43 protein-coding genes, 2 tRNA genes, 2 rRNA genes, 1 other RNA gene and 1 other annotated feature (1 of these 49 running past the window's edge) are annotated in these 57,671 nt (G+C 43.1%); of the genes, 33 read left to right on the top strand and 15 right to left on the bottom strand.

Translation table 11 applies throughout. The features are described from left to right. From ABI430_02250 to ABI430_02205, 10 genes are all read left to right on the top strand, one after another. Positions 1 to 3,336, top strand: a 23S ribosomal RNA gene (locus ABI430_02250) (it extends 438 nt beyond the left edge of the window). Between the two features lie 57 nt (positions 3,337 to 3,393). Next, positions 3,394 to 3,574 (top strand) — a sequence feature (23S ribosomal RNA rRNA prediction is too short). Positions 3,575 to 3,838: 264 nt separating this feature from the next. Continuing rightward, complete coding sequence (locus ABI430_02245) at positions 3,839 to 4,138, top strand: hypothetical protein (protein ID MEO8637699.1); 300 nt, start codon at positions 3,839 to 3,841, stop codon at positions 4,136 to 4,138. 736 nt (positions 4,139 to 4,874) lie between these two features. Then, positions 4,875 to 5,480, top strand: a complete 606-nt coding sequence (locus ABI430_02240; GenBank protein MEO8637698.1) for a hypothetical protein — start codon at positions 4,875 to 4,877, stop codon at positions 5,478 to 5,480. 282 nt (positions 5,481 to 5,762) lie between these two features. After that, a complete protein-coding gene (locus ABI430_02235; GenBank protein MEO8637697.1) occupies positions 5,763 to 6,353 on the top strand; it encodes an LAGLIDADG endonuclease in 591 nt (196 codons plus the stop codon). 1,185 nt (positions 6,354 to 7,538) lie between these two features. Next, positions 7,539 to 7,763, top strand: a complete 225-nt coding sequence (locus ABI430_02230; GenBank protein ID MEO8637696.1) for a hypothetical protein — start codon at positions 7,539 to 7,541, stop codon at positions 7,761 to 7,763. Positions 7,764 to 8,118: 355 nt separating this feature from the next. Beyond that, positions 8,119 to 8,601: an LAGLIDADG family homing endonuclease gene (locus tag ABI430_02225; protein ID MEO8637695.1), complete on the top strand. Its 483-nt coding sequence runs from the start codon at positions 8,119 to 8,121 to the stop codon at positions 8,599 to 8,601. Between the two features lie 1,068 nt (positions 8,602 to 9,669). Next, positions 9,670 to 9,779 (top strand): 5S ribosomal RNA (gene rrf, locus ABI430_02220). A 201-nt stretch (positions 9,780 to 9,980) separates the two neighbouring features. After that, positions 9,981 to 10,835 (top strand): DUF1189 family protein, encoded by an 855-nt coding sequence (locus ABI430_02215; GenBank protein MEO8637694.1) that lies wholly within the window; start codon positions 9,981 to 9,983, stop codon positions 10,833 to 10,835. A gap of 165 nt (positions 10,836 to 11,000) precedes the next feature. After that, positions 11,001 to 12,368: a vWA domain-containing protein gene (locus tag ABI430_02210; GenBank protein ID MEO8637693.1), complete on the top strand. Its 1,368-nt coding sequence runs from the start codon at positions 11,001 to 11,003 to the stop codon at positions 12,366 to 12,368. Positions 12,369 to 12,379: 11 nt separating this feature from the next. Next, complete coding sequence (locus ABI430_02205) at positions 12,380 to 13,501, top strand: FtsW/RodA/SpoVE family cell cycle protein (protein MEO8637692.1); 1,122 nt, start codon at positions 12,380 to 12,382, stop codon at positions 13,499 to 13,501. 69 nt (positions 13,502 to 13,570) lie between these two features. On the opposite strand, the gene ABI430_02200 is transcribed toward ABI430_02205, so the two are convergent. Next, on the bottom strand, positions 13,571 to 14,794 hold the full coding sequence (locus ABI430_02200; protein MEO8637691.1) for a glycosyltransferase: 1,224 nt from the start codon (positions 14,792 to 14,794) through the stop codon (positions 13,571 to 13,573). A gap of 518 nt (positions 14,795 to 15,312) precedes the next feature. Between ABI430_02200 and ABI430_02195 the strand changes: the two genes are divergently transcribed. The 5 genes from ABI430_02195 to secF all read left to right on the top strand — a co-directional run bounded on the left by ABI430_02195 (position 15,313) and on the right by secF (position 21,798). Beyond that, complete coding sequence (locus ABI430_02195) at positions 15,313 to 16,656, top strand: exopolysaccharide biosynthesis polyprenyl glycosylphosphotransferase (protein ID MEO8637690.1); 1,344 nt, start codon at positions 15,313 to 15,315, stop codon at positions 16,654 to 16,656. Between the two features lie 87 nt (positions 16,657 to 16,743). Next, positions 16,744 to 17,643, top strand: coding sequence for an NAD-dependent epimerase/dehydratase family protein (locus ABI430_02190; protein MEO8637689.1), 900 nt, complete (start codon positions 16,744 to 16,746; stop codon positions 17,641 to 17,643). A 203-nt stretch (positions 17,644 to 17,846) separates the two neighbouring features. Then, the gene (locus tag ABI430_02185) at positions 17,847 to 19,178 is read left to right on the top strand and encodes a hypothetical protein (protein MEO8637688.1); all 1,332 of its coding nucleotides are present in this window, start codon (positions 17,847 to 17,849) and stop codon (positions 19,176 to 19,178) included. A 235-nt stretch (positions 19,179 to 19,413) separates the two neighbouring features. Further along, complete coding sequence (gene secD, locus ABI430_02180) at positions 19,414 to 20,742, top strand: protein translocase subunit SecD (protein MEO8637687.1); 1,329 nt, start codon at positions 19,414 to 19,416, stop codon at positions 20,740 to 20,742. Between the two features lie 120 nt (positions 20,743 to 20,862). Continuing rightward, a complete protein-coding gene (gene secF / locus ABI430_02175) occupies positions 20,863 to 21,798 on the top strand; it encodes a protein translocase subunit SecF (GenBank protein MEO8637686.1) in 936 nt (311 codons plus the stop codon). A gap of 301 nt (positions 21,799 to 22,099) precedes the next feature. On the opposite strand, the gene ssrA is transcribed toward secF, so the two are convergent. Together ssrA and smpB are read right to left on the bottom strand one after the other, a co-directional pair. Then, positions 22,100 to 22,506, bottom strand: a transfer-messenger RNA (tmRNA) gene (gene ssrA, locus ABI430_02170). Positions 22,507 to 22,511: 5 nt separating this feature from the next. Next, entirely contained in the window at positions 22,512 to 22,958 is a 447-nt protein-coding gene (smpB, locus tag ABI430_02165) for an SsrA-binding protein SmpB (protein MEO8637685.1), read from the bottom strand. Between the two features lie 264 nt (positions 22,959 to 23,222). Between smpB and dapA the strand changes: the two genes are divergently transcribed. The 3 genes from dapA to ABI430_02150 all read left to right on the top strand — a co-directional run bounded on the left by dapA (position 23,223) and on the right by ABI430_02150 (position 26,408). Next, positions 23,223 to 24,197 carry a 4-hydroxy-tetrahydrodipicolinate synthase gene (gene dapA, locus ABI430_02160; GenBank protein MEO8637684.1) on the top strand — a complete coding sequence of 325 codons (975 nt, stop codon included), beginning with the start codon at positions 23,223 to 23,225 and terminating at the stop codon, positions 24,195 to 24,197. 89 nt (positions 24,198 to 24,286) lie between these two features. Then, positions 24,287 to 26,233: an ATP-dependent zinc metalloprotease FtsH gene (ftsH, locus tag ABI430_02155; GenBank protein ID MEO8637683.1), complete on the top strand. Its 1,947-nt coding sequence runs from the start codon at positions 24,287 to 24,289 to the stop codon at positions 26,231 to 26,233. Between the two features lie 102 nt (positions 26,234 to 26,335). Further along, positions 26,336 to 26,408: transfer RNA gene (locus ABI430_02150), tRNA-Ile, on the top strand. 185 nt (positions 26,409 to 26,593) lie between these two features. On the opposite strand, the gene recG is transcribed toward ABI430_02150, so the two are convergent. Then, a complete protein-coding gene (gene recG, locus ABI430_02145) occupies positions 26,594 to 28,801 on the bottom strand; it encodes an ATP-dependent DNA helicase RecG (protein MEO8637682.1) in 2,208 nt (735 codons plus the stop codon). Between the two features lie 120 nt (positions 28,802 to 28,921). Between recG and ABI430_02140 the strand changes: the two genes are divergently transcribed. After that, positions 28,922 to 29,338 carry a hypothetical protein gene (locus ABI430_02140; protein MEO8637681.1) on the top strand — a complete coding sequence of 139 codons (417 nt, stop codon included), beginning with the start codon at positions 28,922 to 28,924 and terminating at the stop codon, positions 29,336 to 29,338. Between the two features lie 42 nt (positions 29,339 to 29,380). Here the strand turns inward: ABI430_02140 and ABI430_02135 are convergent, their stop codons facing one another. From ABI430_02135 to ABI430_02115, 5 genes are all read right to left on the bottom strand, one after another. Further along, a complete protein-coding gene (locus tag ABI430_02135) occupies positions 29,381 to 29,764 on the bottom strand; it encodes a hypothetical protein (protein MEO8637680.1) in 384 nt (127 codons plus the stop codon). Positions 29,765 to 29,870: 106 nt separating this feature from the next. After that, on the bottom strand, positions 29,871 to 30,338 hold the full coding sequence (locus ABI430_02130; protein ID MEO8637679.1) for a hypothetical protein: 468 nt from the start codon (positions 30,336 to 30,338) through the stop codon (positions 29,871 to 29,873). Positions 30,339 to 30,488: 150 nt separating this feature from the next. After that, a complete protein-coding gene (locus ABI430_02125) occupies positions 30,489 to 31,979 on the bottom strand; it encodes a phospholipid carrier-dependent glycosyltransferase (protein ID MEO8637678.1) in 1,491 nt (496 codons plus the stop codon). Between the two features lie 65 nt (positions 31,980 to 32,044). Beyond that, positions 32,045 to 32,962 (bottom strand): DMT family transporter, encoded by a 918-nt coding sequence (locus tag ABI430_02120; GenBank protein MEO8637677.1) that lies wholly within the window; start codon positions 32,960 to 32,962, stop codon positions 32,045 to 32,047. Between the two features lie 261 nt (positions 32,963 to 33,223). Then, positions 33,224 to 33,565 carry a hypothetical protein gene (locus ABI430_02115; protein ID MEO8637676.1) on the bottom strand — a complete coding sequence of 114 codons (342 nt, stop codon included), beginning with the start codon at positions 33,563 to 33,565 and terminating at the stop codon, positions 33,224 to 33,226. Positions 33,566 to 33,805: 240 nt separating this feature from the next. On the opposite strand from ABI430_02115, the gene ABI430_02110 reads away from it, so the two are divergent. The 4 genes from ABI430_02110 to ABI430_02095 all read left to right on the top strand — a co-directional run bounded on the left by ABI430_02110 (position 33,806) and on the right by ABI430_02095 (position 42,792). Then, positions 33,806 to 36,394 (top strand): Ig-like domain-containing protein, encoded by a 2,589-nt coding sequence (locus ABI430_02110; GenBank protein MEO8637675.1) that lies wholly within the window; start codon positions 33,806 to 33,808, stop codon positions 36,392 to 36,394. Between the two features lie 575 nt (positions 36,395 to 36,969). Beyond that, positions 36,970 to 40,788: a hypothetical protein gene (locus tag ABI430_02105; protein MEO8637674.1), complete on the top strand. Its 3,819-nt coding sequence runs from the start codon at positions 36,970 to 36,972 to the stop codon at positions 40,786 to 40,788. 217 nt (positions 40,789 to 41,005) lie between these two features. After that, positions 41,006 to 41,476 (top strand): hypothetical protein, encoded by a 471-nt coding sequence (locus ABI430_02100; GenBank protein ID MEO8637673.1) that lies wholly within the window; start codon positions 41,006 to 41,008, stop codon positions 41,474 to 41,476. 35 nt (positions 41,477 to 41,511) lie between these two features. After that, entirely contained in the window at positions 41,512 to 42,792 is a 1,281-nt protein-coding gene (locus ABI430_02095; protein MEO8637672.1) for a hypothetical protein, read from the top strand. 364 nt (positions 42,793 to 43,156) lie between these two features. Here ABI430_02095 and dcm read toward each other — a convergent pair whose 3' ends face one another. The 6 genes from dcm to ABI430_02065 form a co-directional block, all read right to left on the bottom strand. Further along, positions 43,157 to 44,434, bottom strand: a complete 1,278-nt coding sequence (gene dcm / locus ABI430_02090) for a DNA (cytosine-5-)-methyltransferase (GenBank protein ID MEO8637671.1) — start codon at positions 44,432 to 44,434, stop codon at positions 43,157 to 43,159. 31 nt (positions 44,435 to 44,465) lie between these two features. Then, positions 44,466 to 45,863 carry a Sau3AI family type II restriction endonuclease gene (locus tag ABI430_02085; protein MEO8637670.1) on the bottom strand — a complete coding sequence of 466 codons (1,398 nt, stop codon included), beginning with the start codon at positions 45,861 to 45,863 and terminating at the stop codon, positions 44,466 to 44,468. Beyond that, complete coding sequence (locus ABI430_02080; protein MEO8637669.1) at positions 45,856 to 46,308, bottom strand: DUF3883 domain-containing protein; 453 nt, start codon at positions 46,306 to 46,308, stop codon at positions 45,856 to 45,858. The genes ABI430_02085 and ABI430_02080 overlap by 8 nt, the downstream gene beginning before the upstream one ends. Continuing rightward, positions 46,305 to 46,967, bottom strand: a complete 663-nt coding sequence (gene radC / locus ABI430_02075) for a DNA repair protein RadC (protein ID MEO8637668.1) — start codon at positions 46,965 to 46,967, stop codon at positions 46,305 to 46,307. The genes ABI430_02080 and radC overlap by 4 nt, the downstream gene beginning before the upstream one ends. A 458-nt stretch (positions 46,968 to 47,425) precedes the next feature. Then, positions 47,426 to 47,512, bottom strand: a tRNA-Ser gene (locus tag ABI430_02070). Between the two features lie 95 nt (positions 47,513 to 47,607). After that, positions 47,608 to 48,267, bottom strand: coding sequence for a phosphoribosyltransferase family protein (locus ABI430_02065; protein MEO8637667.1), 660 nt, complete (start codon positions 48,265 to 48,267; stop codon positions 47,608 to 47,610). Between the two features lie 157 nt (positions 48,268 to 48,424). Between ABI430_02065 and pilM the strand changes: the two genes are divergently transcribed. The 10 genes from pilM to ABI430_02015 all read left to right on the top strand — a co-directional run bounded on the left by pilM (position 48,425) and on the right by ABI430_02015 (position 57,567). Continuing rightward, positions 48,425 to 49,558, top strand: a complete 1,134-nt coding sequence (gene pilM, locus ABI430_02060) for a type IV pilus assembly protein PilM (protein MEO8637666.1) — start codon at positions 48,425 to 48,427, stop codon at positions 49,556 to 49,558. 94 nt (positions 49,559 to 49,652) lie between these two features. Beyond that, positions 49,653 to 50,330: a hypothetical protein gene (locus ABI430_02055; GenBank protein ID MEO8637665.1), complete on the top strand. Its 678-nt coding sequence runs from the start codon at positions 49,653 to 49,655 to the stop codon at positions 50,328 to 50,330. A 4-nt stretch (positions 50,331 to 50,334) separates the two neighbouring features. Then, positions 50,335 to 50,907 (top strand): hypothetical protein, encoded by a 573-nt coding sequence (locus ABI430_02050; protein ID MEO8637664.1) that lies wholly within the window; start codon positions 50,335 to 50,337, stop codon positions 50,905 to 50,907. Positions 50,908 to 51,063: 156 nt separating this feature from the next. Continuing rightward, positions 51,064 to 51,405 carry a hypothetical protein gene (locus ABI430_02045; protein ID MEO8637663.1) on the top strand — a complete coding sequence of 114 codons (342 nt, stop codon included), beginning with the start codon at positions 51,064 to 51,066 and terminating at the stop codon, positions 51,403 to 51,405. Between the two features lie 107 nt (positions 51,406 to 51,512). Further along, complete coding sequence (locus tag ABI430_02040) at positions 51,513 to 53,228, top strand: GspE/PulE family protein (GenBank protein ID MEO8637662.1); 1,716 nt, start codon at positions 51,513 to 51,515, stop codon at positions 53,226 to 53,228. Positions 53,229 to 53,323: 95 nt separating this feature from the next. After that, complete coding sequence (locus tag ABI430_02035) at positions 53,324 to 53,716, top strand: response regulator (protein ID MEO8637661.1); 393 nt, start codon at positions 53,324 to 53,326, stop codon at positions 53,714 to 53,716. Positions 53,717 to 53,810: 94 nt separating this feature from the next. Continuing rightward, positions 53,811 to 54,875 carry a PilT/PilU family type 4a pilus ATPase gene (locus tag ABI430_02030; protein ID MEO8637660.1) on the top strand — a complete coding sequence of 355 codons (1,065 nt, stop codon included), beginning with the start codon at positions 53,811 to 53,813 and terminating at the stop codon, positions 54,873 to 54,875. 98 nt (positions 54,876 to 54,973) lie between these two features. Further along, a complete protein-coding gene (locus tag ABI430_02025; protein MEO8637659.1) occupies positions 54,974 to 56,176 on the top strand; it encodes a type II secretion system F family protein in 1,203 nt (400 codons plus the stop codon). A 370-nt stretch (positions 56,177 to 56,546) separates the two neighbouring features. After that, positions 56,547 to 56,942, top strand: coding sequence for a type II secretion system protein (locus ABI430_02020; protein ID MEO8637658.1), 396 nt, complete (start codon positions 56,547 to 56,549; stop codon positions 56,940 to 56,942). Between the two features lie 136 nt (positions 56,943 to 57,078). Then, positions 57,079 to 57,567 carry a prepilin-type N-terminal cleavage/methylation domain-containing protein gene (locus ABI430_02015; protein MEO8637657.1) on the top strand — a complete coding sequence of 163 codons (489 nt, stop codon included), beginning with the start codon at positions 57,079 to 57,081 and terminating at the stop codon, positions 57,565 to 57,567. Positions 57,568 to 57,671 lie beyond the last annotated feature (104 nt).

Below are 57,671 nucleotides of genomic sequence, written 5' to 3'. Positions count from 1 at the left end.
ACCGAATTAGCTGGAAAGCTAAGCCCAAGAAGGTAATGGCCCTGTAGGTGAAAATGTAGAATCTTCTTTGTTACTGTTCTTGAGTACTTCGAGACACGAATGGCTCGGAGGAATTTGCCGGAACTAACCGGTAAGGCTAAATACACTTCTAGATCGATAGTGAACTAGTACCGTGAGGGAAAGGTGAAAAGAACCCCGGAGAGGGGAGTGAAATAGACCTGAAACTATATGCTTACAAGGAGTCAGAGCGGGCAGGACTTAGTTTATAAGTTACGCTTCGCTTAAGTTATAAGTTGGTAAGTTGAATTCAAAAACTTACAAACTTACAAACTTAAAGCGAGTCTGCGAGCAAACTTACAAACTGAATCCTGTCCGTCATGGCGTGCCTATTGAAGAATGAGCCAACGAGTTGATTTAATGTGCAAGGCTAAGCCTTAAAAGGGTGGAGCCATAGGGAAACCGAGTGTTAATAGCGCGAATAAGTACATTACATCAGACCCGAAGCCAAAGTGAGCTTGCCCTGGGCAGGGTGAACTTTTGAGAAATCAAAAGGAAGGCCCGAACTGGTTAGCCGTGCAATACTATCGGATGACCTGGGGTAAGAAGTGAAAAGCTAATCGAACTTGGTAATAGCTGGTTCTCTCCGAAATAGCTTTTGGGCTAGCGTCGAGTGAACCTTTCCGGGGTAGAGCACTGGAAGGATTCGACAGGTCGAAAGATCGCGAATCCTATCAAACTCCGAATACGGAAAGTTACTACTCGGCAGTTAGACCGTGGGGGCTAAGCTCCACTGGTCAAAAAGGAAACAGCCTAGATCTCTATTTAAGGTCCCTAAATCTACACTAAGTGCAAGTAAGGTGGTGGAATTTCTCCGACAATGAGGATGTTGGCTTAGAAGCAGCCATCATTTAAAGAAAGCGTAACAGCTCACTCATCGAGAGATTCTGCGCCGAAGATAATCGGGGCTCAAGTGTAGTACCGAAACTGAGGATGTACGTGCAGGGCACGTAGGACAAGAAGTTATAAGGTTATAAGGTTCATAAAGTTATCAAGTTAAGAGGATTCCTCTTGCTTTATAACTTTATAACTTTCTACTTTACAAACTTGTATCTTACGCGCTTTGCGCGTGCGTGGTAGGAGAGTATTCGCATCTGCGATGAAGCCAAAGGGGTGACCCATGGTGGAGCGTTGCGAAGTAAGAATGTTGGCACAAGTAACCGCAATGGAGGTGAGAACCCTCCACGCCGAAAGACTAAGGTTTCCTTGGCGATGTCAATCAGCCAAGGGTGAGTCGGCCCTAAGGGAATGGTGAAAACCGCACCCGACGGACACATGGTTAATATTCCATGACTTTAGCATGTAATGATGGGATGACGGAGTGTAGTATGTCTTGCGCATTATCGGATTTGACGTTCGTACTGCAAGATGGATTTCCTGGAAAATCCGGAAGTCTGCCTTCAATGGCGACTTTAAGCAGGGCGAGAATCGTGCGTGGCACAAGAGCACGGAACAAGACGGAACTCCGCCTCACGAGGCGGAACACGGAAAAAACGCGGAACCGCTACAGGTTCAGTATCGTTCCGTGTTTATATTCCGAGTCAGTTCAGTGGTCGTGCGCTGCGCGCGAAACAGGACAAAGCACGCTTCCAAGAAAAGTCTCTAAATTTATACATGCTAGAACCGTACCGTAAACCGACACAGGTAGTCAGCTCGAGTAGAGCAAGGCGAACGAGTGAAATTTCCCCAAGGAACTCGGCAAAAAAGCAGCCGTAACTTCGGAATAAGGCTTTCCTTGTGCGGAGCACAAGAGCACGGAACAAGACGGAATCCCGCCAGAAACGGTGGGACACGGAACAGACGCAGAACCATAGGGTTCAGTGTCAGTTCTGTGTTCGATTCTGCTTCAGTTCAGTGTTCGCGCGTTCCGCGCGAGGACGCAGCTAAAGTATCTCTGGCAACTGTTTATCAAAAACACAGCTCCCTGCGAACTCGCAAGAGGATGTATAGGGGGTGACACTTGACCAATGCCCGAAGGTCAAATATCGACGTCGTCCACATCACGTTGAACGTGATGTGGAGAATCTTGAATCATGAATCATGATTCTTGAATCTCCACATCGTGCCCAGCACGATGTGGGTGGTGATTGATATAAGCCCGGGTGAATGTCGGCCGTAACTATAAACTTGACCGTTGTAGTTACGAAAATAAATCTTGCTATATGCTGGAAACCCCGTGTATCTTCAAATACTCGCCGTAAGGCAGTAAAAATTTTGAAGTGCGACCTAATCCGTGAGAACGGACGGTCAACGGACAATCAGCAGGGAAGATCCGCCTCTGGCGGAAACCCTCAGAGACTATACGCAAGACGAATCAAATTATACTGGAATGATGTCGACGATTTGAGACGATGATAGAGTCCGATCTTCATGGCGACATGAAGTCAACAAATAAGGTTTGGAATTGATAAACAAAATTAAATTAATAAGTTAATTAACTATCGTGTGTGCGCTACCATGAAATAAACGGTCCTAAGGTAGCGAAATTCCTTGTCGGGTAGGAACTGCCCAACTTGATAGTGATATCAAGATAAAACTAGCTTATAACGGTGGAGTCCTAGCTGGAGACTTAAGGAGGTCTATGAAAGCAGGAGAATACCGTGGGAAGTCGTCCTGAGTTTATCGAAGGATTGACCCCGTATCGACTGAAGTCGCCACCAATTGTTGGCGACTGAGATAGTAAATGATATAATCATTTCTATAACACGCTAGCTCTAATGAGGAATATTGAAGAGTATATTTCGGGATATGTAGATGGAGAAGGGTGCTTTTCCATTTCATTTTCTCGAAGAAGTAAAATGCTTATCGGGTGGGAGACCAAACCTAGTTTCTCTGTAAGCCAAAACCAAGAAAGAGCTGAAGTGCTCTATATGATTCAGAAAAAATTTGGTTGCGGATTTATAAGAAGAGACTATAGTGATAAAACTCTCAAATATGAAGTAAGAAGTTTGGACGATCTTATAAAAAAGATTGTTCCTCATTTTCTGAAACACCCGCTTCTTTCTTCCAAACAGGCTGATTTTCTAAAATTTAGAAAAATCTGCATGATGATGAAAAAAGAAAAGCATAAACAACCCGAAGGATTGAAAGGAATCATGAGGATTGCTTTCAAAATGAATCCTGGAGGCAAACGAAAATATACTGAAACAATGATGATTGATTCATTAGATGAAGATATAGTCAGTGCTACTAGAAATAGTGGATGGAACATGAAGTTCCGACGCGCACGAATAGTGTAATGACTGGAGAACTGTCTCGGGGAATAGCTCGGTGAAAATACAATACCGGTGAAGATGCCGGTTACCTGCAGTTAGACGAAAAGACCCCAGAAGCTTTACTGCAACTTGGTATTGAGGATACGTTTTTGATGCGTAGCGTAGGTGGGAGGATTTGAAGCGTACCTTTCGGGGTGCGTGGATCCGAAAGTGAAATACCACTCTTTAAAAATGTATTTTCTAACTTCGACGGAAAAAACGGCGAGAGACAGTACCTGGCGGGCAGTTTTAGTGGGGCGCTATCCTTGAGGACGCAAAATTTTGTGTCTTCAATCCGTGGCGCCTCCTAGGTGGTTCACACCAAAACAAACAAATTTATAGGGGGACTTTCGCGAATAATCGCGATCGAAAAATCAGCAATATGCTGGGAAATCCGGCTAGAACATTTTGAAAGCAAAATTTTCGCCCGACTTTTGCAAAGGCAAAAGTTTAGGGAGTATGGTAAACTACTTATATTACAAGTAACAATGTTTACCTGCGGACAATCAGCAGGGAATTAAAAAATTATGGAAGGATTTAGATCATCTGAAGATAAACACCAAGTGATTGAAGCAGCCAAAAAAGGTGCTGGAATTAATAAGAGTGCTATTGTTCGTCTAGAACAGGAAATTAAAGATTTGGAAAAACAAAAAGAGCAAATCAATAAGCAGGTGGAACCCAAAGAAAGTGAAAAGGCGAAACTTCAAAGTTTAGAGCATGTAATGAAAGAAAAATTATATGACTTAAAACTCCAAAAAGAATGCTTGTATCTGAATGAGAGCGAGCTTAAATCTCTTGGAATAAATCCAGACGATAGTAATAAATAATTTTAATTCCCTCAGAGACTACACGCTGATCTCCAACATTAATTTTTGGATTAAGGTTCGACCTTTTTCCTGATCCAAGGTCGAACCTTGGAAAACTAATGTCGGATGATGATATAGTCCGACCTCTATGGCGACATAGAGAGACAAGCAGAAATGTCTTGTCCTAATTATCTTTAAGCTAACAGCTAACACCTGAAAGCTAAAAGCTAATTCGTAACAACATGCCTAAAAAGTAACGGAGGAGTTTATTAAGGTCAGCTAGGCGCGAATGGAAACCGTGCCGATAGTGTAATGGCACAAGCTGGCTTAACTGTGAGACGTACTTGTCAAACAGATGCGAAAGCAGAACATAGTGAACCGACCATACGCATTAGACGCGGTGGAAGATTATCGGACAAAAGCTACTCTGGGGATGGACACTGCCTCGCCCGAATGTACCATTCGGTACGGGCGGGAAAAAGTGTCTTGTTGTCCTACTCCGCAGTGATGCGGAGACCTGCCCGCCTATTGCCGTATTCGGTAAATAGGAACTTAGGCAGGGTCCTGTCTTGTTTATGCCTTTAGCAATTAAAGATTGAGAGGCTTAGGCAGGCGGGAAGTATGGCTTATAACGGAGAACCGAAAACCTGGTCTTTCCCTTGGGCGATCAATTTGCTTTGCAAATTGATTTAGCCCGAAAGGGTTTTAGAGTTTTTGGAACACCGTGGGAAGTCGAGAGAATTAATTAAAAAATATAGTGAAATTAACAGAAAGGCAGGAGTCAATTCTTCTGGGAACAATTCTCGGAGATGGCTACTTGCAAAAAACAGGGCTGAAAAACGCTCGGTTGAGGTTGGAACATGGTGATGCTCAAAAAGAGTATCTTATTTGGAAGGCTAAACAGTTTCCTAAACTGTTTCTTGGAAAACCAATATGTCTGGAACGTTTACATCCAAAAACAAACCATGTTTACAAATATTGTCGCTGGCAGTCAAATTCAACGCCGATTCTTGGAAAATGGCATAGCTTGTTCTATATAAATGGCAAGAAATGTCTTCCCGCGAGTTTAGTTGAAATGCTTCGCCAGCCGTTAGCACTTGCGGTGTGGTATATGGATGATGGAAGTTTCTATCAAAATAATCACAATCGCTATAGCATGATATATCTTGGACGGGTATCATTGAATGAAGCAAACTTTGCCTCGGAGGCAATTTCCCAAAACTTCAATCTTCACCCGAAAGTGTATGACAAAAAAAATAAAGGATACGCACTCTTTTTTCCGGTGACGGAAACGAAGAAACTACATGACCTAATACGGCCGTATGTGCATCCTATCTTCAATTATAAACTATATTCTCTTTGACCCCGTAACGACTTGTCCGCTTTTTGCGGACGGAGTTCTGTTTAATACGCAGAGCTAACACGCCATCTCCTAATCCCAGACGAGACTTCGTCTCATGGGACGGATGAAGATATAGTCTAGTACTAAAAGTATTGAACAGGCTAGTTCCGCCTAAGAGTCAAGAGGCTCCCTTTTGCGGTAACGCAAAAGTAAACAGCAACTCAAATCGGTGAAACCCAATAATTTTTGGTATAATTATCAAATATCGTTGGGCAATCCCGAGGGTAAGATAACTTGTCTCTAATGATTACGATTCGATCGAGAATTGCAAAAAGTCTTTCATTTACGAAACGACAACAAGAAATTATTGTTGGTTCGCTATTGGGAGATGGGCATTTGGTGAAAACCACATGCGGATATGCATTTCGAGTGAATCATAGTATCAAGCAAAAAGAATATGTGGATTGGAAATACCGTGAACTTAAAATATTTACGAATTCCTCTCCTGCAGTCTACGAAAAAGAAAACAGCTATTATTTCAAATGCGTTTCTCATTCATATTTTGATGAGATGCGTAAGAAATTTTATCTTGATAGGAAGAAGATTCTTCCGAATGAGATTGGCAAGCTTTTAACACCGCTTGCTCTAGCTGTTTGGATAATGGATGATGGTTCGAAAGAGGGAAACCAACTTCGACTTAACACCCAGTCCTTTTCGTTAGATGAGAATATCCGCTTGATTAAAATATTAGAGGCTACTCTGGGAATTTCAGCAACTATAAATCGAGACAAGAATCGATTTCGGTTGAGAATACGTGATCAAAGCATGCTGCTTTTAAAGCAAAATGTTTTGCCACATATTATTTCCAGCATGCAATACAAGTTTTCCCTGTAACGACTTTGCGCTTTTGCGCAGGACTATCCGCCTAAGGCGGATGGTAACACGTTGCCACCCTGAAAAGGGTGAAGGTATAGTCTACCTCATGAGTAATCATGAAGTGCCAAATCGACGGCGGAGTTCGGCACCTCGATGTCGGCTTAAATTAGGGTCGCTTCCGATGTAAATCGGAATGCAAAAAACTGGCTAATAACGGAGAACTCCTACTATTATTTTGATATAATAAGGACAACCCCGTGGGAAGTCGTCCGCCTCAGGCGGATTGACCCCGTAACGACTGAGTCCGCAAGGACAAGATGAGAGATGCCTTAGTGCTAGACACTAAGATCACACTTTCATAAGACGCTGGTCTCCTTTAAAATTCTCAAAATTTTGAAGGATGAAGGTATAGTCTATACACGTAGTAATACGTGATCAATATGCAACATATCCTGGGGGTGGAGAAAACACACCTTCTCTCCTTGAGAGAAATCTCAAGGTAATTAAACAAGCTCAATACGGTAGAGGCTTCTTCATATGATCTCTGGTTTCGGAGGTCCCAGGTGGTATAATAACCATATATGAATGCTAGTGCCGTAGGAACCGAGCATCTTTCAGTGTACAACTGAGAGTGCTAAAAAACTTTTTCGCAAGGACTCAAGATTTTTATCGTGAGTTGTCCCGAAAAAGATGTTCGGCCTCTAACGACTGATTGATATGATTTTGGTCATATCATGAGATATGCGCTCGAAAGAGCGGTATCACACGGCTTGCACCTAAAGCGCTCTTGGCGACAAGAAAAGCAACGGTGATGGAATAGTCTGATCCTCGCGGAAACGCGAGATAACAAATCAGAGCTCCCAAGGGTTTGGCTGTTCGCCAATTAAAATGTTACGTGAGCTGGGTTCAGACCGTCGAGAAGCGGAGCTTCTCGACAAGTAAAAAGTGTAAAGTTGAAAGTAAAAAGTTCAGCTATTCGACAGTCTGAATCCACTCAGTGAATAATATCGAGATTTTCGTTTATGAAAAAGTATAGAAAAATCCTATGCAACTTTTTGTTGCGAGGGTTATAGAAACCAACCAACCACGGCGGTCATAGAAAGCAATTTCTATGCCAGCAAGTTGACTATATCGGTGGAACCCTCTATAATTTAAATATTATTAGGGTAATACCGAGGGAAGATTTATCCAAAATAAAGATTTATGCCAGAAAAATTTTCACTTTCTCCTGAAGAATTAGCACAAGAAATTGCAAGAATGCAAGTAAAGGCAGCTGAATACCGAAATGCAGATGCTATTGAGGCTGAAGAACAAAGAAAAAAATCTGATGAAATCAGCGGACTCCTTGAACAAAGGAGAGTCCTTGAAGGACAGATTAAAGTTGTCGATGAAAAACTGGCAAAGTTAGATTATGTCCGAGAGGATTAGATTTATCCCCGTAGAGACTGAACGTCAACAGTCCCAAGCGCAAGCGAGGGATTAAGTTCCAGTCCGATCCCGCCGGTAACGGCGGCGTTGTTAAGCTAATAGCTTATAGCTAGAAGCTAACAGCTACTATTGCGTGAGACAGGTTGGTCTCCTATCTACTGCAGGCGTTGATTCTTGAGAAGATTTGCTCCTAGTAGACCCGAATGGGTCCATGCTACTTCGCGAAGAAATTTGCGATGACAATTTGGCTTATAACGGTGGAGTCTTCATCATTTAGGTTTTCTATCAAGGTAGATTAAGCTTTAACGGTCCGTTGGCTAATTTACTTGAGGACCAGAAATGATAAGATAATACCGTGGGAAGTCGATCTAAAAAAGTAGAGTTAGCATATATTGCTGGTTTTCTTGATGGTGATGGAAGCTTAATGCTTCAGATCAAGAAACGGAAAGACGGTAACATCGGAATACGATTTATGCCCGTCATCTGTTTCTATCAAGATACTCGGCATGAGAAATCTTTGTATTGGATAAGAGAAGTTTTTGATATCGGTTATATTTCTAGAAGAAATGATGGAATGACCGAACTTCGAATAAATGGCTACAAGCAAATAGAAGAAATTCTAAAAAAGCTTATGCCTTATATGCGATTTAAAAAACTTCAAAGCATTGCACTTTTTAGCGCATGCAGAATTCTTTCCTCTACAAAATTTAAAAAACTAACTCGCAAGCAATTAATAGAGCTCGTTGACTTTATTTTAGTTATTCAGAGTGAAAACTATGTAACTAAGAAAAAGAAGACGCGTGATGAGTTGTTAACTATTTTAGGTTTGACCCCGTAACGACTGATCCTTAAACGGAGAGACTTATGTATCGCTGGAAAGCCTTTCAATGAAATTCAGGGCAGGCATATGTAGGTAACATGCCAACCCCTCCTCGAAAGAGAGGGTGAAGATATAGTCTATGCTCCTAGAAATAGGGGGTAAAAACATGACGAGAGGACCGGAGTGAACGAACCTCTGGTGTACCAGCTCTGCCGCCAGGTGGAACGCTGGGTAGCTATGTTCGGAAGGGATAACCTCTGAAAGCATCTAAGAGGGAAGCCTACTTCAAGATGAGGAATCGATCCGTGCGAAGCACACAGAGTATAAGTTATAAAGTTATAAGGTTTATAAAGTTATAAAGTTAAGAGAATTCTTCTCTGACTTTATAACTTTATAACTTTCTACTTTACAAACTCGTATCTTGCGCGCTTCGCGCGGGACAGACCCGTAAGAGATTATTACGTTGATAGGCTTCAGGTGTACGCACAGTAATGTGTTGAGCCGAGAAGTACTAATTCGTCGAATTCCTATTAGGAAATTTGTAAACCACAAAGTAAGTTATAAAGTGGAAAGTTATAAGGTTTTAAAGTTAAGAAAATTCTTGCTTTATAACTTGATACCTTTCCACTTTGCAAACTTATTATTTTACTTGTCGAATCTTGAGCTCCGACTTCGGTCGGAATTGAAAAACTAAGTTTTGGGAGCACGTCATTAAAATTAAACCGCGGCCGGGAGCCGCAAATGCGGGTGACCAATAGGTTACCCTGCTTCCAGACCTCGGTGGCTGGGTCATTCTCGCAACTGCAGTTGTCTTAAATGAGAAATGAGGTGATCCGGCCATCGACGGTTTGCTCTTTCGGGGCGTTGCAGAGGAACTCCCTCCATGGGGCGCACGTACACATGCGATCCCATCCAGTTTCCTGCAACGTCCCCTCGCTTTCAAATTGAGATGATTCTCAAAGAGAAGCAAACACGGTCTCCAGCTATTTCAACGCTGGAGCCTAAAGCTTAGTTTTTCAACCCCGACGCTCTGAAAGGTCGGGGCTCCGACAGCGAAGCGCGTCGGAGTTCGAATTAAAAATTTTGTTTTGGTGACTTGACGATGGGGCAACACCTCTTCCCATTCCGAACAGAGAAGTTAAGCCCATTAGTACCGATGGTACCTTTTATTAGGAAGAGTAGGTAGTCGCCAAAACAAAATTTTTAATCTTAACGATCCACCTCTTTCTCCCGCTCCAGAAGCTTTGCGGGCTTGCTGTTTACAAATCAATTTTCTTTCGGTGATACCAGTAGCGAAGCTAAAAATGGGCAGGGAAAAGCGTGCAAAGAATTGAGTTATGCAAGACTAAAGATGTGTGTTATGATACTATCCTATTAAACTAAATATAATCAGCATCATGAAACTATTTCAAACCATCAAAGATAGCATCAATAATCCGGAATTTTATCGCGCCGAAAAAAATGCTTCCTTCAAGAAAGCGTTCGGGTATTTTTTCAAGCTTACATTGCTTTCGGCACTCTGTCTCACTCTTATTTTGAGTGCCAAAATGATTCCCAGCCTTGTCGTGGGGCTTTCAGAAGAAAGTATTAATAAAGTATTGAGCTATTACCCTCAAGAATTAGAGGTCACGATTAAGGATGGTCATGCGTCAACAAACGTGAAGGAGCCGTATTTCCTGTTGTGGCCGAGCGAATTTGTTCAAGCGTCATCAAATCCGAATGCAGGTACATCTCATCTGCCTAAAAATCTTTTGGTCATAGACACAAAGGGCGTTTTTGCAATTGACACATTTTCAACCTACGATACGTCGTTATTTCTTACAAAAGATTATTTTGTTTCCGCAAAAAATGAGGGTCAAGAATTGTCTATCCAAAAACTGCCCCCGTCCTTAAATGTAACAATTAACAGAGCGCAACTTTCCACTTGGGTCGAAAAAATACGGCCTTGGCTCGTATGCATCATCCCGCTTTTCATTGTCGGATTATTTGTCGCGATTTACTTAGCGAACATTGTCCTGAGCCTGTTCATGATACTCATTCTTTCCGTAATTATCTGGATTGTCGCTCTTATTCGCAAGCAGAATTTTTCTTACAGCCAGATCTACAAGCTCGGCCTCTATGGAGTGACGGTCGTTGTCATGTTACGCGTCTTATATTTTCTTCTCGGTGTCCCCTCTTTTTGGTTTATCGATAGCGTCATTTTTCTTCTCCTGATGTTTCTCAATACAAAGAAAATCGGGCTCAAGACATAAATTGCCAATAAGATTTCTCCTTAATATCAATTGCCAAAAACACTCTCTTTTAACGGGGGTGTTTTTTTGTTACAATTATTAAATAGCTGTTAGCTATTAGGTGTTAGCTTTTAGGAAAAAATCCCAAGAAGCTGACAGCTAATAGCTAGTAGCTAAAAGCTATCCATGTCCCACTGGGCCTCAAACAGAAAGTTATCTTATATCGGCGCATTCTTTGTTCTGGTATTTATTGGAATTGCCCTTCCCATTTTTTTTACCGTGTATGAAGCTCCGACGTGTTTCGACCTCAAGCAGAACCAGAAAGAGCTCGGGGTGGATTGCGGGGGACCTTGCTCTATTCTTTGCATAAATCAGGCGCTCTCGCCGATTATTCTTTGGCAGAGGGCTTTCAAAGTTACTCCGGGCGTCTATAATGCAGTGGCTTTTATTGAAAATCCAAACCTCGATTCTTCCACCAATGACCTTCCTTATGTTTTTAAATTGTATGATGACAAAGGAATTCTCATCTATGAAAGGAAAGGGAAGACAGACATTCCTCAAAATAAGATTTTCCCCATTTTTGAAAGCAGAATTGCAACCGGAACACAAATCCCTTCTCGGGTAACTTTTGAGTTTAGTCGCCTCCCGGTATGGGAAATCGATACGAATGAACCGCCACAGGTTAAGGTGGCAAGCCAAACTTTGGATGAAAGTGGTCAATTTCCCCAGCTCAAAGCGACAATCGAAAATCGCTCGAGCACCACACTTCAAGGTGTCGAGGTTGTTGCTCTGGTATACGACAGCAATGGTAATGCCCAAGCTGTTTCAAGAACCTTTATTGACACATTGGACAAAAATTCTTCGCAGGACGTAGTCTTTACATGGCCGAGTTCGATTGATTTTGGGGAAGGTATCTGCGAAAAGCCATCCGATGTTATGATCGTTCTCGATCGGTCGGGAAGCATGGATGATGACGGCCTTTCTCCTCCAGAGCCTCTGACTTCGGTAAAGACTGCCGCAGGATTATTTGTCGATAATTTGCAGGAGAACGACAGAGCGGGGGCTGTATCTTTTGCCACTGGCGTCCGAGATCCCATTGACTCGATTCTCTCTCCGGATTTTGTCGGGCTCAAAAAGACAATAAGCGAGATTTCGATAGCGACTGATAGTCCGCAAAGCACCAATATTGGGGAGGGGATACAAAGCGCGCTTGTCGAACTTCTCTCTCCTCGACATAGAATTGAAGCCAAATCTTCGGTTGTGCTCCTTACCGACGGCATTCCTTCCCATCCGCAAAAGCTTGATGATCCTGAATATCCAAAAGAATATGCTCTTTCCCGTGCGGAGGAGGCAAAAGCCGAGAATATCGAGCTCTACATTATCGGTCTAGGAAAAAATGTCGACAGCGCATATCTTAAGACATTGGCGTCGCGCCCCGAATTGTATTTTGAAGCGACGCAGAAAGAACAATTGGCAAAAATTTACCAAAATATAGCCACCTCAATCTGCAAGAAAGGTCCCACGAAGATTCAGGTAATTCCGCTTACGCATTGAGGCGGGCCTTTATGGGTTTCTTCAAGAGACAAAAAATAGACTGGATATTAATCTCGGCGACTCTGCCACTTCTATTCGGAGGATTGGTGACGATGAACGTCTTTTTGGGCGAAAGCATTTTTTTTCGCCGTCAGCTCCTCTGGATCATTGTTTCTCTTCTTGTTTTTTTTACGCTCAGTTTTATTGATTTTCGTTTTTTACGAAAAAAAGGCATCATCGTTTCTATTTTTATTTTTTCCTGTTTTGTTCTCACCGCTCTTTTCGTCTTGGGAACGGTGGTTCGGGGAGCGCAGAGCTGGTTTCATTTGGGGTCTGTCGCTTTTCAGCCCTCTGATCTTGCCAAGCTCGTGATTATTCTGGTTCTTGCAAAATATTTCACGAGACGCCACATCGAAATAGCCCATATCCGCCACATTTTAGTTTCCGGATTTTATGCTTTCATTCTTTTTCTTCTGATACTGCTCCAACCAGATTTCGGCTCTTCGATCATTATTTTTATCATTTGGTTCGGAATGGTTCTGGTCTCAGGTATTTCGAAGAAGCACTTGCTCGCTGTATGCACCATTGGAGTTCTCGTTTTTTCCGGTCTGTGGTTTTTTGGATTCAAAGAATACCAGAAAGAGAGGATAATAAGTTTTATCCATCCCTTGGCCGATTTGAAAGGTAGCGGGTATAACGCATATCAGTCCACTATTGCTGTGGGTTCGGGAGGATTTCTGGGAAAAGGTGTGGGATATGGAACGCAATCGCGGCTAAAATTTTTGCCCGAATACCAAACTGATTTTATTTTTGCGGCTTTTGCCGAAGAATGGGGGTTTATCGGAATACTCTTGCTGTTCCTGCTCTTCGGGATTATCGTCTACAGAATTCTCGTGAATGCGATTAGGGGACCCACAAATTTCGAAATCTTGTATGGAATAGGGCTTTCGATTTATTTCATGAGTCATTTTGTGATAAATGTCGGCATGAATATCGGAATTCTTCCCGTGACGGGGCTTGTGATGCCTTTCATGAGTTATGGAGGCTCTCACCTGCTCGCGGAATTTACGGGCCTAGGGATTCTTATGGGCATGCGCCGATATCAAAGAGTCGCGCACAAAGATGATGTGAAGAATGAATTCCTGGGAATCTAGAGACAAATAACTGACAACTGAATTACAATTGAAGATGTAAGAAACGCTTTTTTGTTATACGTATTTCAGTTATTTGTTTTCGTATACTCTTTTTGTCGCATCAATCATTTTTTGAAGGATAAATTTGCTTTCAATTCTAGCTTTAAGATTTTGTTTCATCTCTCTCTTTTTGTCTTTATTCTCCAGCAAAAATAGGAGAGCATCTTGTATTTCTTTGACATGTTTTGACCGAACCAATATTCCGGACTGCAGTTGTTCAATAATTTCTGGAATCCCTCCCACGTTGCTTGCAATGACCGCAAGTTCTGTCTGTCCCGCTTCAAGAATCGCATACGGCAGTCCCTCGGTAGTAGAAGTGAGGGTAAAAATGTCGAATGCCTTGAGATAGAGCGCCGCATTTTCGATTGTTCCTAGAAGGACCACGTGATTTTCTAGGCCCTTACTTTTAATGAGCTTCTCGAGGTTCTCTTTCTCTTCCCCATCTCCGATAATAAGAAAAACAAATGAGGGGTAGTGATTTTTAAATAGTGAGAGAGCCTCAATGCAGTATTCGAGTCCCTTGCTTTTGTGGAGTTCAGAAATGGTTCCAATCCACAGAGTCTTTTTTATTTTTTTCTCATCCAAACCGAAAAATTCCCTCACTATCTGACTTTTTTCGATAAAAAATTTCTGTGCCTGCCCCTTTGCGATAAAACGAATTTTGGAAATCCCATTGTGGATAATGACTATTTTGTCGCGGGTGAAAAACATGTTTTTCATCTGGTGCGCCAAAGATTCTGAAACGGCAATTGTTTTATGTGAAAAGAAGATGATAATCCAGTACAGAATTTTCATGACATGTTTCGATACCTGCCCCCGATTTTCATTGAAGGCGAACCCGTGGGCGGTGAAGATGATACGAATAGGGTGTAACGTGTAACGTGTAACGTGTAACGTCTTAAGAAGATAAATTATAAAATTGCAGAGACGGGCAGCGAGAACTCCGAGGCCACCGATTTTTGAACTGTTGAGATGGACGATGTTAGGGCGAAGTGAAAAAACAAGTTTAAAAAGTTCGATGAAAACTTTGGCGTCCCCCGAAAGATTCGTGTCTCTTTCTAAGAAGGGAATACTGACCGTCTGAATTCCCACGGCTTCCAATTTGGTTTTGAGAACTCCCGCGCCTCCAAAAGCGACTACTATGTCATATTCTTCTTTGAAAGCAGAAGCGAGGTCGAACACATATCTTTGAGCCCCTCCCCAGTTGCTTTTGGTGATTATGTAGAGAAGTTTTTTTTTGTTTCCAGTGTCCATTGGATAATTTAAGTTGAATATACAACTGGGGAGGGGCGGGCGAAAGGGGTCGGGAAAACTGTAGTTTTCCCGTGGCGGTGAGAAGCGAACACATGGAGCTTCGCAAGACCTTTTGAGACAATTTCTGAATTGTCCAAAAGGTGTACTGTTCCTGTAAGGAAGACCTGTTTTGAGTTTCGAAAAACAGGGTTTAGAAACCGTGGGTTTCTAAGGAGCAGGCTTTGCTGCGACGCCTCGCCCCAGTTGCTTTTGGTGATTATGTAGAGAAGTTTTTTTTTGGGAGGCATGTAATTTAGTTGAAAGTAAAAAGTGTAAAGTGTCAGAATTCTCATTCTGTCATCCCCGCTTAGCGGGGATCCAGTCATTTGAATAAAAAAAGGCAAAGGAGTCTTACTACACATGATAGCAATCCGGCACTAATCCATAAAGCATTGACTCGGTCCGCTTTTAGTTGTACATTTGTTTTACCTCTATCTCTCTACTTTATACTTTACACGTTCAACTTTATACTTATCGATATGCCTATTCTCAATAAAAAAGAAGCCGTCATTCTTTTTGTTGGCGATATTTTCATTTTTTTCTTATCGCTTTTGATTACACTTCTAGTGCGCTATCAGGGAGAATTTTTGCACATTTTTGAGTCGCACTTGCGACCCTTTTCCATTCTCTTTCTTGTCTGGGTACTCGTTTTCTTCATCGCCGGGCTCTACGACCGCCACACAACGCTTCTTAAAGGAAAATTGCCCTCCATCGTATTTCACTCGGAGGTAGTGAACAGCATAATCGCCGTTCTTTTTTTCTATCTCATTCCTTCGTTCGGGATTACTCCGAAGACGAATCTATTTGGCACTCTCTTCATATCCTTTTTTCTTGTTTTTTTCTGGAGACGGTACGGGTATCGATTGGCGAGCTATCGGAAAAAGCAGAATACTATGCTCATCTCCTCGGGTAAAGAGGCGCGAGAGCTTCAAAAGGAAATAAATGCTAATCCAAGATACGGTATGCATATTTCTTCTTTCATTGATCTCGAAAAGATTCTAGGACCGGACTTGAAAGATGCAATAATGAAGAAAGTTTCTTTTACCCAAGTTTCTTACATTATCATTGATTTCAAAAACGAAAAAATCACTCCCATTCTCCCTCATTTGTACCCGCTCCTTTTTGGAGGCGTGCAATTTCTGGAAATGGACGTTCTCTATGAGAACATATTTGACCGCCTGCCCCTTTCACTAATACGCGATCAGTGGATTCTCGAGAATATTTCTCTTTTACCGAGGAAGACTTACGACTTTTTGAAGAGAATTTTGGACATTGTCTTGGGTGCTGTTGCTCTCGTTCTCTCCGTGCCGTTTTATCCGTTTATTATTATCGCGATTAAGCTGGATACAAGAGGGCCGGCTTTTATCGTTCAAGATCGCGTCGGACAGAATGACCGTGTAATACGTGTGTATAAATTTCGAACAATGTCACGAAATGAAACCGATCTGGGAAAGGCAAGTGATAACAGGGTCACTCGAGTTGGCTTATTCTTGCGCAGAACCCGTTTGGATGAACTTCCCCAGCTTGCAAACGTCATTGCGGGCTACCTGTCTCTCATTGGTCCTCGCCCCGAACTTCTGTCGGGAGTGAGGCTGTATGAGAAGGAAATTTCCTACTACCGTATTCGCCATCTCATAAAGCCGGGACTTTCAGGGTGGGCGCAGATAAATGACAGTCTTCATGCCCACCATGAGATTGGCAGAGAGGAGACGCGCAACAAACTTGCCTATGATTTGTACTACATAAAAAATCGCTCTTTCTTGCTTGACCTCAAGATTGCTTTGCGAACAGTAAAAATTTTGTTATCGTTTGTAGGGAAGTGACGAAATTCTTATTTCGTCATCCCCGTGAAGACGGGGATCCAGATTAATCGAGGGATCCAGGAATAATTGATATTTCGTACTAAAAATATGAAAAAAGTAAAAGTAATAGTCACCGGCGGAGCCGGATTCATCGGGTCGCATCTCTCGGACGCGCTTCTCGAGCGCGGTTTTGAAGTTCATGTCATTGACGATCTTTCTCAAGGAAAAAAAGTAAATGTAAATTCGGAAGCTATTTTTCACAACAAAAATATCACTGATTTGGCGGGCATTGACCCGATTTTCAAGAATGCGGAATACGTTTTTCATCTTGCCGCACTTCCCCGCGTTCAGTTTTCGATCGAGCATCCGAGCGAGACCAATGAAGCAAATGTCGGAGGGACTTTGAATGTCCTTATCGCTTCGCATAAGCACAAGATAAAAAGAGTTATCTATTCCGCTTCGAGCTCGGCATACGGAGACCAGAAAACTTTGCCCTTGAAGGAGAAGATGATTGCCAACCCCAAAAGTCCGTACGGTCTTCAGAAATATATTGGCGAGTTGTATATGAAGCTCTGGAGCGAGGTCTACAAACTGCCAACTGTGTCACTCCGCTATTTCAACGTCTATGGTCCGAGACAGAGCCATGAGGGAGCGTATGCTTTAGTGGTTGCCAAGTTTTTGAAACTGAAAAGCGAAGGGAAACCGATGACCATAACAGGAGATGGCAAGCAGACGCGAGATTTCACTCATGTTCGTGATGTGGTTCGGGCGAACTTGCTTTCGATGGAAAGTACCCGAGTAGGGAGAGGGGAAGTAATCAATGTGGGTGGGGGAAAAAACCGATCGGTGCTCCAAGTTGCCGAGATTATCGGAGGTGCGGTAAAGTTTATTCCCGCCCGCCTCGAGCCAAAAAACACACTTGCGGACACAGCGCTGGCGAAGAAACTTCTTGGCTGGACGCCCGAAATAAAGTTTGAGGAGGGAATTGAGGAGTTGAAGAAAATGTAGGGGTTCAGCAGTTAGGAAACGCAGATACATTACATTATAATTAGGATTCATTACTAGAAAACACGAATCACAATGTATGAAAAAAAGTTTTGAAAACGGCCCATTCTCTCGCGAAGTACTGACGATAGAGCGCAATGCACTACTTGTATCAGTAACGCCTAAAAAAAGAAATTAATTAGTCATTATCAGAATAAAAAACTATTATGTCGAATATTGAAAAAAATTTTCCTTCGGAGACTCCAAATGTAGCGGAGCTCATACAAAAGCTTAAAGAGTCGGCGGAGGGGGCACGGCAAACAAAAGAAACAAAAGATGAAACGCATCGAGCTCATCTAAAACGCATGGCACTAGAAGCAGTCACAATGGCTGAAGGGAATGAAAAACTTTCAAGAGCGACGGGTAAAATGATGCATGGGTCTTCGCAAGTAGGCAAAATGCCCGATGCATATGAAAAGGAGCTCAGAAAACATCGCGATGAAGGCGCATTATGGGAATTGAGTAATTCCATCAGAGAAAAAGAAAAAGAGGCGATTCAATTAGAAAAAACTATGGTAGAACTGGGAGAGTTTGCGTCGAAAGAAATACTCGTGGAAGCAAAGGGGGCACTTGTTAAAATAAAAGAAGATATCGAAACAAAAAAAATAGAATTGCAATCTCAAAAAAGCCAGCTTTATCAGAAAGACGAGGAATCGGCTAAAAAGTGGAAAGGTTTCGCATCAGAGCAAGATATGGCGGCTCAAGACGCCTATGAGTTTGGGACAAAACAAGTTCTTGAGTCCAAAAAACTACCCGAACGTCCTGACACGACTCTGGGGGTGGCGGAACCAGAATTGAGACAGGCGGTAACCGAGGAGAGAGTGAGACGGAACGCTGAAAGCCAAGAAAAATACGAGCAACAAATCGAGTTAATTCAGAAAAAAGCTGTAGAAGAAGAATCAAAGAGATTAGAGGACGCCGCTTCATCACTTATACGCGAATACGACAAATGGACTTCGATGTTAAAGGGGGACACACCTCAAGGAAAAGAATTTCTTAAAAACTACTCCCTGTTGCATCAGCAGTTCGACGATCTCATGGGGAAAACATATTGGATTAAAAAAGAAGAAAAGCAAAATCGGGATCGAGAAGAACAGCGAAGACTGTTAAATGAAATGAAGATTGTTCATTCTAAAATCTGGAATCCGTCTCAAGGTGGGGAAGCTCTTATCCATGGACTAACCGATCTAGATCGTGCAGAAATGCGTTTTAGGGACGCCTTAAATTTTGCCTGGTACGGAACACCAGTTGAACTACCCTCTCAATTCGAGGGTGACGGAAGTAAATATAATCTTGTTGGACATCAAAAAAATATTGTCACCTGGATTTATCAGAGCAATGAAAGAAAGCAAAGAATGACCGGTCTTGTTATGGGACTAGATAAAAGAGCCCATGCGCTCAACAATGAAATGAACATGAAAAAAGAACAGCTTATTGATACTATAAAGTCTTCGCTACCTCTTCCTGAAGATTCTTCGGTAAGTCGCTACAAGAAATAAGAAGTGGGAAATCCGGAAAAAATAGTATAATGTGATTAGGGACGAGTCCAGATGAAACCCGGAAAGGTCATCAAAAAGGCGCTGAGCTCGTGAACAGCAAGTGGGGTTATTTCTGGAATTAGCCAACTTAAAGTGCGTCGCTTCACACGTTTTACATTACACGAATGCGGTTGCTTTTTCTCCTAAAATCCCTATAATTCCGATATCAATATGGCAAGTCAGATGATTTAATTTTATGGCGCGAATCAGAATCATGGCTCTAGTTCTTCTTTTGGCGGGAGCGTTTCTCGGCTTTTTTGTGTACTCATCTGAAGTGAACACGCAATCGGTTGTTTCAGGATTTCCTTTTAAACTGGGCCTCGACCTCTCCGGCGGAAGCCATCTGGTGTATCGTGCTGATGTATCAGAAATTGGCGCAGGCGACGTGGGGAGTTCTATGGAAGCCCTTCGGGACGTGATTGAAACGAGGGTCAATTTGTTCGGCGTATCCGAGCCACTAGTGGAGGTTGAAGGGGGGTCTTTTAGCGGAAAGGAAGAGCACAAACTCATCGTTGAGTTGCCTGGAATTTCCGATGTCGGGAAGGCGATTGAACTCATCGGGAAGACGCCCGTTTTGGAATTTAAACTTTTGAATGAAGAAGTGGCGAAAGCAGCAAGCAAATCAAATTCTTCTACCACACCTGCCGATCTTTTTACGAGTACCGGTCTTACCGGAAGACTCCTTGAGAGATCTCAATTGGAATTCGAGCCCCGAACCAACGAGCCCATAGTATCTCTGGTCTTCAATGATGAAGGGTCAACGTTGTTCGCTAAAATCACTAAAGAAAATATTGGAAAGGTCCTGGCGATATTTCTTGATGGAAAAATAATTTCAAGCCCAGTCATTCGAGATGAAATCGTCTCGGGTAAAGCCCAGATTACCGGTAGCTTCACGCCAGAAGAAGCAAAACTTCTTGTTCGCGACTTAAATTATGGAGCACTGCCGGTGCCGATTGAGCTTATTTCTACGCAAACCATCGGCGCCTCGCTCGGTGAAGAAGCAAAGACGGCGGGCGTGCGAGCGGGAATTATCGCCTTTTTGGTCATCGTACTTTTCTTGATTATTTGGTATCGTTTGCCGGGAGTGATTGCCTCGTGCGCACTCATTATTTACACGATTTTGAACCTTGCGCTTTTCAAGCTGATTCCGGTAACCTTAACCGCCGCCGGAATTGCCGGATTTATTCTTTCCATCGGTATGGCGGTGGACGCGAACATTCTCATATTCGAAAGAATGAAGGAAGAATTGAAGCGGGGGAAAAATCTCCACGATGCGATTGACGAAGGATTCAAAAGAGCGTGGCTTTCCATCCGTGACAGCAACCTTTCGAGCATTATTACTGCCACCATTCTTTTTATGTTTGCATCCACTTCCATTATTAAAGGATTTGCCTTGGTTTTCGGAATTGGCGTCCTGGTCTCCATGTTCACCGCAATCACCGTCTCCCGCACATTCCTGAAGGCCATCCAATGGAAAGACGGCAGGGCAGCGAGATTTTTATTCGGGAATGGATTTCGAAGGTAAACATACAAATATACTAATGAATGCGATATACCAATGAATACTAATAATCTAAATCTAATTTCTTATTCGTAACCATTTGTATATTAGGTATTTATTCGTATATTGGTATCTCTAATAATCATGTTCATAGTTAAATACAGAAAAATATTTTACACCATCTCCGGGCTTTTGGTTTTGGCCTCCATCGTTTTGCTTTTTTCGTGGGGGCTTACCTTGGGTGTGGATTTCAAAGGGGGGACGATTCTCGAAGTTGAATACAGGGAGAACCGGCCATCTGTGGACGAAATTCATACAGCGCTTGCTCCGATGTCTTTGAATGAAAACATCCGTCCCACCGGTGATAAGGGCTACATTATGCGCATGAAAACCATTGAGGAAAAAGAGCATGTCTCAATAATCAAAACTCTCTCTTTTGGGAACACCAAGCCATTTATCGAAAAGCGTTTTAACACTATCGGACCTCTCCTCGGCCGTGAAGCGGCCAATAAGGCTCTCGTGTCGATTGTGTTCGTCCTTCTCTGTATTGTTCTTTTTATCACTTTTGCTTTCAGGAAGGTATCGGAGCCGGTCCGCCCGGATGACACGGTCGGACGGGTTTCTTCATGGAAGTACGGAATCATCGCTATTCTCGCTCTCTTCCACGATGTGGCGATTCCTACCGGCGTGTTCGTTGTTCTCGGGCATTTTTTGGGTTACGAGGTTGATACGCTGTTTGTGACCGCGCTCCTGGTCGTCTTAGGTTTTTCCATTCACGATACGATTGTCGTGTTTGACCGAGTTCGAGAAAATTTGAGATTAAATCATGAGCATAAGCAGAAGAAAGCATTTGAAACCGTTGTTGGGGAAAGCATAAGCCAGACATTTACCCGTTCAATCAACACATCTTTGACGACTCTCTTGGCACTCATTGTCCTCTATTTTGTTGGCGCGGAAGTTACTCAACATTTTTCTCTTGTCTTAATTGTTGGTATTGCCGTCGGAACCTATTCGTCGATTTTCTTAGGGAGTCCCTTGTTAGTTACAGTTGAACGTTGGCAAAACCGAAAAAATAAATAGTTTAAAAGCTTGCTCCGTAGTGAGCTTCGCTCTACTACTGGGATGGCAGAATCGGAAGAAATAGATTGTGATTGTAAATTTAGATTCGAGGGTTAAATTCAGACCGATTTATTGCAAGGGGAGAAACGTCTATCACAAAATAAAATCACCCCTGCAGGGGTGATTTTATTTTGTGATATTCAGTTTTTGAAGACAAAAACTGAGTCCTACAAAAATATAGTCGCTCTTTTGTGATACTCCGTTTTCGAAACGAAAACTGAGTCCTACAAAAATATAGTCGCTCTAAGAGAGCTCGTTATTTTTGTGGAGATGCCGAGAATCGAACTCGGGTGCAACTGACGCTCTCTAATATTTCTACAAAGTGTAGTCTGTTTTTTCCTGCCGAAGCAGATTTAAATCACTGCGCTTAAAGCAAACAAAATATGTAGTGATCGAGTCTCTTAGTTTCGGATAGAGAGCGAGACGACCATCTATCCCATTCCGAATATATTACACTTACGTATCCCTATCGGAAGTTGGGATATGAAGCGTCGCTTAGGCTAAAGCGTAAGCGAAAGCAAAGTCGTTTGCCCTAAAATAGGGAGAAACGGCTAATTTTGCTCTTGTAACTAAGTTTTTTGCGCTTAGAATTTCCGTCAGATTTAAGAGGTAACGGTGCTCTACTTTGCATATTTGAGAGTAAATCAGCTGTCTAGACCGATCATCCCCATTTTTCAACGTTCTTTATGTTCTCTGCGTATGTCTCTCTCTGACTGCTTCTTTTTCAAATCCTCCCGTTTGTCGTATTTCTTCTTGCCTCTTACGACGGCTATACTTACCTTTATCTTACGCTCTTTATTATATACCGAAACTGGTACTATTGTCAACCCCTTTTTTCCTTCAATCTCGGCGAGGCGCTCGATCTCATTTCGGGTAAGCAAAAGCCTGCGATTGCGCCTTGGGTCATACTCTTTTGGAGCATTTTTTTCTTGGTATGCTGGGATAAAAGAATTAATAACATATGCTTCGCCGCCTCGTATCGTTACATGGGCGCCCAAGAGAGACCCAAGTCTGTTTTTGAGAGATTTTACTTCAAAGCCAAAAAGCTCGATGCCCGCATCGAATTTTTCCAGGATTTCGTAATCGAGGTGTATTCGTTTGTTTTCGATAAGACTTTGCATGGAAAAATCATAACAGTATCTGAAGTGTAGCGCAAAATGCATGGAATCAGAAGTGCAACATGAGAGGAAAGGTAATTGTTTTTCTCAGACGTTACACGTTACACGCTGCGCGTTACACTCATTGCTCCTTGATTATTTTATTGAGTTCATATAGAGTATACGCAATGAATCGAATACAGGTACAAAATGTAAAGAAGGACAAGAAAATCTCAACTCACTTTAGGGTTTGTTTTTGTTATTAATTTCCCACGCCGACTCATAATGATGATAAAAACAAGCCCTAAAGCGGGGCTTGTTTCGTTTGAGTCGCGAGACTGTTCGAAAATAGTACAAATAGAAAGGTCACTCATGTACCCTGAAACATTCGCTGGTGTTTATACGGCGCTTATTACGCCCTTTGACAATCGAAATCAATTTGACCGGGGACGGTTTGCCGAACAAATTTCCCGGCAAATCGCAGGGGGAGTCACGGGTATTGTCCCGGTCGGAACTACAGGGGAATCTCCGACATTGGATTTTGATGAGCACATTGATGTAATCAAAGCTGCGGTAGAATTCGCGGGACGCAAGGTCAAGGTAATTGCTGGCACAGGAGGAAATTGCACAAAGGAAGCAATCTTTCTTGCTCAATCGGGAGAACAGGCAGGCGCAGACGCTTTGCTCCAGGTGGCTCCCTATTACAACAAGCCGAGTCAGGCGGGACTGTTTGCCCACTTTGACGCGGTGGCAAAGGCGACCAGACTGCCGATTTTTCTCTACAATATTCCCGGTAGGTGCGGAGTGGATATTTTGGTTGACACTGTGTGCAAGCTTCACGAAGCCAATCCAAACATTATGGGTATCAAGGAAGCGGGTGGGAGCACCGATCGAGTGACGGAACTACGATTGAAGCTCGGGAAAGATTTCGTTATTCTTTGTGGCGACGACTCGCTTGCCCTACCATTTCTATCGGTCGGAGCGGACGGAGTGGTGAGTGTGGTTTCGAATGTCGTGCCTGAAGCAGTAAGCGAACTCGTGCTGGCCGGAGCAAAAGGAGACTTCGTCTCGGCGAGGGCGATTCACATGAAGCTCTTTCCATTCACAAAATCGCTATTCTTGGAAGGCAATCCGGTTGGAGTGAAATGCGCCATGAAACAGCTAGGGTGGGACAGAGGAACTCTTCGCTTGCCGATGTTTGAAGCAAGCGAGGAAACGGCGCGACACATCCAACGCCAATTGGTTGTGCTCAAGTTGCTGTGACGAAAAAAACAAGCAGGCCTAATCACCCTGCTTTTTCTTTTTTCCGGAAGCGTTACACGTGTAAGCTTTTGTGTTACAATCCAATAACTATGGATATTTTCAACAATAACGATAAGCAAAAATCAAAAGACGCAAGGAAAAATAAGGGGAAAAAGCCCCTGATTCCCTTTCCTCCAAAAAATAACTTTGCGGGCAATATTACGACTGCCGTGCTGGTTCTTTTTATTATAGTGCTTTTTTCTTCGTTCATTGGAGATTTGAGGAATAAGGTTCCGACGATTCCTATCTCGGAGCTCGCAACTGATATCGGCGCGGGAAAAATCGAAAAAATTATTGTTGAAGGCGATATATTGAACATCGTGTACAAAGGAGGGGAGAAAAAGGAAAGCAAAAAAGAAGCTGATGCCTCGCTTACCGCTACGCTCTCCAATTATGGCACCACTCCCCTCGCGCTTTCCGGCGTCCAAATTGAAATCAAATCTCCGTCAGGTTTTATCTACTGGGTGGTGAATCTCGCGCCGTTCCTTTTGCCGATTTTCTTCATCATTTTTATCGTCTGGTTTCTCTCGAGACAGGTGAAAGGCGCAGGCATGCAGGCGCTTTCTTTCGGCCAGTCGAAAGCCAGAATTATTTCTCCGCATGACAAAAAACAGAGGGTCACTTTTAAAGATATTGCGGGGACGAAGGAAGCCAAAGAAGAATTGTCGGAAATCGTGGACTTCCTCAAAAATCCGAAAAAATTCTTGGAAATCGGGGCAAAGATACCCAAGGGGGTGCTTTTGATGGGACCATCTGGGGTAGGAAAAACTCTTTTAGCGAGAGCCGTGGCGGGGGAGGCAGGAGTGGCTTTTTTCTCGATTTCTGGCTCCGAGTTTGTGGAAATGTTTGTCGGTGTGGGGGCTTCGCGAGTGCGCGACCTTTTCCAGCTGGCAAAAAAAGCGGCGCCGGCGATTATTTTTATGGATGAAATTGATGCGGTCGGACGGGTGCGCGGTGCGGGAATGGGCGGAGGCAACGACGAGCGCGAACAAACCTTGAACCAAATTCTCGTTGAAATGGACGGCTTTGAACAAAATGAGAAAGTGATCGTGATGGCCGCGACGAACCGTCCTGACGTTTTGGATCCGGCGTTAGTTCGTCCGGGCCGTTTTGACCGGAGGGTTACGATTGATTTGCCGGACCGCAAAGACCGAGAGGCGATTCTAGAAGTTCATGCGAAGGGCAAGCCTTTTGCCGAAGACGTGGACTTGAAACTCATTGGAGAGCGAACACCGGGGTTTTCCGGAGCGGATTTGTATTCTCTGATGAATGAAGGAGCAATCCTTGCGGCGAGGGAAGACAGAAAAAAAGTCGCGCAATTCGATTTGATTCGGGCGATTGAAAAAGTGATGCTCGGCCCCGAGCGTAAAAGCCACTTACTTTCCAAAAAAGAAAAAGAGATTACTGCCTATCACGAAGCTGGACACGCGCTGGTCGCTTCGGTCCTTCCCTTTGCAGACCCAGTGCACAAAATTTCGATTATTGCTCGGGGCCGCGCGGCCGGGTATACGTTGAAGTTGCCTCTCGAAGACCGAAAACTCCAGTCGCGAAGAGAATTTCTGGACGATATTGCAATGAGCCTCGGAGGATACGTGGCAGAGAAAATGATTTTTGGGGACATTACAACGGGTCCTTCGAATGATTTGCAAGTCTCGACTGCGCTTGCTCGCAATATGGTCACCAGGTACGGCATGTCCGACAAAATCGGGCCTGTCGCGCTCGAAGGAGAGGGCGGAAGAGTGCTCTTCGGGCGTGGCGTTGAGGAAAAGGAATATTCGGAGAGGGTGGGAGCGGAAATTGATTCCGAAGTATCGCGAATCATGAGCGAAGCTTTAACGAAGGCGCAGGATATTTTAAATACCAACAAAATAGCGCTCGATGCTATTGCCTCGAAGTTGATTGAAGTAGAAACGATCGAAAAAGACGAGTACGAAAAGATTATTATCGCTTTCGGAATTATTCCAAAAAAGAAGCAGGATATTGAGCATCAGGTGTAGAACTAAAAAATAAAGCGCGAGAAGAATTCAGAAACTCTGCCCCTTACGGAGCAGAGTTTTCAAAAACTTTGTAAGTCATAGGATATAAGGTATGATTTTACAGCGCGCGTAGCTCAGTTGGTAGAGCAGTCGACTTATACTCGATCGGTCGGGGGTTCGAGTCCCTCCGCGCGCACCGCAAGAAGAAGCCAACTGCTTGGCTTCTGTGAGGGACTCGAAAGACTTTTCATTATCGAGTCTGCGAGATTGAAAAGTACCTGGCTACGTGGTGGCCGAGTCCCTCCGCGCGCACCTCTAAAATATGTTTTCACTAAAATCGACCTTCTGTCGAAAGAATACAAATCAACAAGCAAGCGCTGTCTATTCAAAGTGAATTTTGTCCGAATTTCGAACATCTAGGTGCTTTTTTACTTCGGGGTATTTTTGGAGTTCAAAATCTTTTTCGAGAAGTGCTCTTGCTTCGGCGCGAGCGGCTTCCACCATTTTCAAATTTTTGAGGGCTTCCATGGCGACGTCGGAAATGCCCCATTGATGGCCCCCATAGAGCTCGCCGGGTCCCCTCGCTTGCAAGTCAAATTCGGCGAGCTCAAAGCCGTTTTTTGATGTGGTAAGGGCGTTCAACCGGTTGAATGTCTTTTTCGAAGCCGTTTCAGCGTACACAAAACAGTAAGCTTGATGGTTGCTTCGGATGACTCGTCCGCGAAGCTGATGAAGCTGGGCGAGGCCGAATCGCTCCGCGCCCTCAATCACGATGACCGTCGCGTTCTCGACATTTACTCCCACTTCGACGACGGAGGTGGCGCAGAGAATATGGATTTTTCCAGCTTTAAAATCTTTCATCACTTTTTCTTTTAGGGACGGCTTCATTTTTCCATGGAGCACTCCAATGGAATATTCCTGGAAGACCGTTTTCTTTAGTCGATTTGCTTCTTCCTTTACCGATTTTGCCTGTACCGCAAGCGTTTTCTCAGGATCTGGTTCATCAATGCGGGGACAGATTACATATGCCTGCCTCCCTGCTTCAAGCTCTTGGCGGATTTTTTCGTTCATTTTTTCTCGGGTCGTCGGGAGAACAACTTCCGTGATGATGGGTTTTCTTCCTAAAGGCATTTGGTCAAGTAGACTGAGATCGAGGTCGCCATAAATCGTGAGAGCGAGAGTTCGGGGAATCGGCGTTGCCGTCATTGACAAGAGATGTGGCACCGACACCCCATTTTTTCCATGCACAAGTGCCTTGCGCTGGTTTACTCCAAAGCGGTGTTGCTCGTCAATAATTATTAAGGCAAGATGCTTGAACTTGACTGCTTTTTGGATGAGGGAGTGTGTGCCAATGAGAATGGGGATTTCTCCGTTTGCGAGCCATTTCAAAAGCTGGCTTCTCGAAATTTCAGTCGCGCCGGAGGGGTCGACCTTTGACGGGAATTTTTTGCAACCGGAGGAAGTGATGAGTCCGATGTTAATTGGGAGGCCCGCCCGTACCGAACTGTCGTCTTTGGCACGTTCGGGCGGGTGTTTAAAATATTGAATGAAAGAATCAAAATGCTGTCCGGCGAGAATTTCCGTCGGGCACATGTACGCCACTTGAAGATTGCCGAAAGATTGGTTGTTGGGCTTCGTGGTGACCGTGGCATAGGCGGAGGCGGCCGCGACCAACGTTTTTCCAGAACCCACGTCTCCCTCAAGAAGCCGAGACATTGGGTGTCCCGCTTTGAAATCAGCAAGAATAGTTTCAATCGCCTGCTCTTGAGCGTGAGTGGGAGCGAAAGGGAAACGGCTTAAGAATGAGTGCATGTTTTCATTTTTTACGGGGATGACAAAAGACGGCTCTCGCCCCGCGAGCATTCTTTGCTTCTGCTTCTCAAGCTGAATGAAAAAGACTTCCTCGAAAGCGAAACGTTTTCTAGCCGAAAGCGCGTCATCGTTACTTTTTGGAGCGTGAATCCAGATGAGCGCGGTTTTCAAAGAAGGAAGATGATATTTTTCCCGAATCGCCTCCGGAACAGGATCGGTTAAAGAGTCGAGAATTCCCGACTTGAATATTCGATTCAAGGCGTGATAAAACCAGTTTGAGGTGATACCTCGGGATTCGGGATAGACCGGGTAGAGCGTGTGTGCCGAGGGTTCACCAAACAAAGAATCTCCAACTCCGAAGGGCAATTTTGTCACCGTTTCGATTTTTGGATTGGAAAGGTACAGCTCTCCAGTTTTCTTCTGCGATACTTTCCCTTCCGCTCGGACGAGTGAGTCCGGAGCAATCATCTTTGCGAGATAGGGCTGGTTGAACCAGACGACCTGCACACTTCCGGTATCGTCCTCTATTGTTGCTTTCGCCATCGAGATTTTTTTGCGGAAAGCCTTCTCGGTTTTCAGGTTTTTTATTTTACCGAAAATCACCGCGGTATCGCCTTTCTCTAGTTTGTCTATGGTGCGCATCTCCGACGTATCCCCATATCGAGCAGGGAAGTGGTAGAGAATGTCCTCGACTGTTTTCAACCCCAGCTTTTTAAGCGCTACACGGTGGAGGTCGTGAAGGCGAAAGTGATTTTCCAAAAGGTCCGGTAATTGCATCTGGCTATTATATAAGAGTCCGAAGCTGGGGTCTGATTGATATTTTTTTCATTTTATTGTATAAATACAGCGGAAAACAACATCGCAATCGAGCGGTGCGTTCTTCAGTCCATCATCATTATGAGAACATTCTGGAGGAGGAGACCTAGAAAGACCTCAACCTATCCGAGCCGGATTGTCCTGTGGCTCGTAGATGCGCTCATCGCCTTTGTACTTTTCGGGTCGTACGCTTTGCTTTTCGCAATTCTTTGTATGGTCTGTTTTCAATCCGGAACTCTGGTCTCGAATTTTTTTCAGATTCTTTCCGCTCTTCCCGGAGCCATCGTGTTCTGTCTGTTTGTGAGCGGTGTTCTAAATTCGCCCCTCGGCGTTTCGAACATAAACCTGTTCGAACGTGCAGCGTTCTCTCTCGCGCATTGGGAGATGATGAAGCGATGGAACTTCTTCTCGCTTGTCTGGCGAATGCTCAAATGGGCGTGGCAAAAATTCTACTCCTTTTTTAGCGCAGTGCTCGCGGCTTTCTCTGGAGGCGATTAAGTTTCTTGACAGGAGCAATGGATTTACACCCATTGCTTTTTTTTACCGAATTTGAGGTGATGAGTTTTTGCTTTGTATCGCCAGAGCGAGAGTGATAAGGAGAAGGGAAACATCCCGAAAAAGAATGTCCATCTGGCTTAGGTTTGTAAGGATGAGACCGGCAAGAAAAAGTGTTGCGAGGAGGCAGGGGATGAAGATGCGTTTACCGGAGAGGATCCAAATGCCGATAGCAAGATGGACTGCGGTGAAAAGATAGAGAATAACAATTTGCGGAATCCCCACAGTCTTAATAAATGGAGGAAAATAGCTAAGCCACGAGTCTGGGTCAATGTGGATTTTAATCGCCGGGTAGAAGAAAGCGAACGCGATTGCTACACGAATAAGAAGCCAGACAGTTTTATTTTTTTGAGATGGAGAGGTAGGCATGCCTGTGTTGAAAATGACATTTCCGAATGTCAGTCCCGCGGACGCGGGAATCTAGATTAATCTGGACCCCGCTTTCGCGGGGACGACAGAATAGGAATTCTGTAGTTTATTGAACTATAACTGTTCCCGTGTTCGATGCTTGCATATGATTGTGGTATCCCCACGTGCCGACTTTGTCGAAGACGAAATCAAACACCTTTAGTCCCCGAGCACTCGTCTTGTATTGGTCAAATTCGGGATAAATTACATGAGTAGGATGTGGGTCGGAAGCGACCGACATGCCTCCATCGGACTGGTTGACGAATTCCACTGTCGAACCCTTTTTTACTGTAACCGTTTTTGGAGAGAATCCGGAATTAGTATAGATTACGATGACCTTTGCCACCGTACTCGTTCCCGGGTTTGTGCTCACTGTCGGATTTGGGGTTGGGGTGGGTGTGACGCTCTCAGTTACGCTTGGTGATGGAGAAATTTCTGATGGCGCAAGGGCTGTGTTTCCCTTGTTCATTGCTAATGCGATAACCGCGATTACCACTATGACGACAATCCCGCCGATGACATAATTTTTATTCATGGATGTAACGTTAAATACTATCTGCTAATGAGTCTATTTTAATACACTTCAGTCGCAAATTGCAATTATTTCGAGATTATCCGTATCCGACTTTTATTTGCTGGAGCAAATAAAAGTTGATTCTGGAGCGGTGAGAGGCTGTGAAATATTTTACCGCCAGCTTTTAAACCAAAATCGGGCATTCTCCGCACTCTCTCTTAATGGGATTCCATACGTAAGGGGGCTGAAATACAAGAACAAGGAGAGAGAAATCAAAATCAGTGCGAAAGCATAAGCTTTTTTCTTCTTTTCCAATTGTATCCCATCCAGAAGAAAGCAGAGGATGAGAATAGAAAATATGAGGGCGACACAGTAGTGGTAGAGGAACATCACTCGGCCTATAAAAATAAAAGGCAGAAAATTCAAGAAAAATCCCGAAAGAAGAAATACCGCAAGCGCGCTCTTTTTCCTGAAATCCTTATTTTTCGAAACTGCCTGCGAAAGAAAATTGAGCAAGAGGAAAAGAACTGACGCGCTTCCGAGCCAGTAGATGAAGGGATTGCCGAGAGAATAAATGTTGGCAACTTTGCTTTGCCCGTCTTGCGCTCCAGCTGGCGCCTCAATTTGTTCATGCTTCCAGAAGTATATTGGTCGCTCCATGAAGGGCCATGTGTACCAAGCGCTTCCGTAAGGATGGGTCGCGTCCAATCTTTTGTTTGCGCGATACATTTCGAGGTTTAATTCAACAAATTTTTTAGACATGGGAAGCGCGTGAATAGTTTCGTCATTTTGATAGCTGTTGCCCTCAAGTGTTTTCTGGAACTCGGGGGACATGAAGTCTTTTCCCGGGCCGTTTTTTGAAAGAAGTGCGAAATGAACGGCGAAAGTAGAGAAATAAATGACGAACGCGAGGCCGAAGACGCTCCCTAACGTGAGAAGCCATTTTTTGAGGGATGATTTCGCATGGAAAAGACGCGCGCATTCGAGAGCGACTATTAGGGCGAGGAAAGAGAGCCCTGTCCATTTAATGCTGAATGCAAAAGAAGAAAATACGATTGCGCCCAAAAAAAGATATGGGACGACTCCAGTTCCTTCTTTTTTTCGGTAAAGAAAATAGAAAAGGAGGCTCCCAAATCCGAAAAGCAGAAGCAAGCTGTCTAAAAGGATGAATCGTGACTGAACCAAAAGGGAATTTTCGAAAATAATTAGTGCGCCAGCGGCAAATGATGCCGTCTTAGAAAAATTGAGTGCGCGAGAGAGATAGTAGATGACGAGCGGAAGAATCGCGCCAGCAAGGGTGGGAAGGAGGCGAAGCCAGATAAAATCAGTACTCGTAAAACTTTCTCCGATTACGCTAAAATCTATCTCCGGCTTATACCCTCCTAAGAGGCCGACGCCAGTGATAAAGAGTTTTGCGAGCGGAGGATGGATGTCAAAAAAGTACTGATGGGAAAAATATCCCGAGATGAATTTGCCGAAATGCACTTCGTCGAACACAGTCTCACTGGGATAGCTGAAAAAAATAAAATGGGAGATGATGCTTCCAATCGACAAAGCGATAATTTGAGCATGCTCTTTTAGGTTACGCATCTTTTGCTTCAGGGCTATAATGTGAGTCGGGTAGAAAATATTCCCGCCCGATTCTATTCTAGTATTTTGCAAAATACTAGAATAGAATCGGGCACTTTTTGAGAGTTTTGAGAGTTTTTTTAATAAGAAATAAGATTTTACTGGGTCGGGGGAGTCGGTGATTCTGTTTGGCTATTTACGAGCGAAAGCCCAGCAACGGCGCATAGCAGGATGACTCCTCCCACAATTTGACCGAACACGAGCGTGGAGCCGAGGAAAATCCAGTTTATTACGACGGCAGAGACGGGGAAAATAAGCTCCATTATCGTTGCGACGCTCGCTTTAGTGGTGAGAAGCCCCTTGTAATAAATGAAGAGAGATAAAAAGCCGGCGATAATTGCGATTATAAATATGAAAAGCCAGTCGGTTCGTGAAGCGAGAGTGACTTCGGGGAGCCTGTGGAAATATATTTCAATGAAAAAGAGAAATACAAGCGCGCCCAAAAATCGCAGTGCGGTCAGGGTTTGAAACGCTACTCTTCGCAACGCAAATCTACCGAAGACTGTCCCCGCCGCCCAAAGCACGGCGGCGGCAAGGGCGAGAAGAACTCCGGTCATCGCTCGCACTTCGATTGCGCCGGGGTTAAGCGAGGGAAACGACACAAGGTAAGCCCCATAGATTCCGAGAACCGCAAAAAGCCAGAATTTTTTAGTCAGCTTCTCTTTGAGAAGAATGGTAGCCAAAAGAATCGCGACGAAGGGCTGAATTTTCTGAAGCAGTATCGCAACCGAAGGATTCACGTAGCTGAAACTCTCCGTAAAAAAGACGGTGGCCAAAGCTGAACCCCCGAGGGCAATTCCCAGTATCGCGAGCCATTCAAGGGGAGATATTTTTTTTAACTCCGAAAATCTTCTGAAAAAAATCGGAAGAACCAGAAGAGCTATCAAAAGATGCTCCATGAAAACGATCGTCGTCGAGGAGAGGTCTCCGGTTACATATTTGCGAAACGGCGCGTCAATTGCCCACAAAAATGCCGCAAGCGCGACCAGCCATGGACCAGTTTTGTATGAGTTCATAAAAAGTTTTTATTTTTGGATTTGAGAGAGACCTCTTGGCTGCACTTTCAAATCATTCCGACGGCAATCTCTTTCTGAAATGCTTCAAGTGATAATTCCGGAACTTCTGATTGTGAATATGTTTGTGTTTCCATGGCTTTTAATATAGTAAATGGATATATAGTATATAAAGCGAATCATTACTATGTAGCTTTAAAAAAGAAAGCAATCTTTTTTACCACAGTGAATTGCGGAAGAGGAGTGATTCGATTTTTTATTTTACTACTCGAACCAAATTTTCTGAACTTGATTTGCAAGAAAACCGACAAATCGTCCCCGTGAAAAATTTCCATCTTTCATAGCTTCTTCGCTATAGGTTTTGAAATCATCTTGAGTGATGATTCCTTGCTTTGGAAACTCTTTTATCCTTTGCCACATTGCTAGATCTGCGGAAGTAAGTTCTGAAGCTTTCATTTCTTCCCCTTCTGGGCCATTCGCAAAGTGGGACGGTTTCCCCGTTTTTTTTCCTTTCTCTTCTTCCTCTTTCATTTTTGCAATCTCTTGCTGAAATGCTTCAAGTGATAATTCCGGAACTTCTGATTGTGAATATGATTGTGTTTCCATGGCATTTTAAATAGCTTATAGATTTATATAATACCAGACTACTCATTGCAAATACAACTGCGAAATAAAGGTTTGTCTCGTCCTATCCCGAGAGCAAGCTGTCCCCTTGGAGTACCTCGGCGGGGTATTAGGCGAGGCCAAACTTTATTAGAGTAGTGTGCGTGAGTTGCTAGCTTGTGGTATTCTATGGCAATAATACAGGTAGTTACCATGAATTGTTTTGTGTCCAAAATGCGAAATATGCTAAAAAAACGCAGGTACAGTTTTGTTTTGTTTCCGACATTTGCTTTTTTGGTAGTTGCGGGGGTCTACGTTCAAAACGTTCAGAACGTTCTAGCGATAGGATGGACAAATGTGGGGAGTCTCGGCTTCTCAGCTGGTACACCCAGTTATCTTAACCTTGTTTTAAACTCTACTAATACTCCTTATGTTGCATATAGGGATAGCGGAAATAGTAATAAAATAATGGTTTTGAAATATAATGGTTCATCTTGGGTAACCCTGCCTTCGGGTAGCACTGGGATTTCAGGAAATGATTCATATACTCCTACTATGGCATTTGATTCTAGCGGTAACCCATACGTTGCAATGCAAGATGGCGGAACTGGTGGAAATAGCTATAAAGCTGTGGTTAAAAAATTTGACGGTTCATCGTGGGTAACTGTGGGCTCTGTGGCTGCCACCAGCCAACAAGCGGACTACCCCTCTATTGCCATTGATTCTTCAAATAATATATATGTAGCGCATATGGATTATTTTCCAGACGGCGGTAAGGTTGCCCTTGAGAAATTTAATGGTACTTCCTGGTCCACAGTAGGTGCTTCATCTGGAAATGGTTTTTCAGATGGGCAAGGTGACCAAGTTTCTCTTGCTCTTGATTCTACTGGTGTACCGTATGTTGCCTTCAGTGACCATTTTTCAGGCAGGGGTAATAAAGCTACAGTCATGAAATATAATGGCTCATCTTGGGTAGTCGTAGGTAGTCCTGCATTTTCGGCTGGACAGGTATTTAGCACTTCAATCAAGTTAGATTCCACTAACATTCCATATGTAGCATATAAAGATGTTGGAACCAGCAATAGAATTACTGTCATGAAATTTACCAGTGGTTCGTGGAGTAACGTTGGTAGCGCTGGTTTTAATGGAGGAGCCACTGGATCAGAGTGGCCATCTCTCGCCTTCGATTCTTTAGATGTACCTTATGTAGGATTTTCCGATGGAGCAAATGGTTTAAGGACAACTGTCATGAAATATAACGGTTCATCTTGGGAAGCTGTGGGTAGTGCCGGTTTTACATCATCTATAGGTACTTTCACATCTTTAGATTTAGATTCAAATAATAATCCATATTTAGGATATTGGGATGCCGCAAACGGCCCTAACAAAGCTTCAGTTTCAACCATTGATCCAACTATTCCCACCATCACCAACGTTTCCTCTGACAAAGCAAACGGTACCTACAAGACAGGAGAGGTGATCGATATTGACGTCACTTTCTCCGAGACGGTTACTTCCACTGGTAGCGTCACAGTCACTCTCGAAACTGGCGCCACTGACCGGACATGTACCTTCACGGTCTCTGGTTCTACTACCGGCACTTGTAATTACACCGTACAAGCTGGAGACACATCTCTCGACTTAGACACCAACTCAATCTCTGGCACTATTGCCGACCTCTCTGGTAATGCAATGTCGAGCTTCATTCCAGCTACCAACTTAGCCGCCAACAAGGCGATTGTGATTGATACAACGGCGCCGAGTATTTCAATCACAGCTCCACTTGATCTAGCAGTTGTTTCTGGTGCATCTGTCTCCATTACGGCCGATGCTTCTGATGATTTTGGTGTTGTGGGTGTTCAATTCAAGCTAGATAGTATAAATCTGGATATAGAAGACACTACTTCTACATATGGAATCATTTGGGACGCGACTTCTGTTTCAGACGGAGACCATGTTTTGACTGCAGTTGCAAGAGACAATGTTGGAAATACCACAACATCTTCACCAATTACAGTTACGGTTAGTAGCGTGGTTGTCCCCACTGTAACCACTACAATCCCAGTCACTTCCATCACTCAAACCACTGCAGTTGGTGGCGGTACTATATCTTCAAATGGTGGAGCAACAGTGACAGTTAGTGGTCTCGTCTGGGATACAGTAATAAATCCCACCACTGCTCTTTCCACTAAAACCACAGATGGTTTCGCCATCGGTGGCCCCTGGACTAGCACCATGACCGGCCTCACCTGTGATACAGAATATTTCGTGAGAGCTTATGCTACAAATCCTGTAGCCACCGCTTATGGCTCTATCATCTCATTTTCTACAACTGCTTGTCCTACAGAAGAACCTTCCCCCACTCCCACCCCCTCAAGAAGGAGAAGCTCAAGTGGCGGTCGCAGTGCGAACTTCATTTCTCAATTACCTTCACCATCATCTGCTCTTCCAGTCTGCGCCGAAGGATATACCCTGATTCCGTTTCCGGAGAATCCTTCAGGATACATGTGTAGTCCAAATACGTCGGGAATCGCTCCAGTTGTGGAAATTACTCCGGGAATAGGACTCCCGCCTGTTCTCACCCCGCTTTCCTTCACCCGTAATCTTGGTTCGGGATCAGTGGGAAGCGATGTAAAACTCCTTCAGCAATACTTAAATTCCAAAGGATTCACTCTTGCTCTTTCGGGCTTTGGTTCTCCAGGCAATGAGACCACCTACTTCGGAGCTCTTACCCGCTCCGCTCTCTCCAAGTTCCAGTTAGCTCATGGCATCACGCCTCCCGTAGGATTCTTCGGACCGATAACGAGGACGTTTATCTTGTCGGATATCTAGAATATAAAAATTATTTTCTTCCATCTCCCGTCCCAATTTTCAATTTCAAAATTGGGCGGTATCTACTGAACGAAGTTCGAATGTATTTCGAACTAAATCCTGATGATTGCTATTAATCTGCGCGCCTCGTCTGCCCCTACGGTCGCAATGCAAAACCCAAAAATTTTCCTTACCTTTCTTATTTTCCTCGGCGGGTGAGTGTGGGGGGCCGACAAAAAATGGAAAGGAAATTTTTGGTTTTGCTTCGCCGCCAGCATAGGATATCAGAGGGACATGCTGACCTGGCGTCATCCTCTCCTTCCTTCCCCACCGAAATTCATTAGGCTTTAGGCATTAGCATTTCTGCTAGAGCCTACTGCCTAGTTTCCTAGCGCCTAGTGCGCTTTGGTGGGGGCGGTCTTGTGTGACACTTGAGAAAAAATTTATAGAGGCAATCTGCATATTCTTGAAATTCCAGAAAATAGCACCTCATGAGTTTGATCCTAGTTTAAATTTTGTTATTAGAGTAGTGTGCGTGAGTTGCGAGCTTGTGGTATTCTATGGCAATAATACAGGTAGTTACCATTAATTGTTTTATGTCAAAAATACGAAATAGTAAAAACTTTAAATATGCCCTTGCGCTTTTTACAGTTATTGTAAGTTTTTCTATTGCCCAGAATGCACTAGCCGTTACTCAATGGACTATCGTTGGTAGTGGTTCAATATCAGAATTTACTCCTCCACATGGAGGAGCCTGGGAGGATATAGTCTTTGATTCCCAAAATATACCATATGTCGTATATTATGATACCGGCAAAAGTTATTTAAAAAAATGGAATGGTTCGTCGTGGACTTTAGTGGGCAGTGCAGATATCAATGGTGGCGTTGGCGCTCTTTACTCACGTCTGGCTCTCAGTCCTTCTGGCGTTCCATATGTTGCGTTTAGAGATCAACATTGTCCTACTCAAGGACAATTTGGCATAAGCGTTAAAAAATTCGATGGAGTAAATTGGGTATATGAAGGCACCGCTTGCTTAAGTCAGTGGTATCTACAAAGTGAGCCATCTATCGCCATTGATTCAACAGGTCTTGTATATATAGCATATAGTGATCTTGTTGACGCATCTAACTATAAGACTGTAGTTCGAAAATGGAACGGTTCTGCTTGGCTGTATGTCGGTGGTGCTAGTCCTTTTACGGCTCCATTTACAATTTCGGTTGATTCAGCATTCAAAATAGCAATTAAAATAAATTCTTCTAATGTTCCCTATCTTGCATATGAAGATACCGGTGTGGGTGGAGGAAATAGAGCTGTAGTAAAAAAATTAAATGGGCTAAATTGGGAATATGTCCCCATTGGAAGTACTGGTATTTCAGGTTTCGGTGTACAGGCTCAAAAAATATTAGCTCTTGATTCTACGGGTATATTGCCATATGTAGGGTACTCTGATCTCCCAGCGCCTTATAGCGGAAAAGCTACCGTATATAAATATAATGGAGCAACCTGGAATCTTATCGGGACACGCGGTTTTTCTGATGGAGTAGCATCTAGTGTGAATATCGCTACGGATTCATTAGGTACTCCATATATAGCATATGCTGATTCTACCACAATTCCTGCTGACAAAATTGTGGTAAAAAAATGGAGTGGTTCCTCGTGGGACACTGTCGGCACTTCAGGTTTTTCCGTTGGAGCCGTAACCTTTATTGCTTTGGCTATAGATCACAATGACACTCCATTTGTAATATTTAATGATGCTGGTATCAACAGCAATCACCCACCTATTGTATACAAATTTGCGGAACCTAAAATTACCTCATACTCCGGTTCTTTCACCGAAACCGGCGCTGATGACGGTATCGTCTCTGGAAGTCGCATAGCTACTCTTACAAATGACCTATTTACTCATGCTGGTTCAACGCTCACTTTAAATACTGATTACTCTCTCAGCAATGCTCCGGCCGGTCTCACTCCTCTCATGACGGTAAACGGCGCTGGTACTACGGCAACTCTTACATTTACCGGTACTGCTTCAAGTCACGCTGTGGCTAATAGTATATCCAATTTAGGTATCACATTTTTGAATGGAGCATTCACGAGTACGGCCACAGCTTCAGACGTACTAAATTACACTGATTCTTTAGGGGCTGTAACTTTTGTTGATTTGATGCATGTTACGACTTCTCCCCCCACTGCAATAACTATATCTTCAATAACCTTTAACGGAACAATAACCGCTACTGGTAGTGGTGGCGATGCAACTGAAAGCGGTTTTGCATATGGCACGTCAGCAGACCTCTCGACGGTGATTGCCACCTCAACCTTGGGCTCTCAAACTGGCACAGCCTCATTCCTTCAAAATATAACCGGTCTACAACAGAACACCACCTACTACTTTCGCGCGTATGCCATAAACCCTTCTGGAACTTCGTATGGTTCCATTCTTTCGACTGCCACGCTCGCTCCTTCTGGTTCCTTCCTCACTACCCAAGCTGCTTCTTCCGTCACTCAAACTACTGCGACCTTAAACGGAGTCATCACCGATACCGGCGGAGAGGATGCAACTGAAAGCGGTTTTGCATATGGCACGTCAGCAGACCTCTCGACGGTAATTGCCACCTCAACCTTGGGCGCTCAAATCGGAACTGCATCATTCTCCGAAAATCTCACCGGTCTTACTCCGAACACCCTCTACTACTTCCGAGCGTATGCTGTTAATTCTACTGGCACGTCAACTGGAGCCATACTCTCGACCACCACTATTGCCGTTTTCGCCCCTACCGTTACAACTCAAGCAGTTTCATCTATTACCCAAACTACCGCTACGGGTAATGGAACGATTACGGCAACAGGAGATGTCATTCCAGATGTGAGAGGTATCGTATATGGTCTTACTGCTTCCTACACCTCAACCACAACTGAATCGGGAGATTTCTCGGCCGGAACTTTCACTGCCCCGATTACTGATTTAATTTGCGATACCACCTATCACATGGCGGCATATGCCGGAAGTACCGTGGGACTTTCCTATGGAGAGGATGTGATGTTTGCGACAGAAAGTTGTCCGGTTCCTCCAGTTGTGCCACCTAGCTCTACTGGGAGCGGTTCTTCCGGAGGCTCGTCTTCGCGCCGCACACCTATACCACTCGAATTCCAGAAGAACTATACTACTCGTGTAGTTAGACCACCGATTATTCCGACGCCACCGCCAAATAAATTACCGGTGAATGACCCTCTTCTTGATTCAAATATGAACGACACGCAGACTAATCCCAACGACAATAACCCAGGACCTTTCGATTCTAGTGTGGACAATAATGTTGACAATATTGACAACACAAAAAACACGTCTGGTAACAATGGCATATCGACTTCAGGAAGCAATACGTCTTTCGTATCGATTGTCTCAGGTCTTACTTCAGTTGTCGGAAGGATCATAGATGACGCTACAAGTATATCCAAAACTATTGTAAATTCGAAAGAGGCAACGGTTGTCAAAGCACTCGGTCTCATTGTGCCTTTTCTCGCTGTCGTTTCAAGTTCTCTGTCGTTCAATTCACTTGCGGAACTACTTTTGCAACTAAGAAGATTTTGGGGATTGCTCCTCATATTTTTTGGAATAAAAAAGAGAATAACTCCATGGGGGACGGTATACGACAGTGTTACCAAACAGCCACTTGATCCCGCGATTGTTTCGGCACTCGATATCTCGGGCAACGTAGTAGCGGAGTCAATCACCGACCTTGACGGGAGATACGGTTTTCTCTTATCTCCCGGAAAGTATACGTTGAAAGCTCAAAAGACCCACTGTGTATTTCCTTCGGAACGAATGTCGGGAAAAGGTTTTGATGAAATCTACGGTGATTTGTATTTTGGAGGAATGATTGACATCTCTTCAGGTGAAATTGTGAAGAAAAATATTCCTTTAGATCCTGTTGGGTTTGATTGGAACGAATTCGCAAAGCATGACAAAGATCTGATGATTTTTCACTCTAAAAATGAGCGAATATTTGCTCTGGTACGTGAAATACTTTTTGGAGCAGGTTTGGTGTTTACTATTGTCGAAAATATTTTCAACTTCTCCACTCTAAACCTCATTCTCTCATTCGCTTACATCATTCTGTGTGTGATGTATATGTTTGGAATTAGGGGTCGTCAGTATGGCACAGTGATTGATTCGCGGACGGGTCAACCTCTCTCGTACGCAATCATAAAGGTATATACTCCGGATAAATTTGCCGTAATAAAATCGGTCGTATCTGATGCGTATGGAAGATACTATTGTCTGGTGCCACCTGGTGAATTTCGCGTTGAAATTCAAAAGAAAAACGCAGATGGTAGTTATACTGTGATAATGAGCAAGGATGTGTCGACTAACAAGAAGGGGATTATCAAAGAGAGTTTTAGGATTTAAGTGGACTACATAGTTCTGTTGCGAATTTTTTTAAAAAAACGTTCGAACTTCGGTTAAAAACTTCCGCCCATACAAAAAACGAGCACCTCCAGAGTGCTCGTTTTTTGTATGGGCGGAGGGTAGTAGATGACATTAGAACCTATTGGGTAGTGCCATCAAATTATTTTTATATACCTAAACTATCTAAGGAAACCGCTGATATAACTGCTTAATCTCTATGATTACATTTCAGAAGCAAAAACTCAAAGTCCGTGATGTTGTATTAACTTTCTCTCCTTATCGAGCAAGGATCAAAAATAGATACGTTGGTAGACCTGTCTTTGACGGGAAAGACGAAAATGAGGTTGTTGCGAAATTACAGTATGTTTCTTCAATAGGTGGTACAGCTCAAGAAGCCTGTAATTTGGCGGGTATTTCGACAGATTCGTTCTATCGATACTGTAAAAATAATCCCGAGTTTCGCAACAAAATCGAGCTTTTACAAGCCACTCCAATACTGCTTGCTCGCAAAGCAATCTTCCAAGCGTTATTGAATGGAGATGTAAAATCATCGTGGCGATACTTGGAGCTAAAACGCCCTCACGAGTTTTCATCTAGCGCTGTGGTTGCTTTTCAACTAACCCAACAAGAACAACGGATCGAGCACTTAGAAAGGTTACTGAGGGAGAACAATATAGACCCTATATAAAATACCTATATTTGCTAAAATAGGCATACAACTATATGGCAGACCCGCTTAGAATCAAAAACAAGACTGAAATTAACATCAAAGGTGTCTTTACCGTAGGAGAAACTTCCTCAGAAGAAGAACTCTCACTAATCGCAAATAAAGATAAACTTACAGAGACACCAGAAGAAAATCTAAGAGAAAAGATCAAACAAGATTTACAGATTGTAAGACTTACTCCTTTAAGCGCGATATACACGACACAAATGGCTTTTCAGTATGATAATCCTGATGCCCTCAAAGACTGTGATTACGGTAATATTTTTGTTGAGGCACACCTACCGTACTGCTTACATATACCAAATCACTATGAACTAGAGGTTGATCTACCAGAACTAGGAATCAAGGCTTTGTTGATACATAGAAAAATATGGACTAAAAAAGCTCAGGAGGGTGCGGTAAAATCGAGTGAGATTGATTTCTTTTCAGAAGATAAAACAACATATTTTAATAACAGTGTAATTTTAACTCCAAAAGTACCTGTTGATTTTGATGATGGATGGGAACAGGACTTTACAGGTAGAAATATCGAGAGAATGAAAGATCAAAATGGCACGTTCCGATATTCAGCTCTTTATATTCAATTCGACAAAACAACTTCTGTACAAGAATTGGCTAATCGAAACCAATTAGAAAAAGTTATCGACGACGTTAAAGAGACTGCTCTTACAGTAGTGAATAAATTGATAGATAGCTATCGTGGGGTAACTAGAAATGGCTTTGTCCAAAGATTGGGTACGCTTGAGATAAATACAATCTATTTCATAGAACATAATAAAGGATTTTACATATTGGGATCAGGTTTTGGTATTGAGACTGCCACAATGAATCGATCTAAGAATGAGATCACAAAAATTAAAGAGATGCTTGAAAAGGGAGAAAAACCTGAGATTTTCGATCTTCTGTTACTAGATGCTCAAACGTCTTTGGATAACAAAGATTTCACTCTTGCAGTAGTGCAATCATTTCAGGCACTTGAGATTTTTTTGGAAAACTTTTTATTCAAAATATTACTATTACGAGGAGATTCTGAACCTGATGCGGTAAAATATCTTGATCAGCATTGGCGTACAAAAGAAAGGTTAAAAGAATGTTTAAGAGAACTAAAAAGTACATCTCTATACGAAGCCGATGAACCTCTTTGGAATAAGTGGTGTACGCTCTACGATCAGACAAGAAATGAGATTGTGCATAAAGGAAAAGAACCAAAACAAAGAGAAGTGATCGAAATGCTTGAAACTAATATTAAGGTCATTGATTGGTTAAAATCACTTTAGTTTCTATATTCACGGAAGCTAAAAAACCTGTTCTTTTAGGTGTATTTTGCTATAGTTACCTTACAACTTAATAAGAAACGTTCCTAAGTTTACTGACTTTTGTTAGTAGATATGGAACGAAATCCCAACGAAGATTCTGAACCGCACGTTCAGTAATAGAAAGGTAATAGAAAGGTGCCCTTTCTATTTTGAAAAGTGTGGTCTAATTTTGCTTACTCTTCCATGATTGAAGGTGCCGAGTATAGGCTGAGAAAGTTGTCAGAAGTATCAAGCTCGACAAATCTATGTCAAGGACGGTCCTTGCCGAAGGCGGACTTCTCTGTCAGATTATACAAAGCATCAAGATTATTTTAAAATTCATCTCCTACAGAAACATAGCCAAAGATTTTCCCAATTTTTCTATTACGCCGACGACAAGGGCATTACCCATGATGAAAGCACGTTTTATGTCAGGAGTCAGTTTCCCATTGAGCATTTTTTCTGTGTGACCCTCTGGAAACATATTTAATTTTTCAAGCTCCTTCGGTATTAACCTGCGGAGACTTCCTGATTTTGTCTTTATTACATGCTTAAATCTTGAAGGTGAAGAACCGCCTTCTCCAGTCACTATAGTTCTAGATGGTTTTTCTAATGAGTCGGGGAAAACCATAGCACCCTCAGAATAATCATAGGTGAATCCATTTTTACTTTTTCGGGCTTCTTTTTTCCCTCCTTTAAGATATTTCCACATAGGCATATCTTTAGTATCAATAAAAAATTCTTTTGGAATCTTTTTCTCATCAGACTCAACAAGGTCTCTTAAGGTAGTAAGGTTGCCGTTGTACTCAGGAGTAACTCTGTGTGTGTAAACATCTCCGTCAATCATAATGCCTGCGATTTCAAAAGGACTTTTCGTTGATTTACCCAGTGAAAAATTTTTAGATAGTCTCACTAAATCTTTCTCTAAGAAAAATCTGTTATTGCTGGTAATTGTATTTTTTACAGGAAAAACTTTTGCAATGACTCCGTCATTATTTATCCATTTTTCCTTATTTTTTTCGGCTTTAATTTTTTTGTAAATATTTGTTCCTTTCTTATATCCTAGGATATAGACTCTTCTTCTTCTTTGAGGCATTCCATACTCGGCCGCATTTATTACTCGCCATTCGACGATGTATCCTAAATTATTAAGAGATGAGAGCATAACTGCAAAATCACGACCTCTCTGGCCAGATGGTGATTTTAAAAGACGGTCAACATTTTCCAACATAAGAAAACCGGGAGCATTTTTCCCTTTTTTTTTGAGGATATTATAAATTGACCACCAGAGTACCCCCTTTTTTCCCTCTAATCCTTTAGCTTGGCTTAGTGTTCTTGCGACGGAATAATCCTGACAAGGGAATCCGCCAACGAGCAAATCGTGATCTTGAATCTCGTGAAATTTATTTGCGATGACCTCTTGGATATCCTCATTTGAATGTCCATCTTTACCAAAATTTAACTCATATATTTCTGATGCGTGTTGAGTGGTTGCACCCGGTTCCCACTGACTACTCCAGACAACCTCATATTTAAGGTTTTTTTGTTTTTTTGCAGCAGATTCCAGGCCAATTCTAAACCCACCCACACCTGCAAATAATTCAGCAACTCGTATTTTCTTCATGAGGTAATTATAGCAAATAGCAACAAATTGATCAACCTTGATCTTTTTTGTTTTCTATGGCTTGTTGTATATATTTAGCATTAAGCCAAAAACAGCGCTTCATTTCCTGTGTATTTTGAGGTGTTGCAATTGTATCGGTCGAGTCTTTTCCATGAGGACGAACATGTGCCACATGACTATCTTTGAGTTTTGGTAATTTATCGTACCTACCATCATTAATACAATCAATTGTTTTTTGCCAAACGTTCTCCGCCTCAGAAATATCTTTCATTGGAAAATTCCAGAACATAGTTTTTTTGAGTATTATGTCGTCACTTCCTTTCTGTTTTTGAAACACAACAAACAAGAATTTTTTAGTTTCAAGTTGTAGGTGAAAATCAGCCATTGATTCTTCTTCGTCATCATTCCAAATTTGAGTTACTAAATCTTTGTAATCAAATGCAGGGAATGACATAGATTCTTTAAGTGTCCCACTATGTTCAAGTGTTATTACCTTAAGAGTTATATTGGCTTTTTCTAGCTCTTCGATGTTATTTGAATTAACATCAAGAATCCTATTAACAATCAATCTCTTATAGCTTTTTGCTTTTGTGCCGAGATTTGAGCCAAGTTTATTAAGTATTTCTTTGTCAGTTTTTCCTATAAACGCAGAAAACTTTTCCTTAATTAAATCTTCTATAGTCTCAATTCGTCTCTGTTTCTTAAAAATTGAGTCTGTGTTTGTTTTTTCGCCAAGTAGCTTTGTTTGGATCAGATAATTTATATATTGTTGTTTGAAAGAAAATGCACGGGGTTTTGCGGGCATACGATTCATTGGTTGATCTCTTACAACTCGACTATTCGCCGCCTTCGTACAAGCACCGAGATAGTAAGTGTCGCCTTCAGATAAAAGATGTGCTTCTCCTCGTTTTATTTTTGAAACAATATACTCCCAATCCTTTTGAATTTGAAAAAAATCTTCACTAGAAATATCTTCTAGCAAATTCAATAGATGAACAAATTTAAATTCATAATCAAGAATACTCCTATTTTCCATCCATAAGTAGAACATCAATAATAATGACCTGTTCTTTTTTAAGAAAGAGCTTAGCTTCCATGTTTCATTCACGACAGTGTCGTAGTTAATCATTGAGAAAACTAATCTTTCCTTCGAAACTAATTTTTTATTGCCATGTTTCTTTAGTGGAGTAGTTTTAAGTTCAACCTCTGCAATTTTAAAATCTGGCTCACTAATATTTCCGGGGTTAATATCAAAAAAGTATTTTTCTATCAAATCACCCAAAAATCCTTTGCGCTTCATTCCATATTCTCCAATTTGGGTCTCAATAATTCCAAGTGATTCTAAGGAAATAACCTCACGCAAAGATTTATGCAAAATTGTTTCTGCTTTTTCCAAGACTTGTTCTTTTGTTTGATATATTTTAGCCATTTTTAAAAGTTGAAAATATCTCGTCCAATTTTATCAATTTTTCTCTCATAAATTGAATTGCAGACCTATTTTTCCTTCTTGTTTCAACTTTGTTATTTCCATTTAAAGGTATGTTGAAAAATATTTTAAAAGGAGGAATAGATGAGAATTTCTCAAATTCATCAGGAGTATACTCAATAAAATTAAAACCTTCTGGTATCTCTTGTGCTATAACAAAAAAATAACTATTGGGATTTTCATATGCAGCTCTCCATTCCGTAAGTGTCGCTGCACCAAAATACTCCTTCTTCGCAGAAGTTTTTTTAATCTCAAAAAAATATGTTGTATCATTTTTTATAGCAGTAATATCAGCTGGTTGCTTTACTATCCGCACATCAGAATAACCTCTAGTTTTAAGAATTTCTGCAAATTCTTCTTTAGCTTTTTTGTCACTTTTTATTTTCATACGATATTTGCAATAAAACCCATAAAAGATGAGCTGGAGACAATTACATGATCAGCAACCTTGATATCTAGAATTTTTCCAGCATGGATTAATTTTTTTGTTATCTCAATATCAGCTTCAGATGGCCCCAAATCTCCTGAAGGGTGATTATGAGCAATAATAATCGAGGAAGCGTTATTTTTGATTGCACCCTCAAAAACCTCTCGGGGATGAACCAAACTCTCATTGAGAGTCCCTACTGAGATAATTTCTCTCTGTATTTCTTGGTTTCTACTATCCAAATAAAAAACTACAAAATGCTCTTTTTTGCTCCCTCTAATATCTTCCATCCGTTCCCAAACATCTTTAGAAGAAAGTAAAATTGATGATTTTTTGCCTTTCAACATACGTTTTCCTAACTCGAAACAAGCAATAATCTCACAAGCCTTTACTGGACCTAATCCATGAATGGTCTTCAATTCATCAATTGTTATATTGACAAATTTTTCTTTTTCAAATTTTTGCAAAATCTTGTGAGCTAATTTTAAAACATTTAAATCTCTCGTACCTGTTCGAAGTAGAATTGCTAAAAGTTCAGCATCAGATAATTTTCCTGAACCATATTTTTCCAGTTTCTCTCTAGGTCTATCAAATTTTGGTATATCCTTAATTTTGGGCATAGTTTATTTCAAAAGTTTATCAATTGAAATTTTGACCACTCTCCTCCATTTTGCAATTGTTGAAAATGTCAGATTAGAATTTTTTAAAATTGCGGAAGGGGACGATTCTCGGCAACGCTGCGGGGTTAAGAAAGTGGAGGGATTCGAAACTTACAGTTTCAGTACCCCGATTGGATTTTTTCTACGTTAAGAAGCTCGAAAAAATGCTCAATCGGGCTTCGAATCCCTCCCCAATCACGCAATGATGATTCGCTCGGACAGCATCAGGGCTGTCCTTGCGAATCATTGGCGGAAGGGGAGGGATTAACGGTCGCTACTCGACCAGTACACCTTTCCCATCCCCCACCACATTGCAACAAAGTGGTGGGGGATAAGGGAGAAGGTCTTCGAATCCCTCACGAGATGTGCGTAGGCACATCTCTCCCTTCCTTGCTCAAAATTGCAACAATTTTTCGCTGCGGAAGGGGAGGGATTCGAACCCTCGAAGGGAATTACCCCTTACAGCTTTAGCAAAGCTGCTCAATAGGCCTCTCTGACACCCTTCCATTTGAACGTAATGTATCACATTTTTCTTTTTCTCTCCATTTTTTCTTCTCTTTCGAAAAGCTAACAGCTAATAGCTAACACCTAACACCTTTCCCTAATGTGCCAGTGTAAACGCAATCACTCTCCTCGCCCCTGCATTTATAAGCGCGCGTTTTGCTTCGGCGAGAGTTGCGCCGGTCGTCAACACATCGTCAATCAAAATGATGTTTCTATTTTTAATTTTTTGCGCGTCTGTTACGGCGAAACAGCCGACGAGATTTCCGAGGCGGAGACGACGATCTTTAAGAAGCGTCTGTGGCAGAGTGTCTTTTATTTTAATCAAAATGCCAGGACTAAATTCAAATGTTCTATTTTCGTCGAGACTCTTGAGCTCCCCGCCCAAAAGTTCCATCTGATTGAATCCCCTTTTTTGGAGTCGCTTTTTGCTTGTTGGCACCGGAATTAAAAGCGGGTTTTTAAAGTTTTCAAAGAGGGCGCGATCTTCGATTTCGGCAACGATTTCCTCGTAGAGAATTTCCGAAAGGAGTTTCGTTATTTTTCTGTTTCCTTTATATTTTATTTGCCAGATTGCCTCGCGAACAAGGGGATGTCGATATTCAAAAAGCGGGTGAATATCCTTATCTCCGCGCGCTCCCATAGCGTCTCCCACCCCGATTTCCTTTCGAAAATCGCTGGCGGTCATTTTCTCGATTCTTGCCGCTTTTTTTGAAGCAGGAAAAAGAAAGTCAAGCAAAAACTCGCTTATTTTTTTCATATAGTCCAAAATAGTGCTATAATCATATCATGTATAGTCAGCAGGTTTGAGGTGCGAGGTGTAAGGTGTTAGCTTAAGAAAATTTGATAAAGATTCTCACTTTCTTTTTTGTTCATACTTACACCTAACAGCTTAAACCTAGCACCTACCAATACTCATGTCATTTTTATCGAAATTATTTAAAAAAAATGACCGAAGCGTCCTCGGGGTGGACATCGGACCTTCCTCAATCAAGCTCGTCCAGCTTCGAAAAGAGAAAGGAAAAGCCGTTTTGGAAACATACGGCGCTCTTGCCCTTGGTCCCTATGCCGGGCTCGAAGTGGGACGGGCGACTCACCTTCCGCCTGGGAAAGTTGCTGAAGCTCTGAACGATATATTAAAGGAGGCGAATGCGACGACAAAAAAGTGCGGCATTTCTATTTCGATGTCTTCGAGCTTAATTAGTTTGATTGAGGTGCCGACTACGGATCAAAAGCAGATAGCGGATATGATTCCCTTGGAGGCCAGAAAATATATTCCCGTTTCTATCTCCGAAGTTACGCTCGATTGGTGGATATTGCCGAGAGAGGACAAAATCTGGAATGAGGAAGAAGAGATTCAGGGAGACAAGGGAAACAACGCTCCGGTGCTTCAAAAAAAACTTGAGAAAACCCAGGTCCTTCTTGTAGTTATCCACAACGATGCTTTGAATGACATGCGAGAAATCGTTCGTCTTTCGCAACTTGATTCGAGCTTTTTTGAAATTGAGATTTTCAGCACCATCCGAGCCGTGCTCGATGCCGAGGTTAGTCCGGTTATGATTTTTGACATGGGAGCAAGTTCGACCAAGCTCTATGTTGTCGAGCGTGGCATTTTGAAGACATCACATATTATTGACCGGGGTTCCCAAGACCTCACATTGGGCATTGCCAGGGCGATGTCGGTAAGCGTGGAAGAGGCCGAAAATCTGAAACGAACAAAGGGGCTCGACCTTGGTGGCGGAAACAAGGATATGCAGGGCATAATGTTATCAACACTTGACTATATATTTTCCGAGTCGAATAGATTATTATTAAGCTATCAGAAAAAGTATAATAAAAATGTTGGCAAGGTCGTTCTTACGGGAGGAGGGTCGGGGTTGCAGGGATTTCTCAAAATGGCCGAGCAGGCTTTTCAAGTACAGGTAATTTCGGCGGACCCTTTTTCAAAAGTGGAAGCACCTGCGTTTCTCGCGAACATTTTGAAATCCGCTGGTCCCGAGTTTGCCGTTGCGGTTGGATTGGCGCTTCGAAAGTTGCAGGAAGTAGATTAACACGGAAGTAACAAGGACTCTGAACACGGAACTGAATCGGAACCCTTCAGCGTCGTTCCGAGTTCTTAGTCCGAGTCAGTTCAGTGAAATATATATGGAACCAAGAGGACAAGCATCATTTATCCCGAAAAAACCTGTTGTGGACAGCGGGGGAGGAAGCCGTGGCAGTAGTGTCGGCTTATTTTCGCTTATCTCGATAATTCTCTTCGTCATAGTCTTTCTTGGGTCAATCGGAATCTTTGGGTACAACTACTATCTCAAAAATAATATTAAAGTTATGGACGAGAAGCTTGCCGTGGAGCAAAAGAACATTCAATCTGCTTTGATCGCCGATTTGGCGCGCGATGACAAAAGAATTCAAATCGCTGAAAAAATTCTGGGAAGTCATACGGGAATTTCCTCGCTTTTTCAGGCCCTTCAAAGTCTCACCCTTCAGACAGTTCAGTTCAAGACATTTCAATTTGGCGATGAAAAATTGGGTTCTTTCGACGTGTCCATGGAAGGCATAGGGAGAGGCTTTAATGCGGTCACTCTCCAGTCAGACATATTCAGAAAACAAAAGGCGTTCAAGAACCCTTCTTTTTATGACTTAGCCCTCGACGAGAACCGGAATGTCTCCTTTAAAGTTAAGATGAGCGTTGACCCTTCTTTGCTTCTGTATAAGATTAGCTCGGCCGGAGTAACACCGGTAGTCTCCCCAATCGTCTCCCCGACAGCTTCCACCACGCGGACAGCAACGACCTCTTCCGCGACAACAACAAATTTACGATAATAATATGTACTCAAACCGCCTCATAACTCCAATTATCCTTTTACTAGCCTCCGCTGGATTGTTTTTCGGATTTATTCGCGGGCAGTACGCCAAAAATCTGGATTTGAAAAAAGAAGTGCTCGTGTACCAGGATGCGCTCGAAAAAGCAAAACAGTTGACAACGCTCCGTGATGGGCTGGTGAAAAAGAAGGAGGCGATAGGGAAAGATAATCTGGAAAAACTCGGGAAACTCATGCCGGACAACGTAGACACAGTCCGAATGGTATCGGATTTAAACGGCATAGCTGACAATCACGGTATTCTTGTGAAAACGGTTAAATTGGCCAATCCGCAGGACGCTAAAGTTGCTGGGGTTGCAGACACCACGGGTACGACGGGTCAGGCGCAAACCGATTTTGACAAGGCGAGCCTGTCTTTCACTCTCACGACTTCATACGATAAGTTTTCCAATTTTCTTACGGATTTAGAGAGAAGTCTGCGTATTCTTGATGTGACGAGCATCATCTTGAAGCCAGTCGAGAAAGATTCCACCCTGTATGATTTTACCGTAAATGCGAGCACGTACTGGCTTAAGTAAAAGTTGAAAGTGAAAAGTGACAAAATTCTTATTTTGTCATCCCTCCCCACTTTTGATTTTTTGAACATCGTTTGTTCCAAAAGTGGGGAGGGATCCAGGATATTGAAATAAAGCAAGAAATGAGAGAAAATTATTAAGGCATAAACTTCTAACCGGATGTCAACTAAAAAAATAACCATCATTATAGGAGTCCTCATAGCCCTGCTTCTGGTTTTTATCGGCTATAAGTATTTGAACAAGGGAACTCCTTCCACTTCGGATGCTTTAGAGCAATCGGGACAGCCCCAGACGCTTGTGGGCAAGGATATTATTGCGGAGCTCCAGACCGTAAACTCGATTACGATGAGCGACACAATTTTTCGAACCAAGACCTTTCTATCTCTCCAGGATTTTTCTCGAAAAGTGACCGCAGAGCCTCAAGGCAGAAGTAATCCTTTCGCGCCAATAGGAGTTGGAAACCTTTCCCAACCGATATCGACGTCGACACAAACGAGGTGAGTCAGATAACTCATAACTGAATAACTGAATAACTGAATGACCAGAAAAGAACGCGATGATTTTACTCTGTTATCGGTTATTCAGTTATTAGTTATAGGTCATACACTATGGGTATATTAGAAGTTTTGGCTGAAAAAAAAATCATTGAACGGAAGGATATTTCTTCCATCAAGGAGCAGGCCGAAAAAAAAGGAAAACCGATTGAGGAGATTTTGATTGCGAAGGGAGTCAGCCCTGAGGTCATTTTGACGAACAAGGGCGAAGCTTTGGGAATTCCGTCAAGAAGCCTCAAAAATCTGGTTATTCCTTTTGAGATTTTAAAATACGTGCCGGAGGAGTCGGCCGCTTACTATCGTTTTGTTCCGATAGGACTTTCGGATGGTGTCTTGGAGGTGGGTCTCGTTGACCCAGACAGTATAGAAGCGCGGGACGCCATTTCCTTCATCTCTTCAAAAGTCAGCTTGCCTTTCAAACTTTTTTTAGTCTCGGCTCAAGATTTTGACCGGGTGATTGAAATGTACAAGGGTCTCTCGGGAGAGGTAACGGAAGCTTTGACTGAGCTTGACACAGAACTTGCAACGGAGGGAAAACCGGAAAGTCCGAAGGAAGATATTATAGTGACCAAAGGAAAGACGACCATTATCGAAGATGCTCCGGTCACCAAAATCGTCGCCACCATTCTCCACTACGCGACTGCCGGCAACGCTTCGGACATTCACATCGAGCATATGGCGGAAAACATTCGTGTGCGTTTCCGAGTGGACGGGATTCTCAACACCTCAATTGTTCTACCTGTCAAAGTCCATTCCGCGGTGGTGGCGAGAATCAAAATTCTTTCCAATATGAAGCTTGATGAAAAAAGGAAGCCGCAGGACGGTCGCTTCAGCGCGAAAATCGAGGACAGGAAAATTGATTTTCGCGTCTCGACCTTCCCTTCTTATTACGGAGAAAAGGTGGTGATGAGAATTCTCGATTCGGAAAAGGGAGTGAAGCGTCTGGACGCGCTCGGGCTCACTCCGCGCAATTTGAATCTCATCATTGACGCCATCAAGCGCCCCTACGGCCTTATTTTAATTTCTGGCCCCACGGGCTCGGGCAAGTCTACAACACTCTACTCAATGTTAAATGAGGTGGACAAAGAGACCAAAAACGTGCTCTCCCTCGAGGACCCTGTGGAATACAATATCCCGGGCATGAGTCAGTCGCAGGTTCTTCCGGAAATCGGCTACACGTTTGCCACCGGTCTTCGCACGACTTTGAGGCAGGACCCAGATGTCATCATGGTGGGAGAGATTCGCGATAAAGAAACGGCCGGTCTTGCGGTTCAGGCGGCCTTGACTGGGCACTTGGTGCTCTCCACCATTCACACCAACAATGCCGTAGGAGTTATCCCCAGACTGCTCGATTTTGGAGTTGACCCGTTCTTGATTGCGCCGACATTAATTCTCGCAATTGCCCAGAGATTGGCGCGAGTGTTGCCGGAAGGCGCTGGGAAAGAAATTCCTGTCGAAGGGAGTATCAAGCTTCTCATAGAGAAAGAATTTGAGGACTTGCCGGAGATATTCAAGAAAGAAATTCCCATGGGTGCCAATGTATTCGAAGCAGTCGCCACACCGGAACACCCGAAGGGCACGAGCGGGCGAGTGGCGGTCGTTGAAGTCCTCCAAATGAGTAAAGAGCTCGAGGCGGTCATTCTGAAAAATCCTTCTGCAAGCGAAGTCAAGAGAATCGGCCGTGAGCAGGGGATGCTTACAATGAAAGAAGATGCTATTATTAAAGCATTCAAGAGAGAAATACCGTTTGAAGAAGTGAACAGGTTATAAACGCGGAAGTAACACGGACTCTGAACACAGAAGAATCGGAACCTTTCCGTGTCGTTCCGAGTTCTTAGTCCGAGTCAGTTCAGTGAAATATATATATGGACTCAAAACAAAAAACAATTTTAGTAATCGACGACGATGCATTTCTTTTAAGCATGTACGACATAAAATTCAAGAAGGCAGGATTCAACGTGATTGTATCGGCAGGTGGCAATGATGCTTTAAGAAAACTTCGAGAAGGACTTTTGCCGGATGCGATTACGGTGGATATTGTAATGCCTGACCTTGACGGCATTCAATTTCTGCAGGAGATGAGGAGACTGCATCTTGCACCTCTCGCCGCCATTATCGTTCTTTCCAACCAGAGCCAATCGGAGGACATCGAAAATGCGAAGAAATATGGCATCGACGGCTACATTGTCAAAGCGACCACCATTCCTTCAGAAGTGGTAACAGAAGTCGAAAAAATTATTCAGGAAAAGAAAAAGTAACCACGGAAGTAACACGGACTTCGAACACGGAACAGAATCGGAACCTTTCCGTGTCGTTCCGAGTTCTTAGTCCGAGTCAGTTCAGTGAAATATTATGACAGACTTCAAAGCAGAATTAGACGATTTATTATCCATAGTTATTAAGGAAGGGGCGTCGGATATCCACCTCTCCGAAGGCAGGCATCCGACTATTCGCGTGGCAAGCTTCCTGATTCCCCTCGTCAAAAAATCGGTCTTGACCAAAGCGGATACCGACGGATTTGTCCGCGAGCTTCTCACTCCGGAAAACCGAGACCTTTTCTTGAAAACCAAGGAGATTGATTTTTCTTTTTCCTATAAAGATATCGGGCGTTTTAGGGGAAACGGGTATTTCCAACAAGGTTCTATCGCCTTTGCTCTTCGGCTGGTGCCAAGGAAAATAAAAACCATAGCCGAGCTCAATCTTCCTCCGATACTCGAAGATTTTACCCGAAAACAGCAGGGATTCTTTCTCGTGGTGGGTCCGGTGGGGCACGGCAAGTCCACTACTCTCGCCGCTATGATTGAGATGATCAATCAGGAGAGCGCGGAGCACATCATCACGATTGAAGACCCCATCGAGTACATCTACGAGCAGAAAAAAGCAATTATCGACCAGAGGGAAGTTAGGCTTGACACCAAAGACTTTGAGAGCGCGCTTCTCTCCGTCTTCAGGGAGGACATGGATGTGATTTTGATAGGTGAGATGCGGGGGATTGAAACGATTGCTACAGCCGTTACGGCCGCTGAAACCGGGCATTTGGTATTCTCTACCCTTCACACCAACAATGCCGCCCAAACAATAAACCGAATCATAGATTCTTTTCCTGCCGAACAGCAGGGCCAGATTAGAATTCAGCTTGCATCGAGCTTGACCGGCATTTTTTCCCAAAGACTTATTCCGCGAATCTCTGGAGGCCTCATTCCTGCCTACGAGCTTTTGATAGCGAACAACGCCGTCTCGAACCTCATTCGCGAAAACAGGACTCACGAGCTGAATACCGTTATCGAAACCGGCTTGGAGCTGGGAATGATAGACATGAACCGGAGCTTGGCGGATCTGGTCCGAGCGGGCGAGATTACCATCGAGAGCGCCTATCAGCATTCGTTAAACACGAAGACACTTGAAAGAATGATATAACCACGGAAGTAACACGGACTTCGAGCACGGAACAGAATCGGAACCTTTCCGTGTCGTTCCGAGTTCTTAGTCCGAGTCAGTTCAGTGATATAGAAATTATGCTTTTTAACTACAAATCAGTCGATACAACAGGCGTTCCGCGAGACGGGGCGATCGAGGCCATCAACATTGATGTGGCAATAAGCTCGCTTCAGAGGCGGGGACTTGCCGTGTCTTCCATCAAGCCGGAAGAAAAGGGATTTTCTTTGGGCACAAACATCGCTTTTCTTGACCGTGTTTCAAACAAAGACATCGTCATCCTTTCAAGACAGCTCGCGACCCTTTTTGAAGCGCAAATCTCCGCGCTCCGCATCTTCAGACTGCTCGCGGGGGACGCGCACAGCCATCTTTTGTCGGAAACATTGAGCAAGGTTGCCGATGATATACAGGGCGGGAGCTCTATCTCCGCCGCCATGGCAAAGCACCCGAAAATCTTCTCCACATTCTACATCAGCATGATTCGTTCCGGAGAGGAATCGGGCAAGTTGAATCAGATATTCAGCTACCTTGCCGACTATCTCGACCGCACCTACGAGGTAACCTCAAAAGTGAAAGGCGCTTTGATATACCCGGGGTTCGTCATCTTTACCTTTGTGACGGTCATGATTTTGATGCTCACGGTCGTCATTCCCAAAATCACCGCGATTATTGTAGAGTCGGGTCAGCAGATTCCTATCTATACCCAGATTGTTATTGGCTTGAGCAATTTTTTCGTCAATTACGGCATTATTATTGTCGTCTTTTTGATTGTGGGCGTCTTTTTCTTCATTCGATACATTCGCACTCAGGAAGGAGGGCTTGCTTTTGACCGTTTCAAAATTTCTGTTCCCTATTTGGGCTCGCTTTATCAGAAGCTCTACCTTTCAAGAATTGCCGACAACCTGAACACGATGCTCATGTCCGCTATTCCAATCGTCCACGCGCTCGAGATTACGGCAGACGTGGTGGGAAACAAGTACTACCAGAAGATTTTGTTAGCGGTGAATGAAGATGTCAAAGGTGGAAGCCCCCTTTCGGTCTCAATGGGCAAATACAAAGAGATGCCGAGTATCTTGATTCAAATGATGAAAGTGGGAGAGGAGTCCGGAGAGCTTGGGAGCATATTGGAAAATCTCGCCAAATTTTACCGTCGAGAAGTTACGACTGCGGTGGACACCATGGTGGGCCTGATTGAGCCGGTGATGATTGTAGGACTCGGAGTGGGCGTCGCAATTCTTCTCGCTTCCGTCCTTCTCCCTATTTACAATATTTCCTCCGCGTAGTCTTCCTCTTTTAGGCCCGACCTTAAGTCCCAAAAAAGGTCGGGCCTTGATCTTCTCTTTCGAAGCGTCTGAAAAAGAAATTTCCCCTCTTTCTCATGTTACATGTTATATGTTACATGTTACATAATCTCGGGTTATCCACATCCCCTTTCCATTGCGCATTTCTTTGATGTATAATACACGCATTGGTATATAACGACTCCCTCTTATGGGAGTGGTCGAAGAAAAATAAACGTCTTCGAGTCAAGGTGCGACCTTAGGTAACCCTTAGTTCTTACTAAGGAGCAATGGTCGTATGACCATCTTAAAAAAGGTCGTTCCTTGACTCCCAAAATATAAATTTCATTTAATATTAATTAACCATAAAATTATGTATTCATCTATGAAAAAAGGGTTTACCCTTATCGAACTCTTGGTCGTTATTGCAATTATTGGTATCTTGGCGTCAATTGTGTTGGTGTCGTTGAATGGAGCTCGAGATAAGGCAAGAGTCGCTGCCTTCAAATCAGAAGCGACAGGTGCTCATCCTGCTATGATTGTAGCGTGTGACGATAAGGTTGCGGATGTCGCTGCTGCCGCTATAATTGGAACCCATCCTACATTTGCTACTGCCACAGCACAAGCCGGCTATGATGCTACTTGTGCTACAACAGACGATTTCAAGATATTCATTACTGCTGGAGATACAACCGTATTGGGTAAGTGTCCGACAGCTACCACTTATATAGATCAAAGCGGTTTTGTTTTTCCCTCGACTTGTAAATAAAGAGGGCATCCGTAAGGTCTCCATCTTGATATTAGCAAAGGAAAACCCGCGTAAAGCGGGTTTTCCTTTGCTTGAAAAGTATATATGTCTTATAATATAATCATTGAAAGTTTTAAGTTATAATTAATTAAAAAATATGTATTCAAACATAAAAAAAGGTTTTACCCGAACACCAAAATTTGGCGGTAACTTGTTTGGGAAGCGAGGGTTCACCCTCATCGAACTCTTGGTCGTCATCTCAATCATCGGCGTCTTGGCGTCAATTGTGATGGCGTCATTAATTACTGCTCGAGATAAGGCAAAAATCGCTGCTACAAAGGCAACATTAAGTTCTTTAAAAGCCGCGGTAGCAATATGCAACAATTCAGGTTCTGGACTTTTTCTAGAAACCGTTGCTGGGTCAGCGGCTTGCTTGGGCGAACCGGCTCTTTTGCCTACCGCTACACAACTTGGTGCGACTGGTGTAGATTATTATCGAGTTGGATCAGGAGCTACTACGTCTTATCTCATCCGACTCACTGGACATCCTGTAGCCGAATGTAATTACATCAACCCTACTCAACTTCAACAATTTTATGTATATGCAGGTCAACTTACGCAACAGTACCCAAATATTTGCAAGTAGAAGGCCTCCAAGGCTCCCAGCAAGGTCTTAAGGCCTCCAGCAAAAGGACAAAGCCTCCGGCAAGGACCGTCCTTGACATGAAGAAACCGCTCTACATAGCGGTT

The sequence above is a fragment of the Candidatus Taylorbacteria bacterium genome, from assembly GCA_039934295.1.
In the GTDB taxonomy this organism is placed as follows: Bacteria; Patescibacteriota; Minisyncoccia; order Phycocordibacterales; family HO2-43-120; genus HO2-43-120.
Note: the sequence above shows the minus strand (reverse complement) of the source record. Positions and strands in the feature narration are given on the sequence as shown.

Coding starts and splice junctions, on each gene's coding strand:
- ABI430_02215 (MEO8637694.1), top strand. CDS start 9,981: ATGAAACTATTTCAAACCATCAAAGATAGCATCAATAATCCGGAATTT.
- secF (MEO8637686.1), top strand. CDS start 20,863: ATGTTCATAGTTAAATACAGAAAAATATTTTACACCATCTCCGGGCTT.
- ABI430_02105 (MEO8637674.1), top strand. CDS start 36,970: ATGTCAAAAATACGAAATAGTAAAAACTTTAAATATGCCCTTGCGCTT.
- ABI430_02055 (MEO8637665.1), top strand. CDS start 49,653: ATGGAACCAAGAGGACAAGCATCATTTATCCCGAAAAAACCTGTTGTG.
- ABI430_02130 (MEO8637679.1), bottom strand. CDS start 30,338: ATGAATAAAAATTATGTCATCGGCGGGATTGTCGTCATAGTGGTAATC.
- ABI430_02195 (MEO8637690.1), top strand. CDS start 15,313: ATGCCTATTCTCAATAAAAAAGAAGCCGTCATTCTTTTTGTTGGCGAT.
- ABI430_02035 (MEO8637661.1), top strand. CDS start 53,324: ATGGACTCAAAACAAAAAACAATTTTAGTAATCGACGACGATGCATTT.
- ABI430_02210 (MEO8637693.1), top strand. CDS start 11,001: ATGTCCCACTGGGCCTCAAACAGAAAGTTATCTTATATCGGCGCATTC.
- ABI430_02050 (MEO8637664.1), top strand. CDS start 50,335: ATGTACTCAAACCGCCTCATAACTCCAATTATCCTTTTACTAGCCTCC.
- ABI430_02115 (MEO8637676.1), bottom strand. CDS start 33,565: ATGGAAACACAATCATATTCACAATCAGAAGTTCCGGAATTATCACTT.
- secD (MEO8637687.1), top strand. CDS start 19,414: ATGGCGCGAATCAGAATCATGGCTCTAGTTCTTCTTTTGGCGGGAGCG.
- ABI430_02135 (MEO8637680.1), bottom strand. CDS start 29,764: ATGCCTACCTCTCCATCTCAAAAAAATAAAACTGTCTGGCTTCTTATT.
- dcm (MEO8637671.1), bottom strand. CDS start 44,434: ATGAAGAAAATACGAGTTGCTGAATTATTTGCAGGTGTGGGTGGGTTT.
- ABI430_02045 (MEO8637663.1), top strand. CDS start 51,064: ATGTCAACTAAAAAAATAACCATCATTATAGGAGTCCTCATAGCCCTG.
- smpB (MEO8637685.1), bottom strand. CDS start 22,958: ATGCAAAGTCTTATCGAAAACAAACGAATACACCTCGATTACGAAATC.
- ABI430_02190 (MEO8637689.1), top strand. CDS start 16,744: ATGAAAAAAGTAAAAGTAATAGTCACCGGCGGAGCCGGATTCATCGGG.
- ABI430_02065 (MEO8637667.1), bottom strand. CDS start 48,267: ATGAAAAAAATAAGCGAGTTTTTGCTTGACTTTCTTTTTCCTGCTTCA.
- ABI430_02040 (MEO8637662.1), top strand. CDS start 51,513: ATGGGTATATTAGAAGTTTTGGCTGAAAAAAAAATCATTGAACGGAAG.
- ABI430_02140 (MEO8637681.1), top strand. CDS start 28,922: ATGAGAACATTCTGGAGGAGGAGACCTAGAAAGACCTCAACCTATCCG.
- ABI430_02015 (MEO8637657.1), top strand. CDS start 57,079: ATGTATTCAAACATAAAAAAAGGTTTTACCCGAACACCAAAATTTGGC.
- radC (MEO8637668.1), bottom strand. CDS start 46,967: ATGCCCAAAATTAAGGATATACCAAAATTTGATAGACCTAGAGAGAAA.
- ABI430_02095 (MEO8637672.1), top strand. CDS start 41,512: ATGGCAGACCCGCTTAGAATCAAAAACAAGACTGAAATTAACATCAAA.
- ABI430_02120 (MEO8637677.1), bottom strand. CDS start 32,962: ATGAACTCATACAAAACTGGTCCATGGCTGGTCGCGCTTGCGGCATTT.
- ABI430_02230 (MEO8637696.1), top strand. CDS start 7,539: ATGCCAGAAAAATTTTCACTTTCTCCTGAAGAATTAGCACAAGAAATT.
- ABI430_02020 (MEO8637658.1), top strand. CDS start 56,547: ATGTATTCATCTATGAAAAAAGGGTTTACCCTTATCGAACTCTTGGTC.
- ABI430_02030 (MEO8637660.1), top strand. CDS start 53,811: ATGACAGACTTCAAAGCAGAATTAGACGATTTATTATCCATAGTTATT.
- recG (MEO8637682.1), bottom strand. CDS start 28,801: ATGCAATTACCGGACCTTTTGGAAAATCACTTTCGCCTTCACGACCTC.
- ABI430_02085 (MEO8637670.1), bottom strand. CDS start 45,863: ATGGCTAAAATATATCAAACAAAAGAACAAGTCTTGGAAAAAGCAGAA.
- ABI430_02245 (MEO8637699.1), top strand. CDS start 3,839: ATGGAAGGATTTAGATCATCTGAAGATAAACACCAAGTGATTGAAGCA.
- ABI430_02110 (MEO8637675.1), top strand. CDS start 33,806: ATGCTAAAAAAACGCAGGTACAGTTTTGTTTTGTTTCCGACATTTGCT.
- ABI430_02235 (MEO8637697.1), top strand. CDS start 5,763: ATGATTACGATTCGATCGAGAATTGCAAAAAGTCTTTCATTTACGAAA.
- ABI430_02185 (MEO8637688.1), top strand. CDS start 17,847: ATGTCGAATATTGAAAAAAATTTTCCTTCGGAGACTCCAAATGTAGCG.
- ftsH (MEO8637683.1), top strand. CDS start 24,287: ATGGATATTTTCAACAATAACGATAAGCAAAAATCAAAAGACGCAAGG.
- pilM (MEO8637666.1), top strand. CDS start 48,425: ATGTCATTTTTATCGAAATTATTTAAAAAAAATGACCGAAGCGTCCTC.
- ABI430_02205 (MEO8637692.1), top strand. CDS start 12,380: ATGGGTTTCTTCAAGAGACAAAAAATAGACTGGATATTAATCTCGGCG.
- ABI430_02025 (MEO8637659.1), top strand. CDS start 54,974: ATGCTTTTTAACTACAAATCAGTCGATACAACAGGCGTTCCGCGAGAC.
- ABI430_02080 (MEO8637669.1), bottom strand. CDS start 46,308: ATGAAAATAAAAAGTGACAAAAAAGCTAAAGAAGAATTTGCAGAAATT.
- ABI430_02100 (MEO8637673.1), top strand. CDS start 41,006: ATGATTACATTTCAGAAGCAAAAACTCAAAGTCCGTGATGTTGTATTA.
- ABI430_02200 (MEO8637691.1), bottom strand. CDS start 14,794: ATGGACACTGGAAACAAAAAAAAACTTCTCTACATAATCACCAAAAGC.
- dapA (MEO8637684.1), top strand. CDS start 23,223: ATGATAAAAACAAGCCCTAAAGCGGGGCTTGTTTCGTTTGAGTCGCGA.